52 protein-coding genes and 1 pseudogene (1 of these 53 cut by a window edge) are annotated in these 55,690 nt (G+C 68.8%); 18 read left to right on the forward strand and 35 right to left on the reverse strand.

Features of this window, described 5'->3' with window-relative positions; translation table 11 throughout:
• Positions 1-203 precede the first annotated feature (203 nt).
• A pseudogene (locus FZ029_RS26620) lies at positions 204-1,598 on the reverse strand (PLP-dependent aminotransferase family protein); the annotation flags it as partial.
• Between the two features lie 142 nt (positions 1,599-1,740).
• Between FZ029_RS26620 and FZ029_RS26625 the strand changes: the two are divergent.
• A complete protein-coding gene (locus FZ029_RS26625; protein WP_149272687.1) occupies positions 1,741-2,601 on the forward strand; it encodes a DMT family transporter in 861 nt (286 codons plus the stop codon).
• 10 nt (positions 2,602-2,611) lie between these two features.
• Here the strand turns inward: FZ029_RS26625 and FZ029_RS26630 are convergent, their stop codons facing one another.
• Positions 2,612-4,084: an L-lactate permease gene (locus FZ029_RS26630; RefSeq protein WP_149272688.1), complete on the reverse strand. Its 1,473-nt coding sequence runs from the start codon at positions 4,082-4,084 to the stop codon at positions 2,612-2,614.
• A gap of 185 nt (positions 4,085-4,269) precedes the next feature.
• On the opposite strand from FZ029_RS26630, the gene vapB reads away from it, so the two are divergent.
• Together vapB and FZ029_RS26640 are read left to right on the forward strand one after the other, a co-directional pair.
• Complete coding sequence (gene vapB, locus FZ029_RS26635) at positions 4,270-4,494, forward strand: type II toxin-antitoxin system VapB family antitoxin (RefSeq protein ID WP_149272689.1); 225 nt, start codon at positions 4,270-4,272, stop codon at positions 4,492-4,494.
• Positions 4,494-4,910: a type II toxin-antitoxin system VapC family toxin gene (locus FZ029_RS26640; protein WP_149272741.1), complete on the forward strand. Its 417-nt coding sequence runs from the start codon at positions 4,494-4,496 to the stop codon at positions 4,908-4,910. The genes vapB and FZ029_RS26640 overlap by 1 nt, the downstream gene beginning before the upstream one ends.
• Before the next feature lie 15 nt (positions 4,911-4,925).
• Here the strand turns inward: FZ029_RS26640 and FZ029_RS26645 are convergent, their stop codons facing one another.
• The 3 genes from FZ029_RS26645 to FZ029_RS26655 all read right to left on the reverse strand — a co-directional run bounded on the left by FZ029_RS26645 (position 4,926) and on the right by FZ029_RS26655 (position 8,318).
• Entirely contained in the window at positions 4,926-5,714 is a 789-nt protein-coding gene (locus FZ029_RS26645) for an SDR family NAD(P)-dependent oxidoreductase (RefSeq protein WP_149272690.1), read from the reverse strand.
• 79 nt (positions 5,715-5,793) lie between these two features.
• Positions 5,794-7,356: a threonine ammonia-lyase, biosynthetic gene (gene ilvA, locus FZ029_RS26650; RefSeq protein ID WP_149272691.1), complete on the reverse strand. Its 1,563-nt coding sequence runs from the start codon at positions 7,354-7,356 to the stop codon at positions 5,794-5,796.
• A gap of 23 nt (positions 7,357-7,379) precedes the next feature.
• A complete protein-coding gene (locus FZ029_RS26655) occupies positions 7,380-8,318 on the reverse strand; it encodes a LysR family transcriptional regulator (RefSeq protein ID WP_149272692.1) in 939 nt (312 codons plus the stop codon).
• 108 nt (positions 8,319-8,426) lie between these two features.
• Here FZ029_RS26655 and FZ029_RS26660 point away from each other — a divergent pair, with 108 nt between their 5' ends.
• Positions 8,427-9,668 (forward strand): MFS transporter, encoded by a 1,242-nt coding sequence (locus FZ029_RS26660; protein WP_149272693.1) that lies wholly within the window; start codon positions 8,427-8,429, stop codon positions 9,666-9,668.
• A gap of 190 nt (positions 9,669-9,858) precedes the next feature.
• Positions 9,859-10,665 (forward strand): methyltransferase domain-containing protein, encoded by an 807-nt coding sequence (locus FZ029_RS26665; protein WP_149272694.1) that lies wholly within the window; start codon positions 9,859-9,861, stop codon positions 10,663-10,665.
• A 16-nt stretch (positions 10,666-10,681) separates the two neighbouring features.
• Here FZ029_RS26665 and FZ029_RS26670 read toward each other — a convergent pair whose 3' ends face one another.
• The 11 genes from FZ029_RS26670 to FZ029_RS26720 all read right to left on the reverse strand — a co-directional run bounded on the left by FZ029_RS26670 (position 10,682) and on the right by FZ029_RS26720 (position 22,177).
• Positions 10,682-12,112, reverse strand: coding sequence for an FAD-binding oxidoreductase (locus FZ029_RS26670; RefSeq protein ID WP_149272695.1), 1,431 nt, complete (start codon positions 12,110-12,112; stop codon positions 10,682-10,684).
• A 5-nt stretch (positions 12,113-12,117) separates the two neighbouring features.
• A complete protein-coding gene (locus FZ029_RS26675) occupies positions 12,118-12,825 on the reverse strand; it encodes an ABC transporter ATP-binding protein (RefSeq protein ID WP_149272696.1) in 708 nt (235 codons plus the stop codon).
• Positions 12,818-13,618, reverse strand: coding sequence for an ABC transporter ATP-binding protein (locus FZ029_RS26680; RefSeq protein WP_149272697.1), 801 nt, complete (start codon positions 13,616-13,618; stop codon positions 12,818-12,820). The genes FZ029_RS26675 and FZ029_RS26680 overlap by 8 nt, the downstream gene beginning before the upstream one ends.
• The gene (locus FZ029_RS26685) at positions 13,615-14,646 is read right to left on the reverse strand and encodes a branched-chain amino acid ABC transporter permease (RefSeq protein ID WP_149272698.1); all 1,032 of its coding nucleotides are present in this window, start codon (positions 14,644-14,646) and stop codon (positions 13,615-13,617) included. The genes FZ029_RS26680 and FZ029_RS26685 overlap by 4 nt, the downstream gene beginning before the upstream one ends.
• Positions 14,643-15,521, reverse strand: a complete 879-nt coding sequence (locus FZ029_RS26690) for a branched-chain amino acid ABC transporter permease (protein WP_149272699.1) — start codon at positions 15,519-15,521, stop codon at positions 14,643-14,645. The genes FZ029_RS26685 and FZ029_RS26690 overlap by 4 nt, the downstream gene beginning before the upstream one ends.
• A gap of 194 nt (positions 15,522-15,715) precedes the next feature.
• On the reverse strand, positions 15,716-16,855 hold the full coding sequence (locus tag FZ029_RS26695) for an ABC transporter substrate-binding protein (protein WP_149272700.1): 1,140 nt from the start codon (positions 16,853-16,855) through the stop codon (positions 15,716-15,718).
• Between the two features lie 105 nt (positions 16,856-16,960).
• Positions 16,961-17,821, reverse strand: a complete 861-nt coding sequence (locus tag FZ029_RS26700) for an isocitrate lyase/PEP mutase family protein (RefSeq protein ID WP_247892514.1) — start codon at positions 17,819-17,821, stop codon at positions 16,961-16,963.
• Positions 17,805-18,368, reverse strand: a complete 564-nt coding sequence (locus tag FZ029_RS26705; RefSeq protein WP_247892515.1) for a 3-isopropylmalate dehydratase — start codon at positions 18,366-18,368, stop codon at positions 17,805-17,807. The genes FZ029_RS26700 and FZ029_RS26705 overlap by 17 nt, the downstream gene beginning before the upstream one ends.
• Before the next feature lie 8 nt (positions 18,369-18,376).
• Positions 18,377-19,633: an aconitase family protein gene (locus FZ029_RS26710; RefSeq protein ID WP_149272702.1), complete on the reverse strand. Its 1,257-nt coding sequence runs from the start codon at positions 19,631-19,633 to the stop codon at positions 18,377-18,379.
• Positions 19,634-19,659: 26 nt separating this feature from the next.
• Positions 19,660-21,249, reverse strand: coding sequence for an FAD-binding oxidoreductase (locus tag FZ029_RS26715; RefSeq protein WP_149272703.1), 1,590 nt, complete (start codon positions 21,247-21,249; stop codon positions 19,660-19,662).
• A gap of 37 nt (positions 21,250-21,286) precedes the next feature.
• Positions 21,287-22,177 (reverse strand): MBL fold metallo-hydrolase, encoded by an 891-nt coding sequence (locus FZ029_RS26720; protein WP_149272704.1) that lies wholly within the window; start codon positions 22,175-22,177, stop codon positions 21,287-21,289.
• Between the two features lie 367 nt (positions 22,178-22,544).
• On the opposite strand from FZ029_RS26720, the gene FZ029_RS26725 reads away from it, so the two are divergent.
• Entirely contained in the window at positions 22,545-23,405 is an 861-nt protein-coding gene (locus FZ029_RS26725) for an IclR family transcriptional regulator (RefSeq protein ID WP_149272705.1), read from the forward strand.
• Positions 23,406-23,454: 49 nt separating this feature from the next.
• On the opposite strand, the gene FZ029_RS26730 is transcribed toward FZ029_RS26725, so the two are convergent.
• Positions 23,455-25,071, reverse strand: a complete 1,617-nt coding sequence (locus tag FZ029_RS26730) for an alpha/beta hydrolase (protein ID WP_149272706.1) — start codon at positions 25,069-25,071, stop codon at positions 23,455-23,457.
• Positions 25,072-25,256: 185 nt separating this feature from the next.
• On the opposite strand from FZ029_RS26730, the gene FZ029_RS26735 reads away from it, so the two are divergent.
• On the forward strand, positions 25,257-26,864 hold the full coding sequence (locus tag FZ029_RS26735; protein WP_149272707.1) for a class I adenylate-forming enzyme family protein: 1,608 nt from the start codon (positions 25,257-25,259) through the stop codon (positions 26,862-26,864).
• On the opposite strand, the gene FZ029_RS26740 is transcribed toward FZ029_RS26735, so the two are convergent.
• Entirely contained in the window at positions 26,861-27,556 is a 696-nt protein-coding gene (locus tag FZ029_RS26740) for a TetR/AcrR family transcriptional regulator (RefSeq protein WP_149272708.1), read from the reverse strand. The two genes, FZ029_RS26735 and FZ029_RS26740, sit on opposite strands and share 4 nt — an antisense overlap.
• Before the next feature lie 150 nt (positions 27,557-27,706).
• Between FZ029_RS26740 and FZ029_RS26745 the strand changes: the two genes are divergently transcribed.
• The 5 genes from FZ029_RS26745 to FZ029_RS26765 are packed head-to-tail and all read left to right on the forward strand — an operon-like array spanning position 27,707 to position 31,839.
• Positions 27,707-28,474 carry a glucose 1-dehydrogenase gene (locus FZ029_RS26745; RefSeq protein WP_149272709.1) on the forward strand — a complete coding sequence of 256 codons (768 nt, stop codon included), beginning with the start codon at positions 27,707-27,709 and terminating at the stop codon, positions 28,472-28,474.
• Between the two features lie 17 nt (positions 28,475-28,491).
• On the forward strand, positions 28,492-29,688 hold the full coding sequence (locus FZ029_RS26750; protein WP_149272710.1) for an acyl-CoA dehydrogenase family protein: 1,197 nt from the start codon (positions 28,492-28,494) through the stop codon (positions 29,686-29,688).
• Positions 29,685-30,749, forward strand: coding sequence for a phosphotransferase family protein (locus FZ029_RS26755; RefSeq protein WP_247892516.1), 1,065 nt, complete (start codon positions 29,685-29,687; stop codon positions 30,747-30,749). The genes FZ029_RS26750 and FZ029_RS26755 overlap by 4 nt, the downstream gene beginning before the upstream one ends.
• Positions 30,746-31,129, forward strand: a complete 384-nt coding sequence (locus FZ029_RS26760; protein ID WP_149272711.1) for a DUF6285 domain-containing protein — start codon at positions 30,746-30,748, stop codon at positions 31,127-31,129. The genes FZ029_RS26755 and FZ029_RS26760 overlap by 4 nt, the downstream gene beginning before the upstream one ends.
• Entirely contained in the window at positions 31,126-31,839 is a 714-nt protein-coding gene (locus FZ029_RS26765; RefSeq protein ID WP_149272712.1) for a histidine phosphatase family protein, read from the forward strand. Before FZ029_RS26760 ends, FZ029_RS26765 begins: the two co-directional genes overlap by 4 nt.
• Before the next feature lie 4 nt (positions 31,840-31,843).
• On the opposite strand, the gene FZ029_RS26770 is transcribed toward FZ029_RS26765, so the two are convergent.
• On the reverse strand, positions 31,844-32,776 hold the full coding sequence (locus FZ029_RS26770; protein ID WP_149272713.1) for a LysR family transcriptional regulator: 933 nt from the start codon (positions 32,774-32,776) through the stop codon (positions 31,844-31,846).
• A 103-nt stretch (positions 32,777-32,879) separates the two neighbouring features.
• Between FZ029_RS26770 and FZ029_RS26775 the strand changes: the two genes are divergently transcribed.
• The 4 genes from FZ029_RS26775 to FZ029_RS26790 all read left to right on the forward strand — a co-directional run bounded on the left by FZ029_RS26775 (position 32,880) and on the right by FZ029_RS26790 (position 36,817).
• Positions 32,880-33,644 (forward strand): SDR family oxidoreductase, encoded by a 765-nt coding sequence (locus tag FZ029_RS26775; protein ID WP_149272714.1) that lies wholly within the window; start codon positions 32,880-32,882, stop codon positions 33,642-33,644.
• 180 nt (positions 33,645-33,824) lie between these two features.
• Entirely contained in the window at positions 33,825-34,565 is a 741-nt protein-coding gene (locus tag FZ029_RS26780) for a GntR family transcriptional regulator (RefSeq protein WP_149272715.1), read from the forward strand.
• A gap of 107 nt (positions 34,566-34,672) precedes the next feature.
• Positions 34,673-35,494 carry an amidohydrolase family protein gene (locus tag FZ029_RS26785; RefSeq protein WP_149272716.1) on the forward strand — a complete coding sequence of 274 codons (822 nt, stop codon included), beginning with the start codon at positions 34,673-34,675 and terminating at the stop codon, positions 35,492-35,494.
• A gap of 24 nt (positions 35,495-35,518) precedes the next feature.
• A complete protein-coding gene (locus FZ029_RS26790) occupies positions 35,519-36,817 on the forward strand; it encodes an SLC13 family permease (protein ID WP_149272717.1) in 1,299 nt (432 codons plus the stop codon).
• Positions 36,818-36,976: 159 nt separating this feature from the next.
• Here FZ029_RS26790 and FZ029_RS26795 read toward each other — a convergent pair whose 3' ends face one another.
• From FZ029_RS26795 to FZ029_RS26850, 12 genes are all read right to left on the reverse strand, one after another.
• Positions 36,977-37,987, reverse strand: a complete 1,011-nt coding sequence (locus tag FZ029_RS26795) for an MBL fold metallo-hydrolase (RefSeq protein ID WP_149272718.1) — start codon at positions 37,985-37,987, stop codon at positions 36,977-36,979.
• A gap of 29 nt (positions 37,988-38,016) precedes the next feature.
• Positions 38,017-39,117 (reverse strand): YeeE/YedE family protein, encoded by a 1,101-nt coding sequence (locus tag FZ029_RS26800; RefSeq protein ID WP_149272719.1) that lies wholly within the window; start codon positions 39,115-39,117, stop codon positions 38,017-38,019.
• A 13-nt stretch (positions 39,118-39,130) separates the two neighbouring features.
• Positions 39,131-39,556 (reverse strand): DsrE family protein, encoded by a 426-nt coding sequence (locus tag FZ029_RS26805; protein ID WP_149272720.1) that lies wholly within the window; start codon positions 39,554-39,556, stop codon positions 39,131-39,133.
• A 37-nt stretch (positions 39,557-39,593) separates the two neighbouring features.
• The gene (gene soxB / locus FZ029_RS26810) at positions 39,594-41,318 is read right to left on the reverse strand and encodes a thiosulfohydrolase SoxB (RefSeq protein ID WP_149272721.1); all 1,725 of its coding nucleotides are present in this window, start codon (positions 41,316-41,318) and stop codon (positions 39,594-39,596) included.
• On the reverse strand, positions 41,315-41,995 hold the full coding sequence (gene soxX, locus FZ029_RS26815; protein ID WP_149272722.1) for a sulfur oxidation c-type cytochrome SoxX: 681 nt from the start codon (positions 41,993-41,995) through the stop codon (positions 41,315-41,317). The genes soxB and soxX overlap by 4 nt, the downstream gene beginning before the upstream one ends.
• Before the next feature lie 11 nt (positions 41,996-42,006).
• Positions 42,007-42,822 (reverse strand): sulfur oxidation c-type cytochrome SoxA, encoded by an 816-nt coding sequence (gene soxA, locus FZ029_RS26820; protein WP_149272723.1) that lies wholly within the window; start codon positions 42,820-42,822, stop codon positions 42,007-42,009.
• A gap of 52 nt (positions 42,823-42,874) precedes the next feature.
• Positions 42,875-43,186: a thiosulfate oxidation carrier complex protein SoxZ gene (gene soxZ / locus FZ029_RS26825; protein ID WP_149272724.1), complete on the reverse strand. Its 312-nt coding sequence runs from the start codon at positions 43,184-43,186 to the stop codon at positions 42,875-42,877.
• A 24-nt stretch (positions 43,187-43,210) separates the two neighbouring features.
• The gene (soxY, locus tag FZ029_RS26830; protein ID WP_149272725.1) at positions 43,211-43,669 is read right to left on the reverse strand and encodes a thiosulfate oxidation carrier protein SoxY; all 459 of its coding nucleotides are present in this window, start codon (positions 43,667-43,669) and stop codon (positions 43,211-43,213) included.
• A gap of 24 nt (positions 43,670-43,693) precedes the next feature.
• Positions 43,694-44,689, reverse strand: coding sequence for a c-type cytochrome (locus FZ029_RS26835; protein ID WP_211104227.1), 996 nt, complete (start codon positions 44,687-44,689; stop codon positions 43,694-43,696).
• A gap of 31 nt (positions 44,690-44,720) precedes the next feature.
• Positions 44,721-46,139: a sulfite dehydrogenase gene (gene soxC / locus FZ029_RS26840; protein ID WP_149272727.1), complete on the reverse strand. Its 1,419-nt coding sequence runs from the start codon at positions 46,137-46,139 to the stop codon at positions 44,721-44,723.
• 156 nt (positions 46,140-46,295) lie between these two features.
• Complete coding sequence (locus FZ029_RS26845) at positions 46,296-46,919, reverse strand: response regulator (RefSeq protein ID WP_149272728.1); 624 nt, start codon at positions 46,917-46,919, stop codon at positions 46,296-46,298.
• Positions 46,916-48,694 carry a PhnD/SsuA/transferrin family substrate-binding protein gene (locus tag FZ029_RS26850; RefSeq protein WP_247892517.1) on the reverse strand — a complete coding sequence of 593 codons (1,779 nt, stop codon included), beginning with the start codon at positions 48,692-48,694 and terminating at the stop codon, positions 46,916-46,918. The genes FZ029_RS26845 and FZ029_RS26850 overlap by 4 nt, the downstream gene beginning before the upstream one ends.
• Positions 48,695-48,846: 152 nt before the next feature.
• Here FZ029_RS26850 and FZ029_RS26855 point away from each other — a divergent pair, with 152 nt between their 5' ends.
• Positions 48,847-51,570, forward strand: coding sequence for an HAD-IC family P-type ATPase (locus tag FZ029_RS26855; RefSeq protein ID WP_149272729.1), 2,724 nt, complete (start codon positions 48,847-48,849; stop codon positions 51,568-51,570).
• Positions 51,571-51,577: 7 nt separating this feature from the next.
• On the opposite strand, the gene FZ029_RS26860 is transcribed toward FZ029_RS26855, so the two are convergent.
• On the reverse strand, positions 51,578-53,473 hold the full coding sequence (locus FZ029_RS26860; protein ID WP_247892518.1) for an alpha/beta fold hydrolase: 1,896 nt from the start codon (positions 53,471-53,473) through the stop codon (positions 51,578-51,580).
• Positions 53,474-53,727: 254 nt separating this feature from the next.
• Between FZ029_RS26860 and FZ029_RS26865 the strand changes: the two genes are divergently transcribed.
• Positions 53,728-53,976 (forward strand): hypothetical protein, encoded by a 249-nt coding sequence (locus FZ029_RS26865; RefSeq protein WP_247892519.1) that lies wholly within the window; start codon positions 53,728-53,730, stop codon positions 53,974-53,976.
• Positions 53,977-54,053: 77 nt separating this feature from the next.
• On the opposite strand, the gene FZ029_RS26870 is transcribed toward FZ029_RS26865, so the two are convergent.
• The 3 genes from FZ029_RS26870 to FZ029_RS26880 form a co-directional block, all read right to left on the reverse strand.
• The gene (locus FZ029_RS26870) at positions 54,054-54,611 is read right to left on the reverse strand and encodes an Hsp20/alpha crystallin family protein (RefSeq protein ID WP_149272731.1); all 558 of its coding nucleotides are present in this window, start codon (positions 54,609-54,611) and stop codon (positions 54,054-54,056) included.
• 84 nt (positions 54,612-54,695) lie between these two features.
• Positions 54,696-55,523, reverse strand: a complete 828-nt coding sequence (locus FZ029_RS26875) for a trypsin-like peptidase domain-containing protein (protein WP_188052062.1) — start codon at positions 55,521-55,523, stop codon at positions 54,696-54,698.
• Positions 55,524-55,594: 71 nt separating this feature from the next.
• Positions 55,595-55,690 carry the end of a cytochrome c gene (locus FZ029_RS26880; protein ID WP_149272733.1) on the reverse strand. Its footprint extends 366 nt past the window's final position, so 96 of the gene's 462 nt are visible here — the last part of the coding sequence; its start codon lies off the right edge, out of view; it ends in the stop codon at positions 55,595-55,597.

A 55,690-nucleotide genomic window follows, 5' to 3' on the forward strand; every position in this document is an offset into this window, starting at 1 on the left:
CCACCCCGGGGGGGGGGGACACCCGGGCGGGGGGGGGGGGGGGGGGGGGGGGGGGGGGCCCCCCCGGGGGGGGGGGGGACCCCCCCCCCCCCCCGGGGGGGAGGGGGGGGGGGGGGGGGGTGTGCATTGCGGCCCATTCCCGAGAATCCTCCCCGTGCGTCCCCCTCACCCCGACCCTCTCCCCGGGGGGGAGAGGGAGTATTCGCCATCGCGTGCTTCAGGACGTCGAAGATGCGCGGGTTGCCCATCTGGGCGACGTTGAAGCGCAGAAAGCCGGACGCCGATTGCGATACGCTGAACACGTTGCCGGGGGCGAGCACGACGTTCTCGCGGAGTGCCGAGCGGGCGACGTCGGCGGCGTCCTGCCCGTCCGGCAGGCCGCACCAGAGATAGAAGCCGCCGCGCGGCATCAGCCATGGCCGCAGGCCGAGGGCTTCCAGCCGGGCGGCCGTCTCGCGCCGGAGCCGCGCCAAACGGCGGCGGAGACCGTCGAGATGCTTGCGATAGCTGCCGTCGTTCAAGGTCGCGAGGACGAGTTCGGCCGCGGCCGGGCTGGGGCCGCCGAAATTCGTCGCAACCTGCAGATCGACCAGCGCCTCCACCCAGTCCGGCCGCGCCGCGATGTAGCCGCAGCGGATCGAGGCGGACAGCGTCTTGGAGAAGCTGCCGATCCGGATGACGCGGGCCAACCCGTCGAGGGTGGCGAGACGTGGTGACGGTTCCGGCTCGAAACCGGCGAAGATGTCGTCCTCGATGATGGTGAGTTTATCGGCGGAGGGATCATGGGCCGCTGCGGCGCAGAGCAGCCGGTGCGCGGTCTGCGGCGTCATCGTCGCGCCGGTCGGGTTGTGGAGCGCCGAGTTGGTGATGTAGAGGCGCGGCCGGTGCGTCGCCAGCGCCTGGGCGAACAGGTCAATGTCCGGGCCGGTCCGGCCGTAGGGCACGCCGACGATCCGCGCCTGATGGGCGCGCAGCAGGGCCTGGAAATTGAAATAGCACGGGTCGTCGACCAGCACCGTGTCGCCCGGCCGCAGCAGGAAGCGGCAGATCAGGTCGATGGCCTGGGTTCCCGAGGCGGTCAGCAAGATCTGGTCGGCGCCCGCCGCCATCCCTTCGTCGGCGAACTGGCGCGCCAGCAGCCGGCGCAGGGGCAGCGATCCGCGCGTGCCGCCATAATCCGCCAGCAGGCCGTCGTCGGCGCGCGCGAGCTGGCGGATCGCCCGGCGGATCGCCGCGTTCGGCATCCAGTCGGCCGGCAGCCAGCCGCAGCCCGGCTTCAGCATGTCGGCCCCGGCATCCAGCGACTGCCGCGACACCCAGAAGGGATCGATGGCGCGGTCGAGCCTCGGCTCCGCCTCGGCCAAGGCCAGCGGCGGCGTGGCGCCGGCCACATAGAAGCCGGACCCCGGCCGTGACCGGATCACGCCGTCGGCCGCCAGCCGGTCATAGGCCTCCACCACGGTCGAGGGCGATACGCCCATGGTGGCGGCGAAGCTGCGGATCGAGGGCAGCTTTTCCCCCGGTGACAATGTGCGGCTCGCCAACCTGCGGCGGATCGCCTCCATCACCTCGCCGGTGCGTGTGCCGGTCCTGCCCATGATCCGCTCCACCGCAGAGAGAAGTGTACTGATCTATGAACCAGTACAGTTTGGTGGAATTGTATGGGACCGTCACTGTCTCCGCCAGAGGCCATCGCGCTAGGATCGCATTGAAGATTCCGGGGCGCGGAAGGAAAGCGGGATGCGGAAGTCGACGGCGGGATGGGGCAGCGGGCTGCTCGGCGTGCTCATTTTCAGCGGCTCGCTGCCGGCGACGCGGGTGGCGGTCGGCAGCTTCACGCCGCTGTTCCTGACGGCGGCGCGGGCGGTGATCGCGGCGGCCCTGGCGGCGGCGCTGCTGGCGCTGCTGCGGCAGGCACGGCCGGCGCGCCGCGACCTTCCCTCCCTCGCCATCGTCGCGCTCGGCGTCGTCGCCGGTTTTCCCCTGCTGACCGCGCTGGCGCTCCAGCACATCACCTCGGCGCAGTCCATCGTCTTCATCGGCCTGCTGCCGCTGGCCACCGCCCTGTTCGGCGTGTTGCGGGGGAGGGAGCGGCCGCGGCCGGCCTTCTGGCTGTTCGCGATGGCGGGAAGCCTGACCGTCGCCGGTTTCGCCCTGTGGCAGGGCGGCGGCGCTTCGCTGGCCGGCGACCTGCTGATGGTTCTGGCGATCCTGCTCTGTGGACTGGGCTACGCCGAGGGGGCGACCCTGTCGCGCCGGCTGGGCGGCTGGCAGGTGATCTCGTGGGCTCTGGTGCTGGCGTTGCCGGCGATGGCTGTTGCGGCGCTGGCGACCATGCCGGACGACTGGACCGGCATCGCGGCGCCGGCCTGGATCGGGCTCGGCTATGTCTCGGTGTTCAGCATGCTGGTGGGCTTCGTCTTCTGGTATCGCGGGCTGGCGCTGGGCGGCATCGCCGGGGTCGGGCAGCTGCAGTTGCTCCAGCCCGCCGTCGGCCTGATCCTGGCCGGGCTGCTGCTGCGCGAACCGGTCGCCTGGACCATGATCGCCGCCGCCGGGCTGGTCGTGCTGTGCGTCGCCGGAGCGAAGCGGTTCGCCTGAGCGGGGGTGGCTAAACCAGGCCGTGCGCCTTGACGCCGGCCATCACGGCGATGACGGCCAGCAGGGCGAGGATTGTGGCCAGCCCGATCGGCAGAGCGCGGCGGTAGATCGCCCCCTCCGACCGCTCCAGCCCGACGAGGCCGGCGGCGAGCACGATGCGGCCGGGGGTGAGCATGGTGCAGATGCTTCCCGACACGGTCTGGATCGCCGCGATCAGCATCTGCGGCAGGCCGCTTTCGGCGGCGAGGCTCAACTGGATGTGCATCATCAGGGCGTTGGAGGCGGTGTTGGAGCCGGTCAGCATGCCGGCGGCGGCGCCGAAGATCGGGCTGGCCAGCACGGCGAATCGCCCCGCCGCCTCGCGCCAGGCCTCGCCGAACATCGCCGCCCCGCCGGACGCGGCCATGAAGGTGGCGAACTCGACGAAGACCAGCGTGGCCGCCATCGGCACCAGGGCGGCGCGCAGGGAGGCGCGGACCAATTTCCCCGCCTCGGCCGAGGACAACCCGGACAGCAGGATGCCGGCGATCAGCACCAGCCATGTCGCCGGATGGCGCAGCAGCGCCAGCGGCGCCAATCCGCCGAACGGGTCGAGCACCAGCCACCGCCCGGTCCAGTCCGACAGCGGCGGCAGCAGACGGGTCGCCATCAGCGCCGCGATCAGCATCCCGTAAGGCCAGAGCCGACCGATAAGGTCCCGGACGCGGATGCCGCTACGCAGCAGGCGCGGCCCCTCCACCGCCAGCAACAGCAGGCCGGTCGCCAGCCCGCCGCCCAGTTCCGGCGCGACGAACAGGTTGGTGAGCCAGATCAGCCCGGCCAGACAAAGGAGAAGCGCGAGGTCCGACATCCGGTCGGCAAAGCTGGAGCGCAGGCCCGAGGAGTGGATCAGCCCCCAGAACACCGGCAGAAGACAGGGCAGAACCACCGCCATCAGCAGGGCGCTGGCCGTTCCGAGTTCGGTGAAGGACACGCCGATCAGCTCGGCCCCGACCCGCGTGCCGACGCCCATCGCACCCCAGGCGGCCAGGACCTGACTGAACAGGCCGAGCGCCGCGGACTGTACCGGCGGCAGCCCGATGGTGCGCAACATGGCGAGGGCGACGACCAGCCCGACGCCGAACCCGGTCACCGACTCCGCGAAGGGGCCGACCAGGAAGCAGGCGACGAAGACGGCGCGCCGGCGGTTCTCCTGCGCGACCGCGGCGGGCCGGGCGCCGCGCGCCTCGAAGGAGCGATGGAACAGCAGTCCGGCGGCGATGATCGACATCGCATGCCATGCCAGCCACGCGCCTTCCCCCGCCTTGGCCGCCGCCATCCCTAGCACCGGACCGGCCGACGGCTGGGCCGTCGCCATGGTGACGACCATGGTGACGAGCGCCAGCGCCATGCCGACGATCCCCGCGGACAGCAGGCTGACACGGCGGGAGGCAAGCAGCAGGATCGTGCCGACAAGCGGCATCATATGGAAGGCAAGTGGCATGGTGAGGCAGGCGCGTTCCGGTTGGAGAATGCCGGCGCGAACCATGGCCGGAGCCAATGGATACTAATATATCTGTGGTGGCGCAATCATTCTGCCGCCGCTGTGGTGACCGCGTGCCTGGACATCGGTTTCTTGACGCGCAAACAGTCGGGATATACAATAGGGATATACAAAGGAGATGAGCCATGACGGTCCGGACGTCCCTGTTCCAGTCCAACCGCACCCAGGCCGTTCGTCTGCCGAAAGACGTGTCGTTTCCCGCGCATGTCCGCGAGGTGGTCATCCTGCGCGATGGCGCGCGGCGGCTGATCGTGCCGGCCGACAGCGTGTGGGACGACTTCTTCCAGTCTCCCGGCGTCGCTTTCCCCGACCGCGACCAGCCGGAGATGCAGGAGCGCGAGGCGTGGTGATGCTGCGCTATATGCTGGACACCAATGTCTGTATCCGCGTCCTGCGCGACCGTCCCCAGAGTGCCCGCGTCAGGTTCAATGCGGAGGCGGACGGCCTGTGCATCTCGGCGGTGACGCTGGCGGAACTTCTGCACGGTGCGGCCAAATCCGACCGCCCGGCCGAGAAACGCCGGGAGGTCGAACGGCTGACGGCCCGACTGGAGGTGCTGCCCTTCGACGACGAGGCGGCCGGACATTACGGCGACATCCGGGCCGATCTGGAGCGCCGAGGCTGCGCGATCGGCCCGTATGACCTGATGATCGCCGGCCATGCGCGCAGCCGCGGGCTGGTCGTGGTCACGGGCAATCTTGGCGAGTTCGACCGGGTGGCGGGCCTGCGCTGCGAGGACTGGCTGGACGAACCGCGTGGGCCCTGACCGGCTCGCCCGGCCTCAGGCCGGGGTGTCGCGGTGGATCTTGAACGGCGCCCAGGACTGGCTCACCGGCATGATCTCGACGCTGTTGATGTTGACGTGCGGGGGCAGCGAGACCACCCAGCGCACCGTCTCGGCGATGTCCTCCGGCTGCAGCGGGTTGGCGCCGGCATAGAGCGCGTCGTAGGCGTCCTTGTTGCCGCCGGTGCGCACCAGGGTGAATTCGCTTTCCGCCAGACCGGGCTCGATGGAGGTCACGCGCACGCCCTGGGCCGACAGGTCGCTGCGCAGGCCGAGCGAGAACTGCCGGACGAAGGCCTTGGTGCCGCCATAGACGTTGCCGCCGGGATAGGGCCAGCTGGAGGCGACGGAGGCGAGATTGACGATCAGCCCGCGCTGCGCGATCAGCCGGGCCAGCAGCAGCCGGGTGATCGTCACCAGCCCGGTGACGTTGGTGTCGATCATCGTCCGCCACTGCTCCAGCTCGCAGTCCTGCGCCGCCGCGGTGCCGAGCGCCAGACCGGCATTGTTGACCAGGACGGAGATGTCAGCGAACTCCTGCGGCAGCGATTCGAGAGCGGCGCGGGTCGCCTCCTCGTCACGGATGTCGAAGCACAGCGGGTGGACCACCGCCGGCCCGCCCAGCGCCTCGACCAGCGCCTCAAGCCGGTCCCGGCGCCGGCCGGTGGCGACGATCCGCCAACCCTCCGCGACCAGCCGCCGGGCGATGGCATCGCCGAATCCGGAGGTGGCGCCGGTGACGATTGCGGTTTTCGGGGCGGCCGTTTTCGGGGCGGTGTTCGACATAGCGTAATCTTTCCTCATGACGGATTAGGCTCAGGCTTACTGCAACGATGGTCCGGGTCAAGTCCGGCCGCCGCTTCGATCAGCTTGGCTGCGGTTCGGCCAGGAACAGCCGATAGGCCGGGTTGCCGCTCTCGTCCCAGTACGGGTATCCGAGATCGTCCAGGCAGCGCCGGAACCGCGTGCGGTCCTTTTCCGGCACCTGGATGCCGGCCAGCACCCGGCCATAGTCGGCGCCATGGTTGCGGTAGTGGAAGAGCGAGATGTTCCAGTCCTGGGCCAAGCCGTTCAGGAACTTCAGCAGAGCCCCCGGCCGTTCGGGGAACTGGAAGCGGTAGAGCAGTTCGTCCTTCAGCCCGCGAACCCGGCCGCCGACCATGTAGCGGACATGGAGCTTCGCCATCTCGTTGTCGCTCATGTCCAGGACCGGGCAATCGAGACCGTGCAGCAGGTCGATGATCTGGCGCTTTTCCGCGTCGCCCTCGGTCAGTTGCACGCCGACGAAGATCTGTGCCTCGCGGTCGTCGGCATAGCGATAGTTGAACTCGGTGATCGACCGCTTGCCGAGCGCCTGGATGAATTGCCGGTAGGCGCCGGGGCGTTCGGGGATGGTGACGGCCAGCAGCGCCTCGCGCCGTTCGCCGATCTCCGCCCGTTCGGCGATGTGGCGCAGCCGGTCGAAGTTCATGTTGGCGCCGCTCCCGATCGCCACCAGCCCCTTGCCCTGCAGCCTTTCGCGCTCCGCGTATTTCTTGAGGCCCGCCAGACCGACCGCGCCCGATGGTTCGGTGATGGCGCGGGTGTCTTCGAAGATGTCCTTGACGGCGGCGCAGATCTCGTCGGTGTTGACGGTGATGACCTCGTCCAGCAGCTCGCTGCACAGCCGGAAGGTCTCGGATCCGACCTGACGGACGGCGACGCCGTCGGCGAACAGCCCGACCTGATCGAGCTGCACGCGCTTTCCCGCCGCGATGGCCGCGCCCATGCTGGCCGCGTCGTCGGGCTCCACGCCGATCACCTTCACGTCGGGGCGCAGGAACTTGACGTAGGCCGCCACGCCGGCGGCCAGCCCGCCGCCGCCGATCTGCACGAAGATGGCGTCCAGCGGGTGCGGATGCTGGCGCAGGATCTCCATGCCGACGGTGCCCTGGCCGGCGATCACGTCCGGATCGTCGTAGGGGTGGATGAAGGTCAGCCCCTTCTCCGCCTCGATCTGCCGCGCATGCAGATAGGCGTCGTCGAAGACGTCGCCATGCAGAACGACCTTGCCGCCGCGGCTCTTGACCGCCTGGATCTTGATGGCGGGCGTCGTGCGCGGCATGACGATCACCGCCTTGATCCCCAGCTTCTGCGCCGACAGCGCCACGCCCTGGGCATGGTTGCCGGCCGACGCGCACACCACCCCGCGCTCTCGCACCTCCGGGGAGAGGCCGACCATCTTGTTGTAGGCGCCGCGCAGCTTGAAGGAAAAGACGGGCTGCAAATCCTCGCGCTTCAGCAGCACCGTGTTGTTCAGGCGCTGCGACAGCCGCGGCATCGGATCGAGCGGGCTTTCGATGGCGACGTCGTAGACGCGCGCGGTGAGGATCTTGCGGACATACTCGTGCATGAACATCGGCCTTCCTGAACAGGTCGCGGCGACCATAGCAAATCCGGCCCGGTCTTGCGCTATGGCGCCTGTACCGTGCGGAAGGCGATTGGAACGGCAACGCGCATCACCTCGATGAAGCGGCGCAGGCGGGCCGGCTGGTGGCGGGACGGCGGATAGACCAGACTGACGGGCAGGGTCGCCGCGCGCCAGTCCGGCGCCAGCTGCACCAGCCGCCGCGCCGCCAGATCGTCCACCAGCGCCCATTGCGAACCGATGGCGGCGCCCAGCCCGAGAATCGCCGCGTTGCGGATCGCCTGCAGCCCATCGGTGGACAGGCGCGGCCGGATGGGGAAGCGGGCCGTCTCGCCGGTTCCGGCATGGGTCAGTTCCACCTCGTCCCGGTAGAAGGTGCGCAGCGCCAGCCAGGGCAGCTCCGCCAGTTCGTCCGGATGCCGCGGCAGCGGCCGGTCGCCGAGCAGGTCGGGGGAGGCGACGACGATCCGCGGCACCTCCGCCAGCCGCAAGGCGACGACCGAGGGGTCGGCCACCTCGCCGACGCGGATGGCGCAGTCGATGCCCTCGCCGATGAAGTCCGGCATGCGGTCGTGCAGAAACCACTCCACCGTCATCCGCGGATAACGACGCAGGTAATCCGCCACCGGCCCGATCAGCTGCTGCTGCCCGAAGGCGTGCGGCGCCACGATCCGCAGATGGCCGGACGGCTGGTCGTCGGCCCCGCGCACGTCGCTTTCCAGCATCTGCCAGCCCGCCAGCAGATCCTTGGCCCGCTCGTAGCAGCGGGTGCCGTCCTCGGTCAGGTTCATCCGGTGGGTGGAGCGTTGCAGCAGCCGGATGCCCAGCAGCCGCTCCAGCTGTTGCAGCCGTCGGCTGACCGTCGGCTGGGTGCTGCCCATCTGTGCCGCTGCGGCCGACAGGCTGCCGGACTCGACGATGCGGACGAAGGTCTCAAGCAGGGCGATGCGGTCGCTGCCGACCGCGGAGAGATCAGCGCTCATACGTACAACGTATAGCAAATCTACACTTGCTTCGACTACCGTTCGATCAGACCGGCCGCCATACTTTCCCTCAATCACGCACTCGCACGTCCTTGAGGGGATAGACCGATGTCAACCATTCAATCCGCGCATGCAAGCTCAATAACCGGCCCGATGATTTCGGCGTCGGCGCGCGACACCGGGATCGGCCGGCCGCTGGTCTTCCTGCTGGCGGCGGGCGCCGGTCTGGCGGCGGCGTCGCTCTATTACAGCCAACCCATGCTGGGCATTCTCGGCGCCGACATCGGGGCGGCGGACCGGACGGTCGGCTGGGTGCCGACGCTGACGCAGCTGGGATACGCCGCCGGCATCCTGTTGCTGGCGCCGCTGGGCGACCGGTTCGATCGCCGCCGGATCATCCTGGCGAAGGTGGCGGTCCTGGTCGCGGCCCTGCTGGCGGCGGGCTTCGCGCCCTCCATCGGCGGACTCTTGGCGGCAAGCCTGGTGATGGGCCTGTCGGCGACGCTGGCGCAGGACATCGTTCCCGCCGCCGCGACGCTGGCCCCGGCCGAACATCGCGGCCGGGTGGTCGGCACGGTGATGACCGGGCTGCTGCTGGGCATCCTGCTGTCGCGGGTGGTCAGCGGAATCATCGCCGAGCAGTTCGGCTGGCGCGCCGTGTTCGTCGCCGCCGCCGGCAGCATCGCCCTGCTGGGGGCCGCCCTGTGGCGCGGACTGCCGCGCTTCACGCCGACAACCGATCTGGGATATGGCCAACTGCTCGGCTCGCTGGTCACGCTGTGGGGCAATCATCCCGGCCTGCGCCGGGCGGCCATCGCGCAGGGCCTGCTGTCGCTGGGCTTCAGCGCCTTCTGGTCGACGCTGGCGGTGATGCTGCATGGCGCGCCGTTCCATCTGGGCGCCGCCGCCGCGGGTGCCTTCGGTCTGGCCGGCGCGGCCGGTGCGCTGGTGGCGCCGGTCGCCGGCCGCATCGCCGACCGCCGTGGCCCGGCCCTGATGACCCGGCTGGGCGCCGGTCTGGCCGTGGTTTCCTTCGCCGCCATGGCCCTGTCGCCGCTGCTGCCCGAGGGGGCCCGCCTGTGGCTGCTGGTGGCGAGCGCCATCGGCTTCGACCTGGGCGTCCAGGCCTCGCTGATCGCCCACCAGACCATCGTCTACGGCATCGACCCGGCCGCCCGCAGCCGCCTGAACGCGGTGCTGATGGTCGGCATGTTCATCGGCATGGCCGCCGGCGCCACGCTGGGCAGCCAGGCGCTGGCCGCCTGGGGCTGGAACGGCGTGGTCGCCGTCGCCACCGCCGCCTCGGCCGCCGCGCTGGTCCTGCGGCTCCTCACCCGGTCGGACCGCTGAGCCATCCATTTTCCACGAAGACCGCAAGCCCCCCGGAGCCATGCCGCGTCGCATGGCTCCGGGGGCCTTTTCGTTGCGATTTCGTCGATTGCCGGATCCAAGGAGAATGCTTCCGCCCCCAAATGGCCGTCGCCCGCATCGTCGGCGGGGAATATGTTGAGCGATCCCGCATTTTGAAATGGGGGGCGACATGGCTGACGTGGACAAGGCATTCGCGGGGGCGATTCCAGCGCTCTATGACCGCTATCTCGGCCCTCTTCTCTTCGAACCCTACGCGCGCGACATGGCGCGGCGGCTTGCGGGGATGGAAGGGCGGATTCTGGAAACAGCGGCCGGAACCGGGATCGTGACACGGGCCATGGTCCAGACACTGCCGGCAAGCGTCGAACTCGTCGCGACGGACCTCAATCAGCCGATGCTCGACCATGCAGCGCAGAAACTGGACGCACCGCAGGTGACGTGGCGGCAGGCGAACGCCCTGAGCCTGCCCTTCGAGAGCGACAGCTTCGATGCGCTCGTCTGCCAGTTCGGCGTGATGTTCTTTCCGGACAAATCCGCGGGTTTCGCCGAAGCGCGCCGGGTGCTGAAACCGGGCGGCCGATTCCTGTTCAGCGTGTGGGACCGGATCGAAGACAACGAGATCGCCGCGGTCGTCAGCGCCGCCGTCGCTACGGCCTTTCCCGATGATCCGCCCGGCTTCATGGCGCGGACGCCGCACGGCTACCATGACACCGGGCGGATCCGCGACGAACTTCAAGGAGCCGGCTTCTCCGACATCGGGATCGAGACTGTGACCCTGCGCAGCCGCGCGGCGACGCCCGCCGATCCGGCGACCGGCCTTTGCCAGGGAACGCCCATGCGCCTTGAGATCGAAGCGCGGGATGCAAGCCGTCTCGACGAAGTGACGAATCTCGCTGCCCAGGCTGTCGCACGGTACTTCGGTGACGGCCCGATCGACGGCAAGATCCAGGCGCATGTGATAACGGCGTTGGCCTGAGCGAGCGGCGCAGTCGTCAGTGTCGGGCCGCCACCACCTTGCCCGGATTCATCAGTCCCTGCGGATCGAAGAGGCGCTTGATCCCCTGCATCAGCGCCATCTCCGCCGGGCCCTTGAACGCCGCGAGCGCGTCGCGCATGCTTTGGCCGATGCCATGTTCGGCGCTGATGGTGCCGCCGAGTTCGATGGCTTCGCGGTGGACGGCGGCGCTGACCGCGTGGGCGATGCGGTCCAGCGGTTCGGCCGATGTCCGGAGGCTTTCCGGCAGAATGGCGACCAGATGGATGTTGCCGTCGCCGATATGCCCGACCGCCACCACGCGGGCGTCGGGCCGTACCGCCTCGATGGCCGCGGTGGCGCGGGAAACGAAATCGGGGATGCGGGCCACCGGCACCGCGGTATCGTGGCCGATGACGATGCCGCTCTTGCGGTTGGCCTCCGACACGCTGTGGCGCAGCTTCCACATCGCATTCGCTTGGGCCTGGCTGCGGGCGACCGCCGCGTCGGCGATGCGTCCGTCCTCCAGGCCGGTTCCCAGCAAATCCTCAAGCCGTCCGGCAAGATCCAGTCCCTGCATCGGGTCGGTGACTTCGACCAGCAGGTACCAAGGCATGACGGTGCTGAGCGGCCTGACGTTGCCGGGCACATGGGTCAGCACCGAGGCAAGCTGCGCCTCCGACAGGACTTCCGCCGTGGTCACCCGGTCACCCAGCGCACCGCGCAGTTGGGCGAAAACCTGCAGGGCCGCTTCCAGAGAGGGCAGGGCGAGGAAGCCGGTGGCGACACTCTGCGGCCGGGGAAACAGCTTCAGCGTCGCCGCGGTGACGATGCCCAGCGTTCCCTCCGCCCCGATGAACAGATGCTTCAGGGCGTAGCCGGTGTTGTCCTTGCGCAGGGCGCGCAGCCCGTTCCACAGGGTGCCGTCGGGCAGCACCACCTCCAGCCCCAGCACGAGGTCGCGCATCGGGCCATAGCGCAGGACGGCGGTGCCGCCGGCATTGGTGGCGATGGTGCCGCCGATCTGGCAACTGCCCTCGCTGCCCAGGCTCATCGGGAACAGCCGGCCGGCCTCCTCGGCGGCGGCCTGGACGGTGGCCAGGGTGCAGCCGGCCTCCACCGTCAGGCTGTCGCCGATGGGATCGACCTCGCGGATGCGGGTCAGGCGCGCCAGGCAGAGCACGAGGCTGCGGCCGGTGCCGTCGGGGATGGCGCCGCCGACCACGCCGGTGTTGCCGCCCTGCGGCACCAGCGGTGTGCCCGTCTCCGCGCACAGCCGGACGATGGCCGCCACCTGCGCCGCATCGGCCGGCCGGACCACCGCCAGCGCGGCGCCACGGTAGCGCCCGCGCCAGTCCGCCAGGAAGGGCGCCATGTCGGCCGGCTCCGCCAACACATGCGCAGGCCCGAGGATTTCCCGCGCCCGCTCCACCACCTCCGTGCCGGACATGGTTGTCACAGCCCGAGATAGGCTGTTTTGATGCGCGGATCGGCGAGCAGGGTCTTGGCCGAATCCTCCATCACCACCCGCCCGGTCTCCAGCACATAGGCGCGGTCGGCCAGTCGCAGCGCCAGATCGACCCGCTGTTCGACCAGCAGGATGGTGATGCCGGCGCCGTGAAGGTTCTTGATGGTGTCGGCCAGGGTGTCGACGATGATCGGCGCCAGCCCCAGGGTCGGTTCGTCCAGCATCAGGCATTTCGGGTTGGCCATCAGCCCGCGCCCGAAGGCGACCAGCTGCTGCTGTCCGCCGCTCATGGTGCCGGCCTTCTGGGTGCGGCGTTCGGCCAGGATGGGGAACAGCTCGTAGACCCAGCGCAGCCGCTCGGCGAATCCCATGCTGCCCGGCCGGCCGCGCAGCGCGCCCAGTTCCAGATGCTCCAGCACCGTCATTTCGGGGAAGAGTTGGCGGCCTTCCGGCACATGGACCAGCCCGCGTTCGATGACCTGATGCGGCGCCAGCCGGTCGATGCGCTCGCCGTCGAAGGTGATCGTCCCGCCGCTCGGCCGCAGCAGGGCGGAGATCGCCTTCAGCGTCGTCGTCTTGCCGGCGCCGTTGGAGCCGACCAGCGTCACCAGTTCGCCGTCCTCGACGGTCAGCGAAACATTGTGGACCGCCTCGCGGTGGCCATAGCGGACCTTCAGACCTTCGACCTTAAGCATCGACCGGCTCCCGTCCCAGATACACGCGGATCACTTCCGCGTCGTTCAGCACCTGTGCCGGCGCCCCTTCGGCGATCTTCACCCCATGGTCCAGCACCACCAGCCGGTCGCAGACGCTGGCGACCACGCGCATGTGGTGCTCGACCAGCAGCACGGTAACGCCGCGGGCGCGGATGCGGCGGATCATTTCGACCAGCCGCTGGCCCTCCTCCGGGTTCATGCCGGCGGCCGGCTCGTCGAGCAGGAGCAGGCGCGGTTCGGCGGCCAGCGCGATGGCGATCTCCAGCCGGCGCTGCTCGCCGTAGGACATGGCGTCGGCCAGCGTGTCGGCCCGGTGGTCCAGGTCGCAGAAGGCCAGGATTTCCATGGCCTTGCGCCGAAGCTCCGCCTCTTCCCGCCGGTAGGCGGCGTTGCGCAGGATGGCGGCGCCCCAGCCGGTCCGCGTGGTGCGGTAGGCGGCGCTGCGCACGTTGTCGAGCGCCGTCAGGCTGGGGAACAGGCTGGTGATCTGGAAGGTGCGCGACACGCCGCGCTGGCCCATGACGTGCGACGGCGCGCCGGTGCAGTCCGTGCCGTCGAAGCGGATGCTGCCCGACGACGGCGGCAGCGAGCCGCCCAGCATGTTGAAAAGCGTCGTCTTGCCGGCACCGTTCGGCCCGATCAGCCCGACCACTTCGCCCGCCTGCACCGTCATGGTGACGTCGCGCACCGCGGTCAGGCCGCCGAAGATGCGGGTCAGGTTGCTGACCGCCAAAATCTCTTTTGCCGGGATTTCTTGAGCGGCGGGGTTCATTTCGCACCTCCCTCGGCGCTGGGCAAACTGGTGGGGGCCGCCGGCTGGGTGTTTTCCGACTTGTGGGTATTGTTGCGCCAGCGCTGCCACAGGCTGACCAGCCCGCCCGGCAGAAAGACGACCGTCCCGGTCAGCAGGGCCGCGAAGATGACCATGCGCAGCGGACCGGCGACGCGCAGCGATTCCAGGAGGCCGATATAGACCAGCGCCCCCAGGATCGGCCCCAGGATGGTGCCGCGCCCGCCGATGATGACGACGATGATGAGGGCGGCGACATTGTGGACGCCCATGATGTCGGGGGTGATGACCCGGATATAGTGGGCGTAGATGGCGCCGCCGATGCCGGCGATGGCGGTGGCGGCGACGAAGCCCAGCAGCTTGGTGTGGAAGACGTTGATGCCGAGCGAGGCCGCCAGCGGCGCATTCTCGCGCACCGCCAGGAAGGCGCGGCCGGTGCGGCTGGTGACCAGCGCATGGCAGAGCCAGGCGGTCGCCAGCACCAGCGCCAGCACCAGATAATAGGTCGGGCGGGCGCTGTCGAAGGCCAGCGGGCCGATCGCCATCGGCGGGATGTCGGTGATGCCCATGGGCCCGCGCGTCAGGTCCACCCAATGGTTGGTGATGGTGAACAGGATGGCGCCGAAGCCCAGCGTCAGGATGGCGAACTGCGGACCGACCACCCGCAGGGCGGCATAGCCGATGACCAGCCCGAACAGTGCAGCCACCAGCCCGGCCAGCGGCAGACCCAGCAGCGGCGGCAATCCCAGCTGCGTCGAGAGGATGGCGGAGGTATAGGCGCCGACGCCGACGAAGGCGGCATGGCCGAAGGTGAGTTCGCCGAGATAGCCGATGACGATGTTGAGGCTGAGCGCCAGCAGCGCATACAGCATCCACAGCACCAGCAGATGTTCCAGATAAGCGTTGCCGGCGAGGAAGGGCAGGACGGCCAGCGCGGCCACGCCGCCGCCAATGGCCAAAGGCTGCGCCAGGGGTTGGCCCAGGGAATGCCCGTTTGTGTTGGTGTTCATCGCAGACCCCGCGCCGTGCTGAACAGGCCGTTGGGGCGCCACAGCAGGACCGCGATGATCATCGCGTAGCCGATCGCCTCCATGAAGCCGAGGGAAATGTAGCCCCCGCCCAGCGATTCGATGACGCCCAGCAGCAGGCCGGCGAACAGGGCGCCGGTGACGCTGCCCAGACCGCCCATGATGACGACGATGAAGCCCTTCAGCACCGCCCAGTTGCCGATGGTCGGGAAGATCATCACCGTGGGGCCGACCAGCGCGCCCGACAGCGCCGCCAGCCCGCAGGCCAGCGCGAAGGTGTAGGTGTGGACCAGCCCGATGTTGATGCCGGTCAGCGCCGCGCCGTCCGGGTTCTGCGCCGTCGCCCGCATCATCTTGCCGAAACGCGAATAGCGGATGAACAGATAGACCGCGACCAGCGCCACCACCGCGGCGGCGAAGACCAGGACGCGCTGCTGGGTCAGCGTCACCGTGCCGATGTCCAGCACCTCGTCGGCGAACGGGCTCTCGACATATTTCGGGTCGGCGCCGAACAGCAGTTCGCCGCCGTTGGCGATCAGCAGGGCCAGACCCAAACTGGACAGCAGGATGGTGAATTCATGGTCGCGGCGCAGCGGCCAGAAGATCAGCTTGTTGGCGACGACGCCGAGCCCCGCCACCACCACGGCCGAGATCGCCGCCGCGGCGATGTAGTCGAGCCCGAGCAGGGTACCGACGAAATAGGTGATGTAGGCGCCGAGCATATAGAACTCGCCATGGGCGAAATTCACGATGCGCAGCACCCCGAAGACCAGCGTCAGCCCGGTGGCGATGAGCACATAGGCCATCCCGTTGACCAGGCCGTTCGCGATCTGCTGGGCGAAGACGATGAAATCCATGTCGATTCTTCCTGTCGGGAGTCCCCCTCTCCCGCCCCGGGAGAGGGAAGGGGCCCGCCGCGAAGCGGTGGGAAGGGTGAGGGGTGCTCCAAGGAACCATGCGCTTCCGGATTCTTGGGCTCCCCCTCACCCTCCCCACTTCGTGGGTCCCCTCCCTCTCCCGGGACGGGAGAGGGCTTTTCGCGATCGGCCGCTCAGTCCCGGACGCTGACGATCTGCTTCTTCTGCACCTGCACCAGATGGATCGCCTGGCTCGCCTGCCCCTTGTCGGAGAAACGCAGTTCCCCCATCACGGTCGGGACCGACTGCGACTTCAGGGAGGCCGCGATCTTGTCGTAGGCGCGCGGGTCGCCGCCGGCGGCTTCGATGCCGAAGGCCAGAACCTGAACCGCCTGGGCGCCGAGCGCGGCGATGAAGGACGGGTCGTTCTTGTAATCCTTGCGATATTCCTCCAGCCACGGCTTCAGCGACGGGGCGCTGCCGTCCTCGGTGAAGGGCGAGGCGGAGTAGACCTGCTCCAGCGAATTGCCGGACAGCTCGACCAGCTTCGGGTTCATGTTGCCGGCCGACGCGATGACCTTGCCGCGATAGCCGGTCTGCTTGATCTGCCGGTAGATCGTCGCGCCCTGCGAGGTGTTGATCGCGGCGACATAGATCGCGTCGGCGATCAGCGACTTCAGTTTGGTCAAGGCGGTGGTGAAGTCGGTGTCGGTGCGGTTGTAGAACTCGTGCCCCTTCACCTCGATCCCGCAGGCGGTCAGCAGCTTGGTGTAGTTCTCCAGCTCCAGCCGGCCCCAGTCGTCGTTGACGTTCATGAAGGCGATGGACTTGGGCTTGATGCGGTCGCAGATCGCCTTCGAATAGAACTCCGACATCATCGCCGATGTGGCGTTCAGGCGGAACAGGTACTTGTGTCCTTCCTCCGTCACCTTCGGGTGCTGGGAGCTGGTCATGACGGTGATGATCTTGTCGCGCGTCACTTCCTTCATCGACAGGGCGACGGCGCTGAACCAGCCGCCGATAATCATATCGACGTTGTCCTGCTCCATCGCCCGCTTGGCGGCGCTGACGCCGTCCTCGGGGGACCCCTTGTCGTCGTAGGTCAGCAGTTCCAGCTTGCGGCCGGCGACGCCGCCCTTGGCGTTGATGACCGCGGCCATCGCCTGCGCGCCTTCCAGGCCGAGCTGGCCTTCGAAGGCGCCGGTGCCGCTCATCGGGCCGATGACGGCGATGCGGACCGGAGGCTGCTGCGCCTGAGCGCCAGTGGTGACGGCAACGGGAATGGCCAGGGCCAGGGCCGCCGCGGCGGCAAGGAGAGTGCGCCTACCGAACATGGGGTTCCTCCGTGGATTGGTCGTCTTTTGCCTGGCCGTCTTTTGTTCGGCCGACTTTTGGTTGGCCCTTGGTTCCGGCGGGTGGTGCCCGCCGGCAAAGGATCGTCAGGCGGTCTTCAGGTAGCGCTTCTGCAGTTCCTCGATCTGCGGGAAGCCGATGAAGTCGATGAAGCTGTTGTGGTCGGTCACCGGCCGCGGCAAATCGCGGGTGGAGCGGCGTTCGGCCAGCGCCGCCAGATTCTCCTTCAGCGCCGAGGCGACGGTCATCAGCGGCACCAACGCGTAGGTCGCCATGCCGGCCACCTCCTCGACCTCGTCGGCCGACAGCTTTTCCAGCCAGCCGAGCAGCTGCAGCGACAGCGGCACGCCGACCGCTTCGCGCATGGCGCGCAGTCCGTCGATGTCCTTGAAGCACTTGCTGATCGGCTGGATCATGTCGGCGCCGGCGGCGACATAGGCGCGCCCGCGCTCCATGGCGGCGGCCGGATCGACCACGTCGGTGCGGGCGATGATCAGCATGTTGGGATCGCGCCGGGCTTCGGCCGCCGCCTGGATCTTGGCGACGCCCTCGTCCATCGGGATCACCTCGACCCCGCCGACGCAGATCGGGCAGCGCTTGGGCGCCACCTGATCCTCCATGATGACGGCGGAGACGCCCGACGCCTCGAACTCGCGGATCGTGCGCATCACGTTGATGGCGTTGCCGTATCCGGTGTCGATGTCGGCGATGACCGGGACATTGACCGCCGACACCACGTTGCGGACCACCGTGAGGTTCTCCGACATGGTGTACAGCTCGGCGTCCGGCTGGCCGAGGAAGGAGGCCGAGACGCCGAAGCCGGAGGTCATCAGCGCGTCGAAGCCGGCCGCCTCGATGAAGCGGGCGGACAGGGCGTCATAGGCGCCGGCCGACCAGACGGTCTTCTGCGCCAAAACGCGGTTGCGGAATTCAGAGCCCCGAGACATTGGCATGGTCCTTCTGTTCGCGTTGCTGGGCCGCCTGCCGCTTCAGGAAGGGGACGAGGCCGCCGGCCTCGATCATCTCGGCATCCGCCTGCGGCAGCGGCTCATAGGGAATTTCGGTGCCTTGGGTGTGGTTGCGGACCACGCCCGCCGCCCAGTCCACCTCGATCTCGTCCCAGCGTTGGACGAAGCCGAGGATTCCGGGGCAGCTGACCTGCGGGAAGCCCATGCTGACCTCGCCGCGCCAATAACCGGGGGAGAAGGACTCCGCGATCACCCCGGCGATGCCGAGATGACGCATCGCCTTCATCGGCGGATAGTGCGGGTGGCCGTAGCCGAAATTGTCGGCGCCGACCAGCAGGTCGCCCGGCCGCACCGATTTGGCGAAATCCGGGTCGTAGCTCTGCATGGCGAGCTGCGCCAGTTCGGCCACGTCGGTGATCTTGATGTTCTTGACGCCGACGATCTGGTCGACGTCGAAATTCACCTCGTCGAAGATAAAGGCGACGCGGCCCTTCATCGCCGGCATTTGCAGTGTGGCTTCGCTCATCGCCGGCCTCACAGGTAGGGGCGCGGATCGGCGATCCGGCCCTCGATGGCGGAGGCGGCGACCACCGCGGCGTTGCACAGGTAAATCTCGGAGTCCGGGCTGCCCATCCGGCCGCGGACGTTCAGCGTGCCGGTGGACACCGCGCGCTGGCCTGCCGTCATCGTCGCGATGCGGCCGAAGCAGTAATCGCAGCTGGGGGAGGAGACGAAGGCGCCGGCCTCCACCAGCGTGGACACCAGCCCCTCGCGCGCCGCCGCCGCCATCAGCTCCTGGCTGGTCGGGACGATGTGCAGCGAGACGCCGGTCTTGACCCGCCGGCCTTCCAGCACCTTGGCCGCCGCCCGCAGATCCTCCAGCCGGCCCGATGCGCAGGATCCGAGATAGCCGGCATTGATCTCCAGACCGAGGAACTCGGTCAGGTCGCGGGTGTCCGCCGGGGTCGGGGGCACGACGACGATCGGCTCAAGCTCCGACAGGTCGATGTCGTGAACGGCGGAGTAATGCGCGTCCGCGTCGCTCGACACCGGCTCCAGCCTCTTGCGGGCGCGGGGCAGGGCGTAGTCCAGCCGCACCGGGTCGGGGTTGACGATGGCGGTCAGGGCGCCGGTGAACATCGCAAGGCCGGTGATGGTCTGCAGCCCCTCCGTCGACATCGCCGCCACCGACGGGCCGCCCAGCTCCAGCACCTGGAAGCGGCAGGAACTCGGCCCCAGACGGCGCACCAGATGATGGAAGACGTCGCGCGCCATCACGCCGGGCCGCAAGCTGCCGCGCAGGTTCACCCGCACGGTGTCGGGCACGCGGATCGACACGGTGTCGCTGACGAAGGCCTCCATCACGTTGCGGCGCAGACCGATGGCGAGGGTGCCGAAGGTGCCGAGCTGGCTGACATGGCCGTCGAAATGGACGACGAAGGCGCCCGGCGTCGCATAGCCGACCTCGGCCGCCACCTGATGGCCGATGCCGTGCCGTTCGAACAGCGGCACATCGTTCTCCGCGCACCAGTTGCGGGTGTTGATGTGAAGCTCTTCCTCCTTGGCGGTGGCGGTCGGCACCATGTGGTCGATGAAGATGCCGAAGCGTTCCGGCTCCGCCACCCGCTCGATGCCGAAATCCTCCTTCATCGTCTTGAAATAGACGTCGGTGTAGCCGGGGAAATCGTAGGCCAGCACGAAGTCCGGCTTCGCCTTGATGTCCTGTCCGGCGCGGACGGCGGGCAGCCCCGCCGCGCGTGCCAGGATCTTCTCGGTGATGGTGTAGCCCATGGCGTGGATGTCTCCGCTCCCGGTCCTCAGCGGCCGAGGCCGAGGGAGCCGGGATTCATCAGCCCCTGCGGATCGACGGCGCGTTTGACGCCCTCCAGCAGCGACCAGGTTTCGGGGGTCATGATCTCGCGGAACGGATAGTCGCGGGCGACCTGCCAGCTGACGCCGCCCAGGCTGCAATAAAGCTCTTGCGTGGCGCGTCGCAGTTCCGCCACCGCGTTGCGTGCCGCCGGGTTGGCCGGGCGGTCGCGCCAGGGCTTCACCACCTCGTCGCCCAGGCTGGCGGCGTGCAGCGGCGTGATCTCGTCGGTCCAGTAGAAGGCCGGCTCAAGGAAGAAGTCGTTGCCGACCGTCATGGTCATCACCGAATAGATGATGCCGTGCTGTTCCATGAAGCCGCGCTTCTCCGCGAAGAAGGCGTCGTTGGCGGCGACCACCTTGTCGGCGTCGCCCAGCGGGAAGATGGCGTGGATCGGAACCCAGCGCTGGCCCTCGCGTCCCAGCATGCCGCGCACCGGCCCGAAGGGCTTGGAGCGCATCACCTTCGGCACGCTGTTCTCGATCTCCTTGCCGTGGCGGGCGCCGATCTCGCGCACCGTCTGCATCGCCTCGCGCAGCTGGGTCTCGCTGCGCCCCTCCACCACCAGATGGAGGGTGAAGTTGTGCTCCTTGAGGAAGGCGGTGCCGGCGGTGGCGACGCTCAGCGCCTCCTTGGCGCCCTGGAACAGCGACTTGCCGGCCTTCGCCACATTGCCCAGAGTCTTCAGCCCGTCCGACAGCTTGTTTACGCTGGCCGAATGCTCGACCTTGGTGCGGTCGATGCCGAAGCCTTCGGAGACGCAGCGCGCCCGCGCCATCTCCACCTGCGCCGCCGCCATCGCCTGCATGGTGGCGAAGCCGAAGGACAGGAAATCGGTGTGCTCCGGCCGGCGGTGGAGGCGCAGCGTCGCCGCCACCTTGAAGCCCATGGCGCCGTTGTCGCCCAGGAACAGGCCGGTCAGGTCGGGACCGCCGGAGCGGGTGAAGGGCTTGGTTCCGACGCGCCCGCCCGATCCGGTGGTGACGACGCGCCCGTCGGCCAGCACCACGGTGACGCCCAGCACGCTTTCCGCCACGGTGCCGTGCAGGGCGGAGCCGAAGAAGGCGCTGTTCTGCGACAGGGCGCCGCCGATGGTGGCGTTGATGCCCGACAGCGGCCCCCAATAGCCGGTGCGCAGGCCGGTGCCCTCCAGCGCCTCGTTCAGCGCGGCCCAGGTGCAGCCGGTCTCCACCGTCACATACAGGCTGTCGGTGTCGAGATCGAGGATGCGGTTCAGCCGGCGGCTGTCGATGACGACCGAATTCGGGCCTTCGGGCAGGTAGCCCTTGGTGTAGGACATGCCGCCGCCGCGCGGCACAACCGCTACCCCGGCGTCATGGGCGGCGCGCACGGTGGCGGCGACCTGATCGCGGTCGCGCGGCAGGGCGATGGCGAGCGGTGCGATGCCCGGCTGCCAGAACACGTCGTTGGCGTAGAAGTTACGGCTCTTCTCGTCATCCAGCAGGCCGTCGGGCCCAAGGGCCGTGCGCAGGGTGTCGAGCAGCGTGGCCGGGCCGTCGAGGGCGGCAATGCTCATGGGGATGTCCCTTTCGGGTAGGATCGGGCTGATTTGATCAGGCCGCGAGCGGCTCGAACCGGAAATTCTCGGCCGTCCGGCGCACATAGCCGGTGTGGGGAGCGCCGAAATGGGCAGGGAAGACCAGGGCGCCACGGTCGGCGGCATGGTCCAGCAGCCGGCGGCGGGTCGCCACCGCCTGCGCCTGATCCTCGCAGAAACGGCTGTTCCAGTCGGGGCGGGCCACCTGCATCGGCTGGTGCAGGCAGTCGCCGGTGAAGTAGGCGGCGTGCCGGTCCGACTCCAGCCGGACGAACATCTGGCCGGCGGTGTGGCCGGGGGCCAACTCCACCGACAGGCCGTCGAGGATGCTGTCGCCGTCCTCGATCAGGTCCACCTGTCCGGCTTCCCACACCGGCAGCACGCTGTCCTCCATCACCGGCCCGTTGCCCGGCATGCCGATCAGCCCGCCCTCGGGACTGCGCCAGTGCTCGAACTCCTGCGCGCCGTAGATGTAGCGGGCGTTGGGGAAGGTCGGGACCCAGCGCCCGTCGACCAGCTGCGTGTTCCAGCCGACATGGTCGATGTGCAGATGGGTGTTGATGACCAGCGTCACGTCTTCCGGCCGCACGCCGGCCTCGGCGAGGTGGCGCAGATAGGGCTTGTCCAGCATGTGGAAGCGCTCGAAGCCCGGCGTGTGGCGCTCCTTGTGGTTGCCGCATCCGGTATCGACCAGGATCACATGGCGGCCGGTGCGGATCAGCCAGCTGTGCATGCTCGACATCAGGCGCTTTGATGCCGGGTCGAGGAAGTTCGGCTCGGCCAGTTCGGGGTTCCGGGTCAGGATCGCCTCGTCATAGGCCGGAAACAGGAAGCCGGGATCGAAACCCGGCGTCAGCATTTCCTCGATCCGCGTGACCGTGAACGCACCCAGGGCGATGGTGTGCATTGTCCTCCCCTCGTGCAGGGTGCCGGCGGCCGGTCCGGAAAAACGGGGGACAGCGGCGGGCCGGAACATGGGGCGCCCGCCATCCGCAGAGGCAGTGGGGCGCGCTTGTTCTGTTTGTTGGCTAAGGAAACCATTTGCGCTCTGCGGTGTCAACAGGCAAAAATGGTGTCACTGTTTGACACGGACGGTGGACTGCGGTGGAGATGGCGGAAAGGGGTTGCGCAAGTGGGCGCGGGCCTTCAATGCTACCCGCGCGCTGCTACCGCGACGGGATGAGGGCGGTTCCGCCACCCTCCGTCGGCTGTGCCGGGCAGCAGGGCTTCCGCCTGGACTCGAGACGCGGGACATCCATAAGGGGCTTGAGCGTATGGACACCGAACAGGACGACAACCAGGGCGCGGATCAGGGCACGGAAAAGAACGGTCTCAGCGTCCGCGCGGTGTCGCGGGCCTTGGCCGTGCTGCGCAGCTTCTATCAGGAAGGGCCGACCCTGACCCTGACGGAGGTCGCGACCGCCGCGAAGCTCGACAAGGGGACGGCCCGGCGCATCCTTCTGACGCTGGTGCAGGACGGCTTCGTCGCCTTCGACCCGCAGAGCCAGAAATACAGCCTGGGGCTGGAGATTCTGAAGCTGGCGGGGGCGGTGCCGGAGCGGCGCGACCTGCGCCAGATCGCTTCCACCATCCTGTCGCGGCTGGCGAAGACCACCGGCAGCACCGTGTTCCTGTCCGTCTATCACGAGGGATCGGCGGTGTGTCTCGACCAGTTCCACAGCGACCGCTCGGTGGAGGTGCGCTGGTGGATCGTCGGCGGGCAACTGCCGATGAATTGCGGTGCCGCGCCGCGCGTGCTGCTGGCCTATCTGCCGGAGGCGGAGGTCGCCCGCGTGCTGGCGCGCGGAACCACGCGCCTCACCCCCCACACCACCACCGACCCGCGCCAACTGGCGATGGAACTGGAGGAGGTGCGGCAGCGCGGATGGTCGGTGGCGGTCGACGACGTGATCGAAGGGCTGGCCGCCATCGCCATGCCGCTGTTCGATCCCGATGGCCGGCTGGTCGCCGCCGTCAGCCTGACCGGCCTGACCCCCCACATCGTCCGCAACGGCCAGCCCAATTTCCTGGAGGAGATGCGCGAGGCCGTGCGCGAGATCTCGGCCAACCTCTATTCCCTGTCGGCGCCGCCGCTGCACCGCGCCGCCCGCGCCCAGTCCGCCATCGGCGGCTGAGGTGGAGCCCGCCATCGGCGGCTGAGCCCGGAGCGGCAGCGGTGTCGCCCTATGCCACAGGGTGTGGAATCGACGCCTCGGACCTTTCGTTGAGGAAGGCGGCGTAGCAGTCGATCGTTGCCTGCACCGCCTCGTCACTCTGGCCGGGATACCAGACGGTGGCGGGGGTCGGCATGACCTCCGTCCCGGCCGGGGCGAGCGTCCTCGCCTCCGCCAGTCCCTCGACCAGCATGTCGGCCGGACCGGCGCAAATCAGGGCCGGGCGGGTCAGGCGCACCAGTGCCGCCCGCGTGTCATAGCGGAAGGCGGCGCGGTAGGAGCGGTCGTAATGCCCGCCGCTCGCCAGCAGACCCATGGTCCAGTCATGCAGCACCGCCGCGTCGGGAACGCCGATGGCGCGGGCGGCGGCGCGCTCCTGCCGATACCACGGCCAGAACAGGAACATGTCGCGCCGCATGTTCCAGGCCTGGAGCAGATGCAGCCCCCAGCGGTCGGCGGACAGCGGCGGGAAATAATGGTCGAGGATGTCGGCGCTGAAGTCGGCGGGGATCAGCACCGGCGCCTCCAGCACCGCTCGGCCGACACGGTCGGCGAAACGCACAGTCAGGTCCAGCGCCACCAGGGCGCCGGTATGGGTTCCCCACAGATCGAAGCTCTCCAGTCCCAGCGCGTCGGCCACCGCCAGCATGTCGTCGGCCAGCACGCCGATATCCACCGCGCGCTCTGGCTTGTCGGAGTCGCCGTTGCCGAGATAGTCGGGGGCGATGACCTCCCGTCCCGGCGCCAGCCCATGCAGCAGCGGCAGCAGCGGCGCCGACGACCCCGGCGCCGACTGGAATGCCAGCAGCGGCCGGCCGCGCCCGGCGCGGCGCAGATGGACCCGGCCGGCGGGCGTGTCGGCGTAGTCGTGCCAGACCCGCAGCGGATCGGCGAAGGGCCGCGTCGGCGGCGGCGCCCCGGCGGGCTTTCGGCCGGCGGCCATCGGCGCGAGATGAACGGCGACCTCGTCCAGGCCGTCGACGCGAACCGCAAGATCGGCGGAGTCGGAGTTGCTCCTCATGGCGTCCAGGCAGATGGACCACAGCGCCTCGTAGCGCGCCGGTGCTCCGGCGGCGCTGCGCAGCATCGCGTCCAATTCGGTGGGGGTGGGCAAGGGGGAACCGGCTTTGGCCGGATGGCTGGCGTCGCGCGGTTCCAGCACATGGGCGTCGCGCAGATGCGCCCACAGCACCGCCAGATGGGTTCCGTCCGCTCTGGGTGCCAGCGGGGCGGGACGCAGTCCGCGCTCGCTCCAGCCCTCTGCCGCGGCGGCATTGACCAGAAGCACGCCGTCGGGCCGCCACCCTGCCTTGGGCAACGCAAGCGCCAGCGGCGCCGCTAGGTCGAAGGCGAGCAACGGACAGGCGGGCAGGCCGAGCCGGCCGGCGGTATCGGCGATCAGGCGGGCCAGCCCGGCCACGTCCTCCGCCCAGCAGGTGACGGACCCGCCGGTTCCCGGAAGGTCGAGCGCGGTGACGGTCCAGCCCGGCAGGGCGCCTGCCAGCCTGTCGGCGCATACGGACGCCGCTTCGATCAGGCCGGGCAGGACCAGCAGATCGGGTCCCGAGCCGCTGCGCCAGACGCGCATCTGTCCGTCGGCGAGGGTCACGTAATGGGGGATCGGCATCGGTTTCCTCCCGATCGGCCGGCGCGAGGCGCGCGCCGACCATTTTGTTCGTTGCGCTGACAGTGCCGCTGTTTGACACTCAGTTCATAGAATGACATAGTTTCTGCAACAGCGACAAGGGCGGCACCGCCATCACCGCATTGCCGCCGCCATTCATTTCAACGAAATCGTCAGGGAGGACGGGCATGCCTTGGCCGGACGGAACGGGCGTTCCCAAACGGCGCGAGCTGCTTTTTGGCACGCGTCTCGTACCATGCTACAGCAAGCGTCCCGCCACCATCGACGCCATGCTCCGCGCCGCCGTTGCCCGCCGGCCGGATGGCGAGGCTCTGGTGGATGGGGAGCGGCGGTACAGCTATGGGCAACTGGACGCGCAGGTGACGCGCGCCGCGGCGTCCCTGCTGGCGCAAGGCGCCCGGCCGGGCGATCGCATGGCGTTGGTGCTCAGCAACCGCGCGGAATTCCTGATCGCCCTGCTGGCGGCGGCCCGCGCCGGCATCGTCGCGGTGCCGGTCAGCGCGCGGGAACAGCGGCCGGGCATCGTTGGCATCCTGAACGATTGCGGCGCTTCGATTCTGATCCACGACGCGGCGCTCGCCGACCGGATGCCCGACGCCGCGGAGGTGCCGTCGCTCGTCTCGCGCTTCTCGGCCGGCGGCGCGGCGGACGGCTGCCGCCCCTTCGAAGCGTTGCTGGAAACGGACGCCCCGCTTCCGGACTCCGCAGTCCCGCAGCGCGAGGAGGACACCGCCGTCATCCTCTACACCTCCGGCACCACCGGGAAGCCGAAGGGCGCGCTGCTGGCCCATGTGAACATCATCCACTCCGCCATGCATTTCGAGGAATGCTGGGACTATCGCGAGGGCGAGCGGGCGGTGCTGGCGGTTCCGGCCTCCCATGTCACCGGGCTGGTCGCCGTCGTCATGGCGATGATCCGCGTCGCTGGCTGCACCGTGATGATGCCGGCCTTCGACGTCGCCGGCTTCCTGGAACTGGCGAACCGGGAGCGCATGACCACCACCGTGCTGGTGCCGGCCATGTACAATCTCTGCCTGCTGCGCGCCGATTTCAGCCGCTACGACCTGTCATCCTGGCGGATCGGCGGTTTCGGCGGCGCGCCGATGCCGGAAGCGACGGTGGAGGCGATGGCGGAACGGCTGCCCGACCTGCATCTGCTGAACGCCTACGGCTCCACCGAATGCGCCACCATCATCAGCGTCGTCCCCATCGGCCATACCCGCGCCTGCCTGGATTCGGTCGGCATGTGCGTGCCCTGCGGCGACCTCCGCATCATCGACGAACAGGGCCGCGAATGCCCGCCGGGGGTGAGCGGGGAGGTCTGGATCCGCGGGCCGATGACCATCCGCGGCTATTGGAACCGCGAGGATGCCACCCGCGACAGCTTCGTCGACGGCTATTGGCGCTCCGGCGACATCGGCACGCTGGACGGGCACGGCTATCTGCGCCTTTTCGACCGCAAGAACGACGTCATCAACCGCGGCGGCCACAAGATCTACAGCGTGGAGGTCGAAAACCTGCTGGTCCGCCATGCCGACGTGGTCGAGGCTGCGGTGGTCGCCCATCCCGATCCGGTGCTGGGCGAGAAGATCCATGTCTTCGTCATCTCCAAGTCAGGGAGCCTGACCGCGGACGACGTGCGCGACTTCTGCCGCGCCAATCTCGCCGAGTACAAGGTGCCCGATTACGTCACCCTGCTGGGCGACGCGCTGCCGCGCAACGCCAACGGCAAGGTGACCAAGCGGGTGCTGCGCGATCAGGTGGCCGTGACCTAGGCCCGTCTCAGCCCCACCGCCGCCTCGACGAAGGCGATCAACTGCTCGGCATAGAGGTCGGGCGTGATGCCGCGGCGGCGGTGCTTGGCGCGTTTGACGTACCAGTCCTGCAGCATCGGCTTGATGAGCGCGGCGGTCATCGTCACGTCGGGGACGGAGAACAGGCCGCGGGCAACGCCGTCGGCCAGCGCGTCGGCGATCATGCCCTCCGTCATCATCTCGCTGCTGACGGCAAGGTCGCGCCCGTCCTTGGGGAAGGACTTCGCCTCCATATAGGCGAAGACGAACCAGGGATGCATGGTCTCGGTCAGGAACAGGTGGGTGCGCAGCAGCCAGCGCAGACGGCCGGCCGGGTCGTTCGCCAGCCCGTCCGGCGGGCGGCCCAGCACCTCCTCCACCACGCCGACGACCTGACCCAGGATCATCATCAGCAGCGTGTCCTTGCTGTCGAAATAGGCGTAGAGCGCGCCCATGCTCAGCCCCGACTGTTCGGTCAGGTCGCGCAGGCTGGTGGAGTGGAAGCCCTTGCGGTTCGCCAGCGTCAGGGTGGTTTCGACGATCCGCGCGAGGTTGGCGATGGCGACCGCCGGCTTCTTCACCCGGATGGTCGCGGCATGCCGTTCCAGGATGCGCGCGCACAACGCCTCCATCGACAGATCGTGCCGTGCCTGGAAATCCCGCAAGCTGCTCATATCCGGCTGCCCTATCGTTTGCGACACCGATCGTTCTTGCATATCATCGGCCACAAGGATATAAAGCGAGCGCTCGCTCTATTTTTCAAGAGTGCTGATCGGGGCCGTGCCCCGCCGCCTCGTCAAGAAATCCCGACCATGGGAGGAAGCATGAGCGTCACCATCGATCTGACCGGCAGGACGGCGCTGGTCACCGGCGCCTCCAGCGGCCTCGGCCGCCATTTCGCCGGTGTGCTGGCGAAGGCGGGCGCCCGCGTGGCGTTGGCCGCGCGGCGGTCCGAGGCGTTGGCCGAAACGCAGTCCGCCATCGAATCTGCTGGCGGCAGCGCCGTCGTCGTCGCCATGGACGTGACCGACCCCGCCTCCGTCGCCGCCGCGGTGGGGGAGGCATGGGGGGCGCTGGGCCGCATCGACATCCTCGTCAACAATGCCGGTGTCACCGCCACCCGCCCCTTCCTCGACATGAGCGAGGAGGAGTGGGACCGGGTCATCGACACCAACCTGACCGGCTGTGCCCGTGTGGCGCGCGCGGTGGCGCAGCGCATGCGCGACGATAAGCAGGGCGGGGCCATCGTCAACATCGCCTCCATCCTCGGCATGCGGGTGGCGGGGCAGGTGTCGTCCTATATCGCCGCCAAGGGCGGGCTGGTGCATCTGACCAAGGCGATGGCACTGGAACTGGCGCGTTATAACATCCGGGTCAACGCGCTCTGCCCCGGCTATGTCGAGACCGAGCTGAACGCCGATTTCTTCGCCAGCGACGCCGGCAAGGCGCTGGTCAAGCGCATCCCCCAGCGCCGGCTCGGCCGGCTGTCCGATCTGGACGGGCCGCTGCTTCTGCTGGCGTCGGATGCCGGCGCCTACATGACCGGATCGGTGCTGGCCGTCGACGGCGGCCATCTGGTTTCCTCCCTCTGAACCAACGGAGCGGTTCCATGGATTTCACCCTTCCGCCGGAGCTGGAAGACTATCGCCGTCGCGTCCGCGCCTTCGTCGAGCAGGAGATCCTTCCCGTCGAGGCCGACCGTGCCAATTGGGACGAGCACGAGAACATCGCCGAAGCGCCGCTGGAAGCCTTGCGCGCCAAGGCAAAGGCGGCCGGGCTGTGGACCCTGCAACTGCCGAAGGAGGTCGGCGGCCACGGATTGCCGATGGTCGGCGTCGCCGCCTGCTACGAGGAGATGAACCGCTCCATCTTCGGGCCGGTCTGCTTCAACGCCGCCGCCCCCGACGACGGCAACATGCGGCTGCTGAGCATGGTCGGCACCCCGGCCCAGAAGGAGCGCTGGCTCGCCCCCATCGTCGAGGGGCGGGTGCGCAGCGCCTTCGCCATGACCGAACCGCATCCGGGCGGCGGCTCCGACCCGTCGATGATGAAGACCAGGGCGGAGCGCAAGGGCGACCGCTGGGTCGTTACCGGCCGCAAATGGTTCATCACCGGGGCCGACGCCGCGCAGCACTTCATCCTGATGGCGCGCACCTCCGACGATCCGCGCAAGGGTCTGACCGCCTTCCTGTTCGACAAGGACCAGCCCGGCTGGCGCATCGAGCGCCGCATCCCGATCATGGGACCGGAGGAACATGGCGGCCACTGCGAACTGATCTTCGACGGGCTGGAGATCGCGGACGAGAATGTGCTGATGAAGGTCGGCGACGGGCTGAAGGCGACGCAGATCCGCCTTGGCCCGGCGCGTCTGACCCACTGCATGCGCTGGACCGGCCTTGCCAAGCGCTGCCTGGAGATCGCCGGCGCCTATGTGAAGGAACGCGAGAGCTTCGGCATGCCGCTGGCCCAACATGAGGGCGTGCAGTGGATGCTGGGCGAGACGGCGATGCAGATCGAGATCGGCCGGCTGCTCACCATGAAGGCGGCGCACGCGCTGGACAGCGGCAGCTTCGCCCGCAAGGAGGTGTCGATGGCAAAGGTCCAGGTCGCCGACACGCTGTTCAAGGCGGCGGACACGGCGATCCAGCTCTGCGGTGCGCGCGGCTATTCCAAGGACACGGTGCTGGAATGGATCTACCGCTACGCCCGGCAGGCCAAGCTGGTCGACGGCGCGTCGGAGGTCCACAAGATGGTGCTGAGCCGCAGCTACCTCGCCGAGGGCGATGATTTCTGGGGCTGGCGGTGAGCGGCGCTCCAGAGTCCACCGGCGGATTGGAACCCGCCCGGAAAGCGGCGCTGGAGTCCTGGCTGGCCGGGCAGGCGGAAGCGCGGGCGGTCACCGTCATCGACGAGGGGCGGCTCAGCGGCGGCGCGATCTCGCTCAACCTCGCGGTCACGCTGGAGATCGACGGCGGGCCGCTGTCCGGCCGTCACCCTTGCGTGCTGCGCACCGGCTCGGCCTCCGGCGTGTCGGCCAGCCTGGGCAAGGCGGAGGAGGCCGCGGTCCTGCGCGCCGTCTTCGCCGCCGGCGCCACCGTGCCGGAACCGCTGTTCGTCGGCGCCGATCCGGCGATGCTGGGCGCGCCCTTCTACATCATGCGGCGGGCATCCGGCATCGCTGCCGGCCATCGCATGGTCAAGAGCGAGGAGCCGCGGCGCGATCTGGCCCGTGAGCTTGGCCGGCAGCTTGGCCTGATCCACCGAGTGCGGCCGGGAGCGGCGGGGCTGGAGTTCCTGGCGCTGCCCGAGCCGACGGCGGCCCTGCAGGCGGCGGCCGATTTCCGCCGCTGGGCCGGGCGCTATGCCGCCAGCGATCCGGTGCTGGCCTATGGGCTGCGCTGGCTGGAACGGAACGCGCCGCCGGCCGGCGATCTGGTGCTGTGCCATCGCGACTACCGCACCGGCAACTACATGGTTGATGGCGACAGGCTGACCGCGATCATCGATTGGGAATTCGCCGGCTGGTCCGACCCGATGGAGGATCTGGGCTGGTTCTGCGCCGCCTGCTGGCGCTTCGGCCGCAACGACCGCGAGGCCGGCGGCATCGCCGACCGCGCCGATCTCTATGCCGGCTACGAGGAGACGGCCGGGCGGCAGGTGGATACGACCGCCGTCGCCTATTGGGAGGCCGCGGCCTGCATGCGCTGGGCGGTCATCGCCATCCAGCAGGCGCAGCGCCACATCTCCGGCACCGAACCGTCGCTGGAACTGGCGCTGACCGGCCGGATGCTGCCGGAGATCGAAATGGATCTGCTGCGCCATCTCGACCGTGTCGGTGGATCCCCCATGACCGGAGGTGGAGCATGATCAACGATGATCCCGGCGCCCGCGATCTGGTCGCCATCGCGCTCCGCAGCTTCCGTGAGACGATCCTGCCGGTGGTTCCGGCCGACCAGCGCTTCACCGCGCTGATGATCGCCAACGCGCTGGGGGTGGCCGAGCGGGAACTGGCGGCCGGCACCGCTGCCGAGCCGACCCTGGCCGCCGCCGTCGGCGGTCTTCTGGGCGAGGACGGCGATCTTCCGGATTTGCTGCCGAGCCTCTGCGCCGCCATCGACGGCGGGCGCTTCGACGCCCCTGACCGGCAGGCGGCCTTGCGCGCGGTGCTGAAGGACATCACGCGGGCGAGGCTGGCGCTGAGCAATCCCAAGCGACTGGCCGCCGAAGGACGGGACACCGACCGATGAGCCTGTTTCCGCCCTTGGAAGGAACGGTTGCCCGCCGCCGCCTCTATCTGCTGCGCCACGGCCATGTCGCCTATTACGACGACGCCGGCCAGCCGCTGAACCCGAAGCTGGCCGCCCTGACTGACCGGGGGAGGGCGGAGGCGCAGGCGGCCGGTGCCCTGCTGTCCGGGGTGCCGCTCGACCGCGTGCTGTGTTCCGGGCTTGCCCGCACGCGGCAGACGGCCGAACCGGTCGCCGCGCCGCATGGTCTGCCGGTGGAGGACCATCCCGATTTCCTGGAAATCCGCGCCGGCCGGCTGTCGGAAGTGCCGAAGGAGCAGCGGGAGGCGGCTTACGTCTACGGCTTCGAGGCGGCGGCCGAGGACGGACGCTTCGCCGGTGGCGATGGCTTCGCCGCCGTGCGCGACCGCGTGGTGTCGGCCATCGAGGTGCTGGTGCGCCAGCCGGGCTGGACCCATCTGGCGCTGGTCGCCCATGACGGCGTGAACCGCATGCTGCTGTCCTGGGCCTGCGGCGCCGGTCTGTCGGCCCTGTCGGCGTTCGAGCAGGATTACGGCTGCATCAACATCATCGACGTGGATGTAACGGCCGGCCGGGTGGTCCGCCGCCTGATCCGCGCGGTGAATCTGACGCCCGGCAACCCGGCGAAGATCGGCCTGCACCGCAGCAGCCTGGAGGAGGCGTTCGGGCCGCTGCTGGCGTTGGATTGATGGGCTATTTCCCAGCGCCGTCGATGCGCCGCCGCCAAGCCGTTTCCGACAATCGTTCGATCAGGAAATCGGCGAGCACGCCGACCTTGGCCGGCCGCGTGCGGGCCGACGGCGTGATGAAGTAGAGGCCGCCCTTCGGCAGCGACCAGTCGGTCAGGATGGCGGTCAGCCGACCCGTTGCCAGATGCTCGGCCGCCATGAATTCCGGCAGTTCGGCGATGGCCAGCCCCTCCATCAGCATCGGCACCAGCGCGTCGGCGTTGGTGACGCGCAACGGGCCGGACGGCGTGACGCTTTCCTCCTCGCCGGCGCTGTTGGTGAAGTGCCAGATGTCCTGCCGCCGACGGTAGGCATAACCCAGGCAATGATGGCCGTTCAGCTCGCGGGGATGCCGCGGCTCGCCATGGCGGGCGAGATAGCTTGGAGCGGCGAGCACCACCGGCGACACCCCGCACAGCCGCCGCGCCACCAGCGAACTGTCCGGCAAAACCGCGATACGCAGCGCCGCGTCGAAACCGTCCCCCACCAGATCGACGGTGGCATCGCTCAGGTGCAGGTCGATGGAGATCTCCGGATAGAGGCGGAAGAAGTCCGGCAGCAGCGGCGCCACCCAGCGCAGCCCGAACGACATCGGGACCGCGAAACGGATCAGGCCGCGCGGGCGGCTGGACATCTCGCGCACCGCATTCTCCGCCGCTTCCGCCTCGTCATAGAGGCGGGTCGCGCGCTCGGCCAGGGAATGGCCGAAATCGGTCAGGGCCAGCCGGCGCGAGGTGCGGTTGAACAGCCGGGCTCCCAACCGTTCCTCCAACCGGCTGACCGCGCGCGACACGGTGGCGACGGACACCCCCATGGCACGGGCCGCACCGGCGAAGGAGCGCTCCTCCGCCACCTTGGCGAACATCGCCAGCCCTTCGAAATCCGGCAGCCTCGACATCGACAATCCTGCAACAATGGTTTTCAACCGTTTTTATTTCGGTATGTGACCGTCGTCGATAGCTTTGTCTCCAGAAGATGACCCATTCCCAAGGAGACTTCAGATGTCACGCAAGCTTGACGGCAAGATCGCCCTCGTCACCGGCGCCAACAGCGGCATCGGGCTCGCCGCGGCCAAGCGCTTCGCCGCCGAAGGCGCCGTCGTCTACCTCACCGGCCGCCGGAAATCCGAACTGGAGGCCGCGGTCGCGGCGATCCGTGCCGCGGGCGGCACGGCGACCGGGGTGCAGGCGGACTCGTCCAACCTCGCCGATCTCGACCGGCTCTATGCGCAAATCAAGGAAGAGGCTGGCCGGCTCGACGTGCTCTACGCCAATGCCGGCGGCGGCAGCATGCTGGCGCTGGGCGACATCACGGAGGAACAGTTCGACGACACCTTCAACCGCAATGTGAAGGGCGTGCTGTTCACCGTGCAGAAGGCGCTGCCGCTGCTCGGCCGCGGCGCGTCGGTGATCCTCGCCGGTTCCACCGCCGGCAGCATGGGCACGGCGGCCTTCAGCGTCTACAGCGCCAGCAAGGCGGCGGTGCGCAACTTCGCCCGCAGCTGGATCCTCGACCTGAAGGACCGCGGCATCCGCATCAACACGCTCAGCCCCGGCCCGGTCCGCACGCCGGGACTGGTCGAACTGGCCGGTCCGGACGCGGCGCAGCAGCAGGGGCTGGTGGATGCCCTGGCCGCCCAGGTGCCGCTGGGCCGTGTCGGCGACCCGGACGAGATCGCCAAGGCCGCCGTCTTCCTGGCGTCCGACGACAGCAGCTTCATCAACGGCGTCGAGCTGTTCGCCGACGGCGGGATGGCCCAGGTCTGACGGGCGGTTCCGACCCGCCGCCTCTGCATCCGAGCATCGATCGGCCCCCCTTGCGGCTGCGTTGTGAAACGCCGCCGCAAGGGGGGCCACGTCATGTCCGCAAGCCGGCTCATATAGTTCTATATAGAACTTGTTGACCGACGCATCCATATGCGACAGGATGGTTGCGGGAGGACATCGATGCCACAGCATGATTCTGCTTCAGCCCCACCGTCGGACCGGCGCCTGCCGGCCTATCTGCAGCTGCGCGACGCGCTCGCCACCCGGGTGGCTCGCGGCGAATGGGGGCCCGACACCGCATTGCCGTCGGAAAACCAGCTGACCGCCGAAACCGGCCTTTCGGTCGGCACCGTGCGCAAGGCGATCCAGACGCTGGTCGACGAGGGGCTTCTCGAACGGCGCCAGGGGTCCGGAACCTATCTGCGCAAGCGCGCCTTCAACGCCTCGCTGTTCCGTTTCTTCGCGGTCCAGTCCGCCGATGGCGAAGCGACGATCCCGTCGAGCCGCATTATCGCGCGCACGGCCGCCACCGCGCCGGCCGTCGTCGCGAAAATTCTCGGCACCGCCGACTGCATCCGCCTCGACCGCCTGCGCGGCCAGTCCGACGCCCTGCTGCTGTCGGAGGAGATCTGGCTGCCGCGCGCCCGCTTCGACGGCATCGTGGAACTGGACGAGTCCCAATTCGGGCCGCTGCTCTATCCGCTCTATCACGAGCGCTTCAACGTCTTCATCGCCAGCGCCGTCGATGACGTGAGTTTCGCGGCGGCCTCCGCCAAGGTCGCGGCGCGGCTGGGTCTTGCCGAGGGGGCGCCCACGGCGGTGATCGAACGCACCGCCTACACCGTGGACGGCACCGCGGTCGAATGGCGCATCGCCCAAGGCCCCGCCGAACGCTTCCGCTACCGCAGCCGCCTGAGCTGACCCGCAGCGCCGGACCCGGTTTCCGGCGCGCTCCCTCATTTCGGCCTTCCCCGGACCCTCCCCCTTGCGGCGGAGGCCGCCCCCCTATTGCCCGTATGGATCGACCGATGACCGCACTCCCCCCGATCAGGGGCATCGACACGCATGCCCATATTTTCCGCCCGGACCTGCCGATGGCCGCCGGCCGGCGCTACAGCCCGGCTTATGCGGCGGAGCTTTCGGATTGGTTCGCGATGCAGGACAAGGCGGGGTTCAGCCATGGCGTGCTGATCCAGCCCAGCTTCCTCGGCACCGACAACAGTCTGATCGAAGCCGCCCTGCGCGCCCATCCCGAGCGGCTGCGCGCGGTCGCCGTCGTCGATCCCGGCGTGACGGAGGAGGAGCTGGACAGGCTCGGCGCCCTCGGCTTCGTCGGTGTCCGCCTTAATCTCGTCGGGCGGGCGCTGGAGGATTTCGGGGTGGCTCCATGGCAGGACTTCTTCTGCCGCCTGGCATCCCGCCGCTGGCAGGTCGAGATCCAGCGCCGCTTCGACGACCTCGCGGAGGTGGTGCCGGCCATTGCCAAGGCTGGCGTCACCGTGGTGGTCGACCATTTCGGCCTGCCGCAGGGCGGCATCGATCCGGCGAACCACAGCCATGCCGATGTCCTCGATGTGCTGCGCCAGACACCGACGGTCTGGGTCAAGCTCTCCGCCCCCTACCGCGCCGGGCTGACGCCCGACCTCGCGGCACGCAGCCTCGACCTGCTGCGCGGGGCCTGCGGCGGCTCCGACCGCTTCGTCTGGGGCAGCGACTGGCCCCACACCCAGCATGAATCCGAGACCGGCTATGCCGCGGAGGTGACCCGGCTGCACGCGCTGATCCCCGACCCGGCGGAGCGGGCGCAAATCCTCGTCCGAAATCCTGCAACGCTTTTTCAATTCGCCTGAAATACAGAAACTGGGAGGAAATCGATGACCCTCGTCATCGTGCTGGCCATCGCCCTGGCCGTCGTTCTGGGCTATGTCACCAAGATCAATATCGGTTTGTTCGCCATCGCCTTCGCCTATATCCTCGGCTGTTTCGGGCTCGGGCTGAAGCCAGGCGCGGTCATCGAGATGTGGCCGCTGAAGATCTTCTTCGTCATCTTCTCGGTCTGCCTGTTCTACAGCTTCGCCCTGGTCAACGGCACGCTGGAAAAGCTGGCCGAGCATATGCTGTACCGTTGCCGCAACGTGCCGTGGGTGCTGCCCTACGCCATCCTGGTGACGGCGACGCTGATCGCGGCGATGGGGGCCGGCTATTACACCGTGCTCGCCTTCATGGCGCCGATCACGCTGCTGATGTGCCGGCGGACCGGGCTGGACATGGTGCTGGGGGCGATGGGTGCCAATTACGGCGCGCTGGCCGGCGCCAATTTCATGTCGAGCCAGAGCGGCATCATCTTCCGCGGCCTGATGACGGCGAACGGCACCAGCGATGCCGACGCCTTCCTCTACAGCGGGGTCATCTTCGCGGCGACGCTGATCATCCCGTTCTTCGTCATCACGGCGATGCTGTTCCTGTTCGGCAACCGCCGCAGCCTGAACGCCTCGCTCGCCGACACCGGCCGGCCGGAGCCGCTCGACGGGCGGCAGCGCGTGACGCTGACCTTGACGCTGACGATGATGGCGCTGGTCCTGCTCGGCCCGGTGCTGCATCTGGCGATGCCCGGCAACGCCACGGTGGCCTATCTCAATTCGAAGATCGACATCGGCCTGATCGCCGGCGTCTTCTCCGTCATCGCCCTGCTGCTGAAGCTCGGCGACGAGCGCAAGGCCATCGCGTCGGTGCCGTGGTCGACGCTCATCATGATTTCCGGCATGGGGATGCTGATCTCCGTCGCCATCAAGGCCGGGACCATCGCCGTGTTGGCGGCGTGGCTGGGCAGCAGCATCCCGGCCCTGCTCCTGCCGGTGGTGTTCGGCATCGTCGCCGCCGTGATGTCGCTGTTCTCAAGCACGCTGGGCGTGGTGACGCCGACGCTGTTCCCGCTGGTGCCGGCGCTGGCGACCAGCCTGTCGGTCAGCCCGGTTCTGCTGTTCACGGCGATCGTGGTCGGCTCGCAGGCGACCTCGATCTCGCCCTTCTCGTCGGGCGGCAGCCTGATCCTCGGCTCGGCGTTGGAGGAAAAGTCGCGCAACACGCTGTTCACCCGGCTGCTGTTCCGTGCCGCTCCCTTCGGCGTCGTCGCGGCGGTGCTGGCGAACATCGTGCTCACCTTCGTGCTGTGACCGGCAGTCCCGCGGTCGGAGTGAACGCATGAACTTCTTTGGCGGTCATTCCCGCGAAGGTGGGAATCCAGCCGGTTCAGCGGCTTATCCGCGGAGTTTCCTGGTTCCCCGCCTTCGCGGGGATGACGGCCGATGATCGTCTCAAAAACTCACGGACTTTCAGAAATCGGCCTGCTCCGCTTCCAGATAGGCGAGGCTGATGTATTTGCCGATGTTGCTGTCCCAACCCTTGGTCTCCACCGCGCGGGAGGCGACGCGCGGGTCGGCCAGCACGGCGGCCTTGGCCTGCTCGACGGATCGGCCGGCCTTCACGGCGGCGGCGCAGGTCTCATAGATGCCTTCGAACAGGCCGCGCTGCCACTCCGGCACGCCGGGGCCGGGCACGCCGTGGGCCGGCAGCCAGATGCGGGTGTCGCTGTCGGCCCGCAGCCGATCCATCGTCTCGAAGGTGCCGAGATAGGAGCCGTCGTCCATATTGGCGATGCGGCGGTCCATCATCACGTCGCCGACGCACATGACTCCGTCCTCCACCACCGCGACCGACAGGTCGGACGGCGTGTGGGCGGTGCCGTAATGGTGCAGGCGCAGCCGGACGTCGCCCAGCGACAGCTCGTCGCCATGCTTGGCGTCGCGGTTGGGGGCGACGATCCGCGTCCCGGCGGAGGCCTGCGCCGTCCATTTGACCATGGAGCTTTGCCAGAAGCTGCCCTGCACGCCTAGGATCGCCTCCCGCGTGCGGGGCAGGGCGTAGCGGGGCAGATCCTCGCCGAACGCCTCGGCGAAGGCATGGTTTCCCAGCCAGTGATCGCCGTGATAATGCGTGTTGACGATGCCGACCACCGGTTTGGGCGTCAGCGTCCGCAGCATCCGGATCGCCATCTCGCCGATCTGCAGCGAGGCGCCGCTGTCGACGACGATCACGCCGTCGCGGCCGATGACGAAGGTGATGTTCGCCATCATCCCCTGGTTCTGCGGCGTCGGGAAGCCGTCGGGGGCCTGGATGATCCAGACATGCGGGCTGACCTGGACCGGCGGACGGTCGGGCACCGGCGGTCCCTTGACGAAGGACTCCACCCCGGTGGCGAAGGCGCGGACCGCATCCAGTCCCGGCACGGCGGCCAGGAGTGCCGCACCGGCGGTCAACAGGCGGCGGCGGGGCAGGCGAAGCATGCGGGATCTCCTGTGGAGGATGCCGGTAGTCACTGTGCGGCGACCGGCGGAACGGCGGAGATGGCGCCGCCGCGCGTCCGTGCCGGCCGGTCGATGGCGAGATCGGTCAGCACGGCGCCGATCCACATCGACCACAGCACCAGCCATGCCGTCGCCGTGAAGATGGAGGCGCCGGACACGCCGGCCCCGACCGCGCAGCCGCCGGCCAGCACGCTGCCGAAGCCCATCATGCAGCCGCCGACGATGTAGCGCCGCATGGTGGAGCCGTCGTTGAACCCCTCCAGCTTCAGGTCGCGCCCGGCCAGCCCGGCCATGAAGGCGCCCAGCGCCACGCCGGGGATCAGCCCGGTGTCGAAGCTCCAGCGGGTGCCCGGCGGCGACAGCACCAGCATCAGGAAGTCGGCCGAGGGCGCGGTGAAGCTCAGGGAATGGACGGTCACCGGATCGAAGGCGGAGGATGCGGCCCGCCAGGTGAACCACCACGCGGCGGCCACCGTCGCGCCGACCCCGGCGGCACCCAGCCAGGACCATCCCGACAGGGCGTTGCGCCGCGCGATCACCACGCCCGCCGCGAACCAGCCCATGCCGAACAGCAGCGCCCCGCCATGCCCGATGCCGGCCAGCGCCAGCAGGTCGCGCTGCTGGCCGCTGATGACCCACCAGCCGTTGATCGTCTCGCGCAGCGGCGACAGGACGCCGCGCATCGCCGCCTGGGCGACCACCGCGAACACCAGCCCGGACAGCAGCGCCCGCAGGTTGCCGGTCGCCGACAGCACCAGCATGCGGCTGGCGCAGGCCCGCGTCAGCGTCATGCCGCAGCCGAACATCAGTCCGCCGATCACCGCCCCCGACAGGCTGCCGGGGTTGTTGAGCTGGCGGACGCTGCCGGTGTCGAACAGCCCCAGCAGGATCAGCCCCTGCGTCGCCATCAGCGCGGTGGAGAAGGCGAGCAGCCACACCGCCAGCCGCCCGCCGAGCCGGCCATGCGCCACCTCCAGCGTCGAGGCGCGCAGGCAGAAGCGGGACCGCTGCGCCAGCACGCCGAACAGCGTGCCGATCAGCAGCCCGCCCAGCGCCATGAAGCTTTCCTCGCCCAGGCTTTCCATCAGGGCGTCGACGGTGAAACCCATGGCCGTTGCCTTCTCAAGGCTTGATGTAGGCGTAATGGTCGCGCGCCTGCAGTTCGGTGATGCGGACGACGCCGGAGGGCGTGAACTCCGCCTCCATCACGAACTGGTCCTTGGTCAGGTTGCGGCGCTTCATGGTGATCTCGCACACCTCGAACCGGACGCCGCGGCCCTTCAGGTCGGAGATCAGCGGCCCGTAGTCGATGTTGTTCTTGGTGTCCTTGGCGCCTTCCATCAGCAGATCGACGCCTTCGGCATGGGTGACCACGCGGATCTCGGTCTTCGGTGCCACGTCCAAATGGTTGCGGATGTTGCGCAGCGCCTTGGTGCCCTGCTCGGCCGCATTGTCGATGTGGTAGACGACCTTGTCCTGGGCCAGCGCCGGGGCGGAGCCGAGGGCGAACAGCATCAGCAGGGGTGCCAGGAAACGACGAACGCTCATGGTCTGAGCCTTTCCGGATTGGAGCTTGCCCACGCCCTCAGGCGTCGAGGCCGGGGTTGCCGTCCACGCCCTTCAGGGTCGGCAGATTCAGCTGCGGCGGGGCCACCGTCTTGCGGGCGCGCAGGTTGCGGGCGACGAGGTCCCAGATCGGCTCGCCGCCGGCCGTCTTCGCCTCTTCCGCCACGGGCGCCCAGCCGGCGACCTTGTAGGTCTTGGACGCCTCCAGCGGCTTGCCGTTCAGCGTCATGTCCTGGATGCGCCGGCCGGCCGGGGCGGCGGGATCGCAGGCGTAGGAAAGTCCGCCGACGCGCACCATGTCGCCGCCCTGCTGGTAATAGGGGTCGGGGTTGAACAGGTTGTCGCAGACATCCTCCAGCACCGTCTTGATCTGCTCGCCGCTCATCTGCGTCAGCGTGACGTAGGGGTAGGTGATGGCGGTCTGGTCCAGCAGGTTTTCCATGGTGATGGGCTGGCCGGGCAGCAGCGTGGTTCCCCAGCGGAAGCCGGGGGAGAAGGCGATCTCGGCATCCTTTTCCGCCATCAGCGCGTCGAGGATCAACTGGTCGAAGCTGCCGTTGAAGTTGCCGCGCCGGTACAGCGTGCCCTCCGTCACCGCCAGCGTCTCGCCCAGCTTGGCCTCGTAGGGCGCGCGGACGCGGGTGATCAGCGCCTCCATCTCCGGGTCGGCGGGCAGCAGGTTGGCGAAGACCGGCATCAGCCGGTACCGGAAGTCGGCGACCCGTCCGCCCGTCACCTGGAGGTCGAGCACGCCCAGGAACTTGCCGTTCGAACCAGCATTGGTGACCAGCGTCCGGCCGCCGGGGTTGGCGACGATGCTGGGCGCCGGCATGCCGTCATGGGTGTGGCCGCCGAGGATGGCGTCGATGCCGCGGACGCGCGACGCCATCTTCAGATCGACGTCCATGCCGTTGTGCGACAGCACGACGACCACCGCGGCACCGGCGGCGCGGGCGGCATCGACCGTCGCCTGCATCTCCTGCTCGCGGATGCCGAACGTCCAGTCGGCCACCATGTAGCGCGGGTTGGCGATCGGCGTGTAGGGGAACGCCTGTCCGATGACCGCCACCGGAACGCCGTTCACGTTCCGCAGGCTGTAGGGCTTGAACACGTCGTCGCCGAAATCGGCGGTCTTGATGTTCTGGGCGACGATCTCGATGTGGCCGGCGAAGTCCTTCTCCGCGATCTCCTTCACACGCTCCTGGCCGTAGGTGCATTCCCAATGCAGCGTCATGATGTCGACGCCCAGCAGCTTGGCGGCCTCCACCATGTCCTGGCCCTGCGTCCACAGCGCGGTGCCCGACCCCTGCCAGGTGTCGCCGCCGTCGAGCAGCAGGGCGCCCGGCCGGTTGGCCCGCACCCGCTTGACCAGCGTCGCCAGATGGGCGAAGCCGCCGACCTTGCCGTACAGCCCGGCCAGCCGTTCGAAGTCCAGGCAGGTGAAGGCATGCGCCTCGCGGCTGCCGGCTTTGAGGTTGAAATGCTCCAGCAGCCGGCCGCCCACCAGATGCGGCGCCCGGCCGGCCATGTCGCCGATGCCGAGATTGACGCTCGGCTCGCGGAAATGGATCGGCTTCAGCTGGGCGTGGCAGTCGGTGATGTGCAGAAGCGAGACGTTGCCGAAGGCCGGCGCGTCATAGACCGCATCGGCCGCCGCTTCGGCGCGGGCCAGACCGGCGCCGGGCAGCAGCAAGCCGGCGGTGTTGGCGGCGGCAAGGACGGTGAGAAACTCGCGGCGGTTCATTGCGCAGGCCCCGATTTGGCCGAATTGGACTTGGCGTTGACGGGAGAGTTCGGGTCGAACAGCAGCGCCATCAGATGCTTGATCTGCGTCTCCCCCAGGATGCCCATATGGCCGGCGCGCGGCATGTTGGAGCAGGCGTTGGCCGATTTGGCGTTGTAGATCTTGGCCCAGGCCGCCTTCATCGTCTCCTCGTCACGGCCGCGCAGCGCGCCGTACTGCAGCAGGCTGGGGCCGATGGTGCCGTAGGAGATCTCGGTCGGGCTGATCTGGTGGCAGTTGTAGCAATTGCCGCCGTTGGGCTCGCCCGCCTTGTCGGTCCAGGTGTTGCCCCGGCCGCTCTGGGCGATCTTCTCGCCCTCCTTCCAGTCGCCCAGCCATTGGCCGTCGGACGGCCATTTCACCGTCGCCAGGTTGGCGGCCTCGATCTGCCGGCGCCGCTCGGCGGCGGCCGGGCTGGCGGCGGCCTCGGGATCGGAGCAGAAGGCCTGCGTCTCGTCCTGGGTCAGGCGGTCGATCTTGGCGATGCCCTTGTCCTTGAAGCTGGCGGCCAGCATGCGGGTGAAGGCGGCATCGTCGGCTCCCGGTCCCCAGGACGGCGCGACCTTGGTCTCGGAAAGGGCTGGGCCGGCCAGCAGCAGGACGGCGAGGAAGGCGGCGTGTTTTGTGAAATGTTTCATGGCGGCCTCCCTCAGCGCTTGATTCCGGGTGTCTTCATCGGCGCGCCGTTGGCGTTGGCGGCCATGTACATCGACAGCGCGATGGTCGCGTCGGAGGTGTAGACCGGTTCGGGGAAACGCTGCTGGCGGAAGCAGTCGTTCAGCCGCCACTGCATCGACCACATCTGGCCGGAGCTGACGCGGTAGGCCGGCCAGCTTCCCCAGCCGGCCGCCGCGCCCTTCGGCCCCGGAATATAGGGCAGATCCTGCAGGCGGATGCGCGTGCCCTCCTGGCCGTGGCAGGTGGCGCAGGAGAAGTCGTAAGGGCCGCCCTGATAATAGAACATCCGCTTGCCCAAATCGTACATCGCCTGTTCCTTGGGATGACTGGGCTTGACGGTGATGGGATCGTCCTTGGACTGGCCGGAGATGTAGGCGGTGAGCGCGATCATCTCCTCCTTCGGCGGGGCGGTGAAGGAGGCCTCAATGTAGGGTTTCGGGTCCTTGCCCTGCAGCGTCTCCACGCAGGTCAGCAGGCGCGATTCCAAATCCTGGACGCGATCGGTGTCGGCGAAATAGCGCGGCAGCCGGGCATAGGCGCCCTTGACCACGCCGGGGCCGAGGCCGAGGTCGCATTTTTCCAGCGAGGCCTTCTTCGGACCGGATGGCGTCTTCCACAGCTCCTCGCCGCTAAGCTCGAACAGCTCGGCGGGGTTGCCGTCCTGCAGGGCCTCGCGGTAGGCCTCGATGCCCTCCTGCGCCGCATCCTTCTGCTGAGCGTAGGCCGCCGTGGCGACCGCCGCCGACACCGCAAGAAACGCCGCAATCCCAACGCTTACGCGGTCCATCTCTCCCCCCTCCCATCCTTGTTCTTGTCGGGCACGCTCCCGCCGCCGCCGCTCAGGTGACGGTGGCCTCGTCGGTGCGGGTGTCGCCCTTGTTGTCGACCCAGGTGACGGAGACCTTGTCGCCCGCCTTGCCGCCCTTGACCTTGAAGGCGAGGTAGGGGTTCTTGGAGATCGACGGACCCCATTGCGCCTGCATCACCGTCTTGCCGTCCAGCTTGGCGGTGACCTCGTTGATGAACCACGCGGGAATGACGGTGCCGCTGGCGTCCTTGCGCTGGCCGGTCTCCATCTCGTGGCTCATCAGCACCTTGATCTCGGTGACGCCGTCCTTGACGGAGGCGCGGATCTTCATCGGATTGCCCATGGTCTTCTCTCCCGTCCTGTCCGTTCAGCCGCCGCAGCCGCCGAGCGTCACCTTGATTTCCTTGGCGGTCGCGTAGAATTTGCCGTCCGCCTTGACCAGCACCATGACGTTGGAGGTCTGCCCCATCTTGATGCGGGCGGTGACCTCGGGGATGGTGTCCGGCCCGATGTCGAAGGCGGCGGCCAGCATGTTGGGGTTCTTTTCCACCAGGATGGCGATCCGTTCGGTCTTGGGCAGCTTGCTGACCGCCTGGACCGGAACCACCGCCCCGTTCTCCGCGATGTCGGAGGCGACGATCTGCACGTCGCCGCTGTCGGCCGGCGCGCCGGCGCCGAGCGCCTTCAGCGCGTCGTCCATCGTCTTGGCGTCGAAAGCGGTCTTGTCCCAGTTGGCGAAGGCCATCCGCGGCACCATGAATCCGGCCGCCGCCAGCGCCCCCAGGAAGGTCAGTACCTGACGCCGTTCCATCGCTGCCTGTGTCATGAGAGATGCTCCTCCTCGGTCTCGTTACTTCTGCGGCGCGCCGGACAGGATCCAGGCGACCAGGGTCTTGGCGTCGTCGATGCTCAGTTCGTCCTGCGGCGGCATCGGCACGGCGCCCCAGGACCCCTCGCCGCCGGCCTTGACCTTGGACACCAGGGCCTCGGCATTGTTCTTGCCGCGATAGCGTGCGGCGATCTCGCTGTAGCTCGGGCCGACGATGCGGGTATCGACCGCGTGGCAGGACAGGCAGCCGGACTTCTCCGCCAGCGCCAGGACAGGGGAGGGCGCTTCCGCCGCCGCCGTGTCGGGACCGGTGCGCTGGCCGCGGACCGGCCCGAAGATGCGGTTCTGCCCGGCGATGTTGCCGTGGGCGCCGCGGGCATGCTCGGGCAACTGCGAGGCCAGCTCGGCCTTCGGCTTGCAGTCGGTCATGCAGACGGCGTTGGCGGTGTCGGGCTTGGCCGTCATGCCGGGGAAGTCAGGGCCGGGCCAGAGGGCATGGGCGGTGGTCATGCCGTTGCGGTTCGGCATCCGCTGCTGCACGTCGCGGATCGTCGCGTCGGTCAGGGTGAAGTCGTCCGGGACGATCTCCGCGAGGTTCAGGAGATAGGCCAGCACGGCATAGACATCGTCGTCGCTCAGCGACTTCGGCGCGTTCCACGGCATGGCGCGGCGGATGTAGTCGTAGAGGGTGGACACGCTGGCGACCTTCATGAAGGTCGTCCGTGCCGGGAAATCGGTGCGCTTCAGCGCCGCGACATGGCCGGTCTTGATGTCCTCGGCGGTGGTGCCGCCGACCAGCGGGTTGAAGACGCTGTTGCTCTCACCGAAGGTGCCGTGGCAGCTGGCGCATTTCTCCTCCCAGATCTCCATGCCGCGCGACACGGTGCCGGAGCCCTTGGGCAGGCCACTGAAGTCGGGGCCGACGTCGATGTCCCAGGCCTTCAACTCCGCCGGGGTAGCCGGGCGGCCGACGGTGGAGGCGCCGTCCGCCAGCGCCGGCACCGTCCATGCGAGCATCGCGCCGAACGCGGACGCCAGGAGGGCCGCTTTACAGGATCTGGACATTGTTCACGTCCCCGCTTTCGGCGACCTGCCAGGTCTGGATCGCGTTGTTGTGGTAGATCGACCGCGTTCCGCGCACCGCGCGCAGCTGGCCGTAGGCGGGCTGGACGAAGCCGGTCTCGTCCATCGCGCGCGACTGCAGCAGAGCCGGCCGGCCGTCCCAGTTCCAGGGCAGGGTGAAGCGGGTCAGACATTTGGACAGGACAGGCGTCTGCAGGGTCGCTTCGGTCCAGTTGATGCCGCCGTCGACCGACACGTCCACCCGCTTGATGGCGCCGCGGCCCGACCAGGCGAGCCCGCTGATGGTGAAAAATCCCTTGTCCAGCAGCTGCTGGCCACCCGACGGGCTGGTGATGACCGACTTGCATTCCTGGATGGAGGTGTATTGCCGGTGCTGGCCGTCGGGCATCAGGTCGATGTAGTGGACCGCCTCGTCCTTGGCGGCATAGGGGCGGTCGCCGACCTCGATCCGGCGCAGCCATTTCACCCAGGAAACGCCCTGCACCCCCGGCACCACGAGCCGAAGCGGATAGCCGTTTTCCGGCCGCAGCATCTCGCCGTTCTGGCCGTAGGCGACCATCACCTCGCCGGACATCACCAGCTCGATCGGGATGGTGCGGGTCATCGACGACCCGTCGCCGCCCTCGGCGAGGATGAATTTGGCGGCCTTCAGGTCGGCGCCGCAATACTCCAGCAGCGTGCGCAGCGGCACGCCGGTGAACTCGCTGCAGGACAGCATGCCATGGGTGTACTGCACGGTGGGGACCGCCACGTTGCCCCACTCCATGCCGGTGTTGGCGCCGCATTCGATGAAGTGCATGCGCGACACCGGCGGCAGGCGCAGGATGTCGTCCATCGTGTAGACCCTGGGCGTCTTCACGAATTCCGGCCGGGAGCCGTTGATCATCAGGCGATGCCGGGTCGGGTCGATGTCCTGCCAGCCCTGGTGATGACGCTCGAAATGCAGGCCGGAGGGCGTGATGATGCCGAACAGCCCCTGCAGCGGCGCGAAGGACACGCTGGCGGCGGCGACCTGGGTCAGGCCGGGGCTTTGCCGGCGCACCAGCCCGCGCTCGTGCTTCGACGGCAGGCCGTAGGGGTTGACCGCCACCGGCTGGCCCAGGCTGCTGCCCCAGGGGGTGGGGTTCAGGATGTCGGGATCGCCGGCCGTGTCAGTTGCTGCGGCGGCTGTACGGCCGCCCAGCGTCGCCGCGGCGGTGGCGCCGGCCGCCGCCAGAAAGCTGGCGCGCAGGAAATCGCGCCGTCCCTTGCCGACCTGCCCGATCTCCTCGGGGGTCAGGAAGTTCTCGGGCGCCCGCCGCAACCGGCCGGACAGTACATCCGCGCCGGGGACGAGCGGATCGGTTCGGGGAGTCGCCTCTCCCGTTGGCCGCAACTTGCTCATGTCCGTCCCATTTCCTTCCGGTTCGCTGCCGGTATCTTTGTCACGCAGATGGTACGTGCAGCGAACAATCGCCGCCATCGGGTCGATTCCGGTGGCGACCAAGGGTAAACCCTTGCTTTTGGAGCGGAGACGCGGCCGGAGTCTCGATTTAATTGATTAAACCCGGTCGCCGGGGGTCAGCGCCAATCGCGCGAGTTCGGCGACGGAGCGGGCGCCCATCTTCTCCATCACCATCTGGCGATGGCCCTCCACCGTCTTGACCGAGATCGACAGCGCCGCCGCGATCTCCTTGTTCTGTCGGCCGTCGAGCACCAGGGCCAGCACCTCGCGCTCGCGGCGGCTCAGCTGGGCCATCCGCGCCTCGACCGCCTCGCGCCCGGCGCTGCGCACCAGCACCTCGCGGCATTTGCGGATGGCGGCGTTGACGGCATCGAGCAGCCCCTGGTCCTTCCAGGGCTTTTCGATGAAGTCCTCGGCCCCGCCCTTCAGCGCGGCGACGGCCAGCGGCACGTCGCCATGGCCGGTGACCATGATGACCGGACGCTTGCACCCCTGTTCCTTGAGGTGGCGCAGCAGTTCGATCCCGCTCATGCCGGGCATGCGGACGTCCAGCAGGACGCAGCCCGGCCGCAGCGGCGGGCGCAGGTGCGGCGAGGCGAGGAAGGCCTCGGCCGACGCGAAGCTCTCGCAGGCGATGCCGACGGACGCCAACAGGTACTGTACCGAACTGCGCATCGCCTCGTCATCGTCCACCACCAGAACCAGGGGGGCGTCGGTCATGTGTTTGTCTCCCGGACGGACGATGGGACGGACGATGATGATACGGCTTCCCCGGCGGCCGGCGGCAGGGTGAAGCGGACGGCCAGCCCGCGCGGCACGCCGGGCACCGCCCAGATGCGGCCGCCATGCCGTTCGACGATGGTGCGGCAGATCGACAGGCCGAGCCCCAGGCCGCCGGGCTTGGTGGTGAAGAAGGGCTCGAACATCCGCCGCCGCGACTCCTCCGGCGCGCCCGGACCGGAATCGCGCACCTCGATCATCACCATCCCGCCGGACAGCGCGGTCCGCAGCACGATGTCGCTGCCGCCAGCAGTCCGCGTCGCCTCCACCGCATTCTGCAACAGGTTCAGCAGCACCTGCTGAAGCTCCACTTTGTCGGCTCTGACCTCGGGCAGCACGTCGGCCGGCTCGGTCACGATGGAGAGCGCCGGGTCCGGAGGCGCGCCGAACAGCGACAGGGTTTCCTCCACCACGGCATTCACCGACAGGGCGGAGCGCTGGGCGTCGCGGCGGCTGACGAAGCCGCGGGTGCGCTGGATGATCGCCGCGGCCCGTTCCGCCTGCTCGGCGACCGACCGCGCCCCGGCGCGCAGCATCCCGAGGTCGGGTGAGGGCGCGTCGAGGATGCGGGTCATGCCGCCGGCGAAATTGCCGATGGCCGCCAGCGGCTGGTTCAGTTCATGGGCGATGTTGCTGGCCATCTCCCCGACGATGCCGAGGCGGGAGAGCTGGTCGCGCTCCTCGCGCAGGCGCAGCGCGGTGGCTTCCGCGCGCTCGCGCTCGGCGATCTCGCGTTCCAGTTCGGCGGTGCGGCGGCGGACCAGAACCTCGACGCGGGCGGCATGGACCACCCACCACAGCGCCGCCGCCGCCGCGATCACCAGCCAGTGCCAGTTCTCGCTGAGAACCTCCTCCAGCGTCGGCGGGGTCTTCGGATAGGGGCCGATGTGCAGGGTGCGGAACAGCTCATGCACCGACGTGTAGTCGAGCGAGGCGGTCCAGGTCGGGCCGTCGGTTTCCGGCATGGTCAGCAGCGCCGCGGCGACGCGCCGGGCCAGATCGCGCGGGGTATGCGCCAACCGGGCGAAGGGCCAGTCGGGATAAAGCCGCGACGACACCCGGCAGGGCAGTTCGCCGGGCGGCTTTTCGCCGACCACCACGAATTCGTCCGGGGCGACGCGCCCCTGCGCCGTCATCTCCTCAAGCAGGCAGGCGCGCAGCACGCCGGCGTCGGCGCTGCCGCCGCGCACCGCGTCCACCACCCCTTCCATCGGAAAGCCCACCGTCGTCAGCTCCGCCAGATCGGTGAAGGGGCGGACGCCGGCCTCCTCCATCTCGCGCCACGCGATCTGGAAGCCGCCGAAGGCGTCCGTCGACACCACCGCCAGCCGCTTTTTCTTCAGGTCGGCCAGCGTGCCGATCCCGGCCCGGTCGGCACGGCGGATGACGGTCGATCCCACCGCGGCCATGGGAGCATCCGGTGTCCCGGACTCCAGCGTCGCGATGCGCGTCACCGCGAAGCGCGCCTCCAGCGTGACGTAGCTGCCGGGGTTGGTGATGACGAAATCGACCTGCCGGTCGGCGACGGCCAGCACCATGCCGGCAAGGTCGAGCGGCAGCATGACGAAGCGGCGGTCGGGAATCGCGCGCTCCAGATAGGCCAGTGTCGGCTCCCAGTCGTGGGCCGCCCGCTCCGATCCGCGGTAGGCGAGCACGCCGACGCGCACGGTCTCCGCCGCCGGCTCGGCCCTTGCGGTCGCCGCGGAAATCAGCACGACGCATGAAACTATCAGTACCTTCCACATAATCGCCAGCATAGCCCGAAGGATTGCGGGCGGGCTATGGCATCCTGTCGCCGGCGCGACCATCGGTCCCACTTCTCCGCGCCTTCGGAGCACCAATCTGTAAGGCCCGGGAGTAACGGATCATGGCACATCTGGCAGAGACACGCACAAGCAGCCCGTCGCCGGCCGACGTCCCGTGGCACGCGCTGGAGGCGTCTGCCGTCGCCGGGCAGCTCGACAGTCCGGCCGACGGGCTCAGCAGCGGGGAGGCGGCGGCGCGGCTGCGGCGCTTCGGCCCCAACCGCCTGACCCCGCCGAAGCGGCGGCCGGCATGGCTGCGCTTCCTGGCGCAGTTCCACAACCTGCTGATCTATGTGCTGCTGGCGTCGGGCACGGTGGCGCTGCTGCTGCGCCATTGGACGGATGCCGGCGTGATCTTCGGCGTCGTGCTGGTCAACGCGCTGATCGGCTATATCCAGGAGGACAAGGCCGAGCAGGCGCTGGAGGCGATCCGCAACCTGCTGTCGCTCCACGCGGTGGTGCTGCGCGACGGCCATGCCGTGACCCTGGCGGCGGATGAGTTGGTGCCCGGCGACCGCGTGTTCCTGGTCTCCGGCGACCGCGTGCCGGCCGACCTGCGGCTCGACCGCACCAAAGGGCTGCTGGTGCAGGAGGCGGCGCTGACCGGCGAATCGGTTCCCACCGTCAAGTCCGCCGCCGCCGTCGCCGCCGATGCGGCGCTGGGCGACCGTAGCGGCATGGCCTATGCCGGCACGATGGTGGTCCAGGGCCAGGGCACCGGCACCGTGGTGGCGACCGGCGACGCGACGGAGGTCGGACGCATCGGCCATCTGCTGGCCTCCGTGTCGTCGGTGGCGACGCCGCTGCTGGTGTCGATGGCGCGGTTCGGGCGCTGGCTGACCGGCGGCATCCTTCTGCTGGCGGCGGTCACCGTCGCCTACGGCCGGCTGGTCTGGGATGAACCATGGCAGGACATGATCCTGACCGCGGTCGGGCTGGCGGTGGCGGCGATTCCGGAAGGGCTGCCGGCGGTGATGACCATCACCATGGCGGTGGGCGTGACCCGCATGGCCCGCCGCAACGCCATCATCCGCCATCTGCCGGCGGTGGAGATGCTGGGCTCCGTCCGCACCATCTGCACCGACAAGACCGGCACCCTGACGCGCAACGAACTGCTGGTGACCGACGTCGTCACCGCCGACGCGACCTATCGGGTCGGCGGCAGCGGCTATGCCCCGGAGGGGGAGATCCGCCGCGACGGCCGGCTGTCCGACCCGTCCGGGGAGCCGCTGCTGCTCGATCTGGCGCGCGCGGCGCTGCTGTGCAACGACGCCGCCCTGCACCGCGATCCAGGCGGCGAGTGGCAGCTGGCCGGCGACCCGACCGACGGCGCGCTGCTGGCCCTGGCGATGAAGGCGGGGCTGGACCCGGCGGTCGAGGCCCGGCGCACCCCGCGCCGCGACGCCCTGCCCTTCGAATCCGAACGCCAGTACATGGCGACCCTGCATCACGACCATGCCGGCCACGGCATCCTGGTGGTGAAGGGCGCGCCGGAACGGGTGCTGGCGCTCTGCGAGCGGGAGAGGCACGGGGCGGAGACCGCACCGCTGGACCGGGGCCGCTGGAGCGCCCTGACCGCCGAACTGGCCGGGCAGGGGCAGCGGGTGCTGGCGCTGGCGATGCGCCGCACCCCCATCGACCTGTCCGAACTGAATGCCGAGGATTTGCGGGAGGAGGGGCTGGAACTGCTCGGCCTCTGCGGCCTGATCGATCCACCGCGGGAGGAGGCGCTGGTAGCGGTCGCCGCCTGTCGGCAGGCCGGCATCACGGTGAAGATGATCACCGGCGACCATGCCGGCACCGCCGCCGCCATCGGGCGGCGGTTCGGCCTGCCCGACGGGGTAGTCAGCGGGCCGGAACTGGACCGGCTGGACGAGTCCGGATTCGCCGCCGCCGCACAGGCCAACAGCGTCTTCGCCCGCACCACGCCGGAACACAAGCTGCGGCTGATCGCGGCGCTGCAGGCGGCGGGCGACACCGTCGCCATGACCGGCGACGGCGTCAACGACGCCCCGGCGCTGAAGCGGGCCGACATCGGCGTCGCCATGGGCCGCAACGGCACCGAGGCGGCGAAGGAGGTGGCGGCGATGGTGCTGGCCGACGACAACTTCGCCTCCATCGTCCATGCGGTGGAGGAGGGGAGGACCGTCTACGACAATCTGCGCAAGACGATCCTGTTCATGCTGCCGACCAACGGCGCCCAGGCGGTGGTGATCCTGCTGGCGGTGCTGTCGGGCAGCATCCTGCCGATCACGCCGGTGCAGATCCTGTGGGTCAACATGGTCACCGCCGTGACGCTGGGTCTCGCGCTGGCCTTCGAGGCGCCGGAGCCCGGCGTCATGGCCCGTCCGCCGCGCCCGCGCGACGAACCGATCCTGGTCGGCCGGCTGGTGTGGCGGATGGTGGTGGTGCTGATGCTGCTGGTGGCGGCCAGCTTCGGCTTCTTCCATTACCACCGGATGCAGGGCGACGGGATCGAGATGGCGCGGACGATCGCCGTCAACTCCCTGGTGGTGGGGGAGATCTTCTTCCTGCTCAGCGCCCGCGGGCTGCGCGGTGAAGCGGGGGGCCGGCTGGGGCTGCTGTCCGGTCTGGCCGGCAGCCGGCCGGTCTGGCTGTCCATCGTCCTGATGATCGTGCTGCAACTGGCCTTCACCTATGCGCCCCCGCTGCAGGCCCTGTTCGGCACCGCCGCCGTCGGCGTCACCGCCTGGGTGGCGATGATCGCCGTCGGCGCCGGGTTGTTTGTCCTGATGGAACTGGAGAAGCGGCTGCCGGCAGGGTGAGCCCGCCTCACCGTTCCAGAACATACTGTCCCGGCGCCGGGCAGAGCGGCCCGAGGCCGCGCTTCGCTGATCCGATCGCGCGCGCCGCCACCGGCTCCGCGTCCGATTGCCGATCCAGCCAGTCCGCCCAGGGGCGCCACCACGACCCGGTTGCGGCAGGCGTCGATTCCAGCCACAGGTCGGGGTCGACATAGCGGTCGTCGGGTCCGCGCTCGCTCATGCGGTACTGGCGGTCGGGACGGTCGGGACCGGCGACGATGCCGGCATTGTGGCCGCCATCGGTCAGCAGGAAGGTGATGGTCGTATCGCTCTGCAGGTTGATCTTGTAGACCGACCGCCAGGGCGCCACATGGTCGCGCCGCGTTCCGACGGCGAAGATCGGCGCCCGGATGTCGGACAGGGCGACCGGGCGGCCCTCCACCTTGTATCGTCCTTCCGACAGGTCGTTTCCCAGCAGAAGCTGGTGCATGTATTCCGAATGCATCCGGTAGGGCAGCCGCGTTCCATCGGCATTCCAGGCCATCAGGTCGGTCACCTCGGGCCGCCGGCCGCGCAGATATTGTTGGACGACCTGCGACCAGATCAGATCGTTCGAGCGCAGCATCTGGAAGGCGCCGGCCATCTGCGTGGTGTCGAGGTATCCCGCCTCCCACATGATGTCCTCCAGGTAGGCAACCTGGCTTTCGTTGATGAAGAGCATCAGTTCGCCGGCCTCGGTGAAGTCGGTCTGGGCCGCCAGCAGGGTCATCGTCTTCAGCCGCCGGTCCCCGTCGCGGGCCATCGCGGCAGCGGCGACCGTCAGCAGCGTGCCGCCCAGGCAATAGCCGCAGGCGTGCACGGGCGGTGGCGGCCCGTCTTCCGTGCCGCAGATCGCGCCGATGGCGTCGAGCGCCGCCATCACCCCCAGCCGCCGGTATTCGTCGAGGCCGTAGTCGCGCATCTCCGGCCCCGGATTGCGCCAGGAGATGGCGAACACCGTGAACCCGCGGCCGACCAGATAACGGATCAGGGAGTTTTCGGGCGACAGGTCGAGGATATAGTATTTCATGATCCAGGCCGGCACGATCAGCACCGGTTCGGCATGGACCGAGCCGGTGGATGGCGCGTACTGGATCAACTCGATCAGTTCATTGCGGAAGACGACGCTGCCCGGCGTCACCGCCACGTCGCGGCCGACCTGGAACGCGTCGAAGCCCTTCGCCTGCTGCCCGGTCATCAGACGCAGGGCGTCCTCCGCCCAGTTGGCCATGCCGAAGGCGAAGTTCATACCGCCGGTGGCGACGACCGTGCGCAGGGTTTCGGGATTGGTGAAGGGGTTGTTGGACGGCGCCGCCATGTCGAGAAGCTGACGGGCGACGAACGGCACGATGCGGGCGTTGGCCTGCGACAGGCCGGGAACACCGGTGGTCGCGTTGTGCACCCACTGCTGCGCCAGCAGGAAGGACTGGGCATAGAGCGCGTAGGGAAACTGCCGCCAGTCGGGATGGGCGAAGCGGCGGTCGCCCGGCAGCGGCTCGATGCAGGGCGGGGTGTCGCGGTCGATGGCGGCCGCGCCGGCATAGACCATCAGCCGCACCAGCTTGCGCATGGCCTTGTCGGCCAGCACGGCCTGTTTGCCCGGCGCATTGCCCAGATGCATCGCCCAGTCGGCGAAGGCCAGTGTCACGGCCGCCGGCGAGATCGACAGGGTGAAACGCCCCTGCCACGCATGCACCAGCCGGTCGATGATCTCGCCGCTGAAGGGCAGGTAGGGAAATCCATAGGCCGGGCTGCGCATCGCTGTTCCGGGTTGGGGGGCCGGAATATTCGTTGGAACGGCCGCAGCGGGCGCGGCATCGGAAGGGCCGGGGGCGGACAGGCTGGGGGCGACAGGCCGTTCGGCTTTCAGTTGGGCCATCGGCATGGCTCTTCTCCTTGGCTTTGCAACCGTCTTTGCAACGGTGTCACCCATCCCAGCAGCTTGAGGAGAGCCTGGCCTTAACGTCGGTTAAGGTCGGCTTCGGAAAGCCATGGCTGAATGGCGTCATTCTCCCGACACGGCTGCACGGATGCCGTTCAGGGAGGCCGGCAATGGAATGCGAACCGCCATTGACGAACTTCAAAACCGCTGAAATGGGGAGACGTGCCATGGTAATCACCTTCGAAGATTGTGTCGGCATGAGCGGACTGACGAAGGAGGAGATCGACGCAATCGCCACGCACGAGCATCTGCCGGAGATCGTCGCCTCCGAACTGGGCAGCTATCTGGTCGCGACCGAAGCAGGGCAGGGCGAAATCCGCCGCATGATCGAGGACGACATCGCCGAGGCGAAAGCGCACGGCCAGCATGAACGGACTGTGCTGCTGAAACTCGTCCTGTGCCATTTCCTGCAGGAACATGCGGCGGCCCGCACCGTCAATCCCTGACGGACGGGATCGCCGGCGGCCGGCCTGACCGTCGGCGATCCCAACTTTTCAGCAGCCTTTTCAGCGGCGCCGGGAACTCAGACCTTGGCGATCTCGATGGTGCGCCTGGTCGGCTTGCTCGGCTCGCTCTTCGGCAGCACGATGGTGAGCACGCCGTTCTTCATGCTGGCCGTGATCGCGTCCGCCTTCACGTTGGCCGGCAGCCGGAAGGTGCGGGCGCACAGTCCATAGCGGCGCTCCGAGAAATAACGGTTCTTGTCCTTTTCTTCCGTCTCCTCCTTCTTCTCGGCCTTGACGGTCAGGATATCGTCCTGGATGGAAACCTCGGCGTCCTTCTCGTCCATGCCGGGGATTTCCAGGGTGACGCGGTACTCGGTCTCCCGTTCATCCACTTCCGCCGGGGGCACGATCGCCTCCAGATCGGCGTCGCCCCGCAAAAGCGGCTCCAGGCCGAATGCGGGGCGGCGGCCCCATGGGAAGCGGAACATGGACGACGCCTCGTCGAACAGGCGGTCGAATTCGTCGCGCAGGGCGAAAAGCGGGTGGCGATTGCGCTCCGCCACTTCCCCGGCCGCCAGGCCGGTGGTCTTGAGTTCCTTCGGCTTTTCGCCGGTGCCCGTTTCAGTCATGGTCATGGCATCCTCCTGGATTATCCTTGGGATTACCCTTGTGACGCGATGGTTTTTAGCACCCGGCGGGGCCGGCCGACTTTATCTGGATTAAGGCCGGCCGTTGTTTCGCCCAAGAAGGCGGTCGACGCTGCGATTGGCCCGGGCGATCGGGATGGCGAAGCCGATGCCGCTGTTGCTGACGAACGATCCGATCAGACTGTCGTTGATTCCGACCAGCTCTCCCTTGAGATTCACGAGGGCTCCGCCCGAGTTGCCGGGATTGATCGAGGCGTCAGTCTGGATGAAGGAACCGTCTGGCTCGGTCGGGTTGCGCGCGCCCAGCCCGCTGACGATCCCCAGCGTCGCGGTTTGGGCAAGGCCGAACGGGTTGCCGATCGCCACGACGTAATCGCCTACGCGCAGATTGTCGGAATTTCCCAGAGGCACCGCCACGAGACCGCGCGCCTCGACCCGGATCACCGCGATGTCTCCGGCCGAGTCGGTGCCGACGATGCGGCCGGGAAGAGTCCGTGCGTCCGCCAGCGTGACGGTGATGTCGTCCGCGCCGTCGACGAGGTGGCTGGTGGTGAGGATGGTGCCCGTGGGCGCGTCGAGGACGATTCCGGACCCTTGGACGAGGAACCGGCCCTCCTCCGGCCGCATGCGCTTCGGCAGGCCGAGCATGGCGCGGAATTCCGGGTCGCGGATCAGGGCCATCTCCTCGGCGGAGAACTCGCCGCTCGCCGCGATGCTGACCACCCCCGGCAGCACCCGCTCCAGCATGGGGGCGAGCGTGGGCATGGTACCCGGCAGCATGGCATTCGGCGGTTCTACGGCCCCGTTCAGGGCGCAGGCGCCGACGCTCGCCAGCACTGCCGATCGGATCGCCGTGCGTCGCAGCAGATCGACGATCCGCTTTCCGGTCTGTCGGGACATGCGCTGCGCCCCCGCCTGATATCGCCGCAACAGTTGGCCGGCGCGGGACGCGCGCCGGCGAGGGGAACCGGTCATTTGCCCTGTATGGTTTGGATGTAGTAGACCAGTTCCAGGATCTTTCCGCGGACGACCTGTTCCGACCCCCAGGGCCAGAAGTCCTGCACCGA

The sequence above is a fragment of the Azospirillum sp. Sh1 genome (assembly GCF_008365135.1).
GTDB lineage: Bacteria > Pseudomonadota > Alphaproteobacteria > Azospirillales > Azospirillaceae > Azospirillum > Azospirillum oryzae.

Bases quoted from the DNA above. Each gene is read 5' to 3' on its own strand.
- FZ029_RS26625 (WP_149272687.1), top strand. From the start codon at position 1,741: ATGCGGAAGTCGACGGCGGGATGGGGCAGCGGGCTGCTCGGCGTGCTC.
- FZ029_RS26630 (WP_149272688.1), bottom strand. From the start codon at position 4,084: ATGCCACTTGCCTTCCATATGATGCCGCTTGTCGGCACGATCCTGCTG.
- vapB (WP_149272689.1), top strand. From the start codon at position 4,270: ATGACGGTCCGGACGTCCCTGTTCCAGTCCAACCGCACCCAGGCCGTT.
- FZ029_RS26640 (WP_149272741.1), top strand. From the start codon at position 4,494: ATGCTGCGCTATATGCTGGACACCAATGTCTGTATCCGCGTCCTGCGC.
- FZ029_RS26645 (WP_149272690.1), bottom strand. From the start codon at position 5,714: ATGTCGAACACCGCCCCGAAAACGGCCGCCCCGAAAACCGCAATCGTC.
- ilvA (WP_149272691.1), bottom strand. From the start codon at position 7,356: ATGGTCGCCGCGACCTGTTCAGGAAGGCCGATGTTCATGCACGAGTAT.
- FZ029_RS26655 (WP_149272692.1), bottom strand. From the start codon at position 8,318: ATGAGCGCTGATCTCTCCGCGGTCGGCAGCGACCGCATCGCCCTGCTT.
- FZ029_RS26660 (WP_149272693.1), top strand. From the start codon at position 8,427: ATGTCAACCATTCAATCCGCGCATGCAAGCTCAATAACCGGCCCGATG.
- FZ029_RS26665 (WP_149272694.1), top strand. From the start codon at position 9,859: ATGGCTGACGTGGACAAGGCATTCGCGGGGGCGATTCCAGCGCTCTAT.
- FZ029_RS26670 (WP_149272695.1), bottom strand. From the start codon at position 12,112: ATGTCCGGCACGGAGGTGGTGGAGCGGGCGCGGGAAATCCTCGGGCCT.
- FZ029_RS26675 (WP_149272696.1), bottom strand. From the start codon at position 12,825: ATGCTTAAGGTCGAAGGTCTGAAGGTCCGCTATGGCCACCGCGAGGCG.
- FZ029_RS26680 (WP_149272697.1), bottom strand. From the start codon at position 13,618: ATGAACCCCGCCGCTCAAGAAATCCCGGCAAAAGAGATTTTGGCGGTC.
- FZ029_RS26685 (WP_149272698.1), bottom strand. From the start codon at position 14,646: ATGAACACCAACACAAACGGGCATTCCCTGGGCCAACCCCTGGCGCAG.
- FZ029_RS26690 (WP_149272699.1), bottom strand. From the start codon at position 15,521: ATGGATTTCATCGTCTTCGCCCAGCAGATCGCGAACGGCCTGGTCAAC.
- FZ029_RS26695 (WP_149272700.1), bottom strand. From the start codon at position 16,855: ATGTTCGGTAGGCGCACTCTCCTTGCCGCCGCGGCGGCCCTGGCCCTG.
- FZ029_RS26700 (WP_247892514.1), bottom strand. From the start codon at position 17,821: ATGTCTCGGGGCTCTGAATTCCGCAACCGCGTTTTGGCGCAGAAGACC.
- FZ029_RS26705 (WP_247892515.1), bottom strand. From the start codon at position 18,368: ATGAGCGAAGCCACACTGCAAATGCCGGCGATGAAGGGCCGCGTCGCC.
- FZ029_RS26710 (WP_149272702.1), bottom strand. From the start codon at position 19,633: ATGGGCTACACCATCACCGAGAAGATCCTGGCACGCGCGGCGGGGCTG.
- FZ029_RS26715 (WP_149272703.1), bottom strand. From the start codon at position 21,249: ATGAGCATTGCCGCCCTCGACGGCCCGGCCACGCTGCTCGACACCCTG.
- FZ029_RS26720 (WP_149272704.1), bottom strand. From the start codon at position 22,177: ATGCACACCATCGCCCTGGGTGCGTTCACGGTCACGCGGATCGAGGAA.
- FZ029_RS26725 (WP_149272705.1), top strand. From the start codon at position 22,545: ATGGACACCGAACAGGACGACAACCAGGGCGCGGATCAGGGCACGGAA.
- FZ029_RS26730 (WP_149272706.1), bottom strand. From the start codon at position 25,071: ATGCCGATCCCCCATTACGTGACCCTCGCCGACGGACAGATGCGCGTC.
- FZ029_RS26735 (WP_149272707.1), top strand. From the start codon at position 25,257: ATGCCTTGGCCGGACGGAACGGGCGTTCCCAAACGGCGCGAGCTGCTT.
- FZ029_RS26740 (WP_149272708.1), bottom strand. From the start codon at position 27,556: ATGAGCAGCTTGCGGGATTTCCAGGCACGGCACGATCTGTCGATGGAG.
- FZ029_RS26745 (WP_149272709.1), top strand. From the start codon at position 27,707: ATGAGCGTCACCATCGATCTGACCGGCAGGACGGCGCTGGTCACCGGC.
- FZ029_RS26750 (WP_149272710.1), top strand. From the start codon at position 28,492: ATGGATTTCACCCTTCCGCCGGAGCTGGAAGACTATCGCCGTCGCGTC.
- FZ029_RS26760 (WP_149272711.1), top strand. From the start codon at position 30,746: ATGATCAACGATGATCCCGGCGCCCGCGATCTGGTCGCCATCGCGCTC.
- FZ029_RS26765 (WP_149272712.1), top strand. From the start codon at position 31,126: ATGAGCCTGTTTCCGCCCTTGGAAGGAACGGTTGCCCGCCGCCGCCTC.
- FZ029_RS26770 (WP_149272713.1), bottom strand. From the start codon at position 32,776: ATGTCGAGGCTGCCGGATTTCGAAGGGCTGGCGATGTTCGCCAAGGTG.
- FZ029_RS26775 (WP_149272714.1), top strand. From the start codon at position 32,880: ATGTCACGCAAGCTTGACGGCAAGATCGCCCTCGTCACCGGCGCCAAC.
- FZ029_RS26780 (WP_149272715.1), top strand. From the start codon at position 33,825: ATGCCACAGCATGATTCTGCTTCAGCCCCACCGTCGGACCGGCGCCTG.
- FZ029_RS26785 (WP_149272716.1), top strand. From the start codon at position 34,673: ATGACCGCACTCCCCCCGATCAGGGGCATCGACACGCATGCCCATATT.
- FZ029_RS26790 (WP_149272717.1), top strand. From the start codon at position 35,519: ATGACCCTCGTCATCGTGCTGGCCATCGCCCTGGCCGTCGTTCTGGGC.
- FZ029_RS26795 (WP_149272718.1), bottom strand. From the start codon at position 37,987: ATGCTTCGCCTGCCCCGCCGCCGCCTGTTGACCGCCGGTGCGGCACTC.
- FZ029_RS26800 (WP_149272719.1), bottom strand. From the start codon at position 39,117: ATGGGTTTCACCGTCGACGCCCTGATGGAAAGCCTGGGCGAGGAAAGC.
- FZ029_RS26805 (WP_149272720.1), bottom strand. From the start codon at position 39,556: ATGAGCGTTCGTCGTTTCCTGGCACCCCTGCTGATGCTGTTCGCCCTC.
- soxB (WP_149272721.1), bottom strand. From the start codon at position 41,318: ATGAACCGCCGCGAGTTTCTCACCGTCCTTGCCGCCGCCAACACCGCC.
- soxX (WP_149272722.1), bottom strand. From the start codon at position 41,995: ATGAAACATTTCACAAAACACGCCGCCTTCCTCGCCGTCCTGCTGCTG.
- soxA (WP_149272723.1), bottom strand. From the start codon at position 42,822: ATGGACCGCGTAAGCGTTGGGATTGCGGCGTTTCTTGCGGTGTCGGCG.
- soxZ (WP_149272724.1), bottom strand. From the start codon at position 43,186: ATGGGCAATCCGATGAAGATCCGCGCCTCCGTCAAGGACGGCGTCACC.
- soxY (WP_149272725.1), bottom strand. From the start codon at position 43,669: ATGACACAGGCAGCGATGGAACGGCGTCAGGTACTGACCTTCCTGGGG.
- FZ029_RS26835 (WP_211104227.1), bottom strand. From the start codon at position 44,689: ATGCTCGCATGGACGGTGCCGGCGCTGGCGGACGGCGCCTCCACCGTC.
- soxC (WP_149272727.1), bottom strand. From the start codon at position 46,139: ATGAGCAAGTTGCGGCCAACGGGAGAGGCGACTCCCCGAACCGATCCG.
- FZ029_RS26845 (WP_149272728.1), bottom strand. From the start codon at position 46,919: ATGACCGACGCCCCCCTGGTTCTGGTGGTGGACGATGACGAGGCGATG.
- FZ029_RS26855 (WP_149272729.1), top strand. From the start codon at position 48,847: ATGGCACATCTGGCAGAGACACGCACAAGCAGCCCGTCGCCGGCCGAC.
- FZ029_RS26860 (WP_247892518.1), bottom strand. From the start codon at position 53,473: ATGCCGATGGCCCAACTGAAAGCCGAACGGCCTGTCGCCCCCAGCCTG.
- FZ029_RS26865 (WP_247892519.1), top strand. From the start codon at position 53,728: ATGAGCGGACTGACGAAGGAGGAGATCGACGCAATCGCCACGCACGAG.
- FZ029_RS26870 (WP_149272731.1), bottom strand. From the start codon at position 54,611: ATGACCATGACTGAAACGGGCACCGGCGAAAAGCCGAAGGAACTCAAG.
- FZ029_RS26875 (WP_188052062.1), bottom strand. From the start codon at position 55,523: ATGTCCCGACAGACCGGAAAGCGGATCGTCGATCTGCTGCGACGCACG.